Source organism: Olivibacter sp. 47 (assembly GCF_030372825.1).
Lineage (GTDB): Bacteria > Bacteroidota > Bacteroidia > Sphingobacteriales > Sphingobacteriaceae > Olivibacter > Olivibacter oleidegradans.
On record NZ_JAUCNR010000001.1, the window covers coordinates 2,915,853 to 2,973,523 of the forward strand.

Genomic DNA, 57,671 nt, shown 5'->3' on the forward strand with positions numbered 1-57,671 from the left:
CGGTTCTTTTCTGAGGTCAAGAAATATTGTATTTGATGGCAAAATGTCTGAATTAGACTTTTTGAGATTCCAGTGTTGTGTACTAATGTTTAACCTAAATTCTTGATATCTCTTTTCCGGAGGACCATTCCAATTACCATACTTATCGAAATGTTCCGGGTCTGTTGCCCATTGCGATTGCCAGGCAAGATCGTAACGTATCGTAATGCAATTCTTCGGCAAATAAGAACGTAATGATTCAGAAAATTCTTCCAGAAATTTTCCTTGGTTTTCTTCGTGAGGCTCAATTTCAGGCCCATAGGGAATATAAGCAATTGTATGCTCATTATCGATATGTTGAAGTAAAATAAGGACGTCTGTTTCTATATAGGCTGATTTTCCGGTGGGTGAACCATTGAAAATAGATGGTTTATTCACTTTGAAGTTAATAGCTAAACTAGCGATCCCTTGTTGTTGTTTTACTTCTGACCAAAATGCTGTCTGCTGAATGATTGAGGTTTTATAAACGTGCTTGATTTCTTTTTTCTCCAGTCCGAATACCATTATTGTTTTGTTTCTTTTATTTCCTCATCACTGATCTCGATCAGCCGTTCTTTATAAAGAGCACCAATAGCTTTTTTGAAGGTTTTTTTACTTATCTTAAGAATCTTATATACTTCTTCCGGCGAACTTTTGTCTCCTAGCGGTATACGTCCATTTCGTTTTTTCAGCAAATCGATAATCATCTCTCTGCTATTAAGAATATGTTCATACCCCAAAGGTTGTAAGGATAAGTCTATTTTTCCATCGGGGTATATTTTTTTAATCCAGCCCTTTCGTTTATTTCCGATACGGAGATTTTCAAACACTTCATTCGCATATAAGAGCCCTATATGCCGATTATTTATAATTGCATTATATCCCAAATCTGTTTCTTCTGAGATAATCAACTCCACCTCATCTCCAACTTCGACACTAAGTTCATCTCTATCAATGTATTTGTTCAATCTTGAAGAACCCACCATGTGGTTGTTCAATGGATCTAGATAAATGTGAATAAGATAACTTTTTCCCTTAACCATAGGCCATCTTTGTTCTTTTTTTGGGACGAAGAGGTCCTTTTCAATGCCCAGATCCATAAATACACCATTTGGAGCTTCGGCGACGACCTTTAATAAGGCATAATCGCCTACTTCTGCATAAGGTTTCTTGGTAGTTGCGGTTAATGCCCCTTGTTTATTGGTATATACAAATACCGTAATTTCCTCCGCATCTTTGGAAATCGGTGATAAGGTGTTTGTGTGGGGTAAGGAGACGATGTTCGATTCGTCATCCGAGAGTGTATATTGTAAATTGTCAGAGCCTACAATTTTAAGCGTATTTAGTTTTCCAACCTTGATCATGTCCAATTCTTTAGCCTTTAGATCGCAAAGGTACTAAATTTAGCTTTAGGCCGAAGCTTTACGTGCTACCTTCACCGGCCCCGTCAATTTATTGAACCTGGTAGGCGATAATGTGATTCTTAAAGAAAGTAGGAAGATACAGCTGGCGCGACGCGCGATCAAAAGCGAAGTCTGCTGTATTCATTTTTTCGGCTTTAGTATCAAGAAGTGTAGTTACTTTTCCATCTTTCGTGACATAGTAGAGGACACCAATCCATGCGCTCACCAAAAAGTTGTCGCCGTCTTTTTGCAAGCCGTCAGTAGATTTTTCCATTCCCTCTGCAATTTTATCGGCTTGTTTGTTTTTATTTAAATAGAAAAGCGAACCGCTATCTAAAAAATATAAACCGTTGTCTGCCGCAAAGAGGCCATTGGGGTTTACGAGACCGTCCAGAAAAACTTCAACTTTGCCATTCTTATAGCAGTAAATTTTTCCACCCTTTGAATCGGATACATAGACGATTCCGTGTGGATCGATTGTAATATCGTTTAGCATACCAACTTGGGGGATTTCAATTTTTTTTAACACTTTATTGTCGGGTATGTCGATAATTACCAGTTCTTTTAAATCTGCCACATAAAGTTTGTCTTTAAATTCGCCTAATCCTTTAGGTGAATTGAGGCCGGTAATCCATTGCGCATTTATAATTTTTCCGTTACGATCTAATTTTGCGATGGACCCATTGCCGTCTGTTGCTGTGTGATTGCCGGGGCCTATTAAGCTTGCATACAGGGTGTTACTTTCTTCTGCAATCAAAACAGATTCAGGAACGTCCAGATGATCTGTTTGCCATAGTTTCTTTAAAGCAGGTTGAGCTAGTAAGTAAGAACTGACTGAAAGAAAGTATACGAAGCTAAATAAGGTCTTTATCATCACAATTTATTGTTGGTAATCGTTTAACAAACTTAGTAAAATTTAAATCGGTGTGCAATGGTCAGTTTTCAGCAACCAGCTTTCGGTTTTATAGTAAGCCTTAAGCTATACGCGGTATGCTTTAAGCTCGCAGGGTCCACGCCATTGTCACATTGTCACATTGGCTAATCGGCTAATCGGCTCATTGGCTAATCAACAATTTAACCACTCAACATTCTCAACGATCTGAATGCCCTAGATCTTTACCCGGATTAACATGATCCCGAATGACTTGTTTCAGCGATTTCACCTCAGGGAAACCACCTGCCCGCTTGCGGTCGAAAATTTCCTGATCGTCAATTCGTATTGTATAGCGTCCACTGACAACACTCGGTTTTAGAAGTACACCCTCGAGGTCTTCGGTGAAGGTGGTAAGAATTTCCTGAGCCATATAAGCCGCACGCAAAAGCCACCCACATTTAGGGCAATATTCGATGATTATCCTAGGTTTCATATATTTTTTTATTTTCAATTAATCTTCTATATGGGGTATCTATTAAACATAAGGATGATACGACTGACCCCTAATCCACTCGTCTTGATGAGATTTTTTCGAACGAATATAATAAAATCAAAAAAATAGAGTTAATGATATGTTAGTGTTTAATAACTACAACTGGTTTGTTTTTTTTATATGTCTTATAATCAGTGAGTTAGTTGATTTGTGTTTCAAAAGAAAAATTAAACACTTATTTTCGCACAATCTCTGAGAAAGGTAGCTGAATTAGAGTGGAATGTTCTTACTAGCGGGGGAAAATGCTGAACTAACTTAGTCGCATTGTAAATGTAAAGAACGATTGTGTATTCTTAAAATAGAAATATGATAGGAAAAAACATTCGAACAATACGTTCAGTCGGATCTAAAGTTTTATTTCTGGCACTTTTGTACTTAGGTTGTGTAAATATAAGTTTTGCGCAAACAAAATATATAAACAATCATAAATCGATAGCAGATTCGCTTTCAAAAGCTTACGGGATACCTTCGTCGGTAATTTTAGGTATTGCTATCCTGGAGTCCGGAAACGGGCAAAGTAGGAATTCTAAATTATTGCATAATCATTTTGGTATCGTAGGCTCTAATAAACTAAAGCAAACGCACGGTATCAAAAGTCGATACAGACAATATAGTTCCGCAATGGGGTCATTTATACATTTTTGTAAACTGATTTCCGGTAAGTATTTTTATTCCCGATTAAAAGGTACGGACGATGCCTCCAAGTGGGTCGATGCTATAAGTAAATCAGGATATTCCACCCATCCTCAAACATGGAAAACACGTATTCTAAAGACCATCTCAAGATATAACTTATGATATATTAGATGTCTTTATGAATGCTAATAAACGTGTATTTCAGTTTATTTTCTTTAGCCTACTTCTTTATCTAGTATTTTCATATATCAATATTGCCTATCGTAAAAAGTGGGAACCCTTTGATCGTATTAATTTAATTTCCGATGTAATTGTAAAGCCACGAGAGAATGTTGCGCTTCACCAAAATAGATACACGTCAGGAAGCAAGAAGGTGAAGCAAAACAACGACGAGAAAAAGAATGACTCCCTTACAATGCATTCAAATGCTTCAATAGATGAAGCATTTATGACCGCAAGTGATAGCTCCAAGGAAAAGGTAATTGTGTCTGCCGAAGCACTTCCCCTAAACCTGAATCAATCTGACATTATTTCCTTTAACATAGACTCCGAAAGTGTTGCCTTATCACGATTTATAAAAAAACTCATTGCCTTGAAAAATGGCAAAAAGACGAAGGTGAGAATCGCTTATTTAGGTGACAGTATGATTGAAGGCGACTTGTTATCCCAAACGTTAAGAAGTTTACTGCAACAGGCTTATGGGGGAAGTGGTGTCGGTTTTGTTCCTATAGCATCGCAGGTTGCCCAATTTAGACGCACGGCTATCGCGTCGTCTTCCGCTAACTGGAGGGATTTCAACTTTAAAAATACTAAAAAGCAAGATTTATTTATTTCCGGCCATGTGTTTTTTTCATCTGGAAACGATTGGGTTAAAATCAAAGATAATACCAGTAAAGATACCTCAATAGTGCTAGGTAAGTATCTGTTACACGGACCGGCAACAGACAGCGCATCGGTGGTTGTTAATAAAAAAACGATGATGCTGGAACGGACATCACTATTTAACCGTACACTCGTAGCCCATAATAAAGATAAATCCATTGTTGTTTCCTCTGCTGACCGGAAACTCCCACTATTTGGCTTGAGCTTCGAATCAGATCAAGGTGTTATCGTAGACAACTTTTCATTTAGAGGCATTTCAGGTTTGGAATTAGGGAAGATTAATGCAGATTTGCTCAAGGAAATCAACGAGCAAAACCCTTATGATTTAATTATTTTTCAGTACGGTGTAAACGTCTTATATAAGCCGGATGACACCAATTTTACTTGGTACAAGCGAGCAGCGATTCCGGTTGTTAAAAAATGAAGGCATGTTTTTCTAAGGCCGATGTGCTTATCGTAGGAACTGGCGACCGTGCTTTTAGGTATCCCGAGGGCTATCAGTCAGCGGTAGGTATTGAAGCACTTATCAAGGAACAGGCCGCACTGGCGAAACAAACGGATTGTGCTTTCTTTAGTCTATATGCAGCAATGGGAGGCAAAAATTCGATGGTAAATTGGGCTACGCAAAATCCCAGTTTAGCGAATAAAGATTACGTGCATCCCAATGCGTTGGGCGCTAAATTGTTGGCGAAGCATCTATTTGAGGCAATTAATAAGCAAGTGAAGAAATCTGAAAACACAAATTTAAATGGAACTGATTAATATGGATTGGAAATTAGCGCCCATTGAAATTGATTTTTCTGCGCTTGCAAAATCGTTTCTGTATGATCCGAAAAATCCCTTGCTCTTTAACAATGGTTTCTTTGTTTTTTTCTTTGCGCTATTTATTATACTATATTACATTTTTAGAAATCGTTATGCCATTCGCCGTTATATTTTTTGTGGCTTCTCGCTTTACTTCTTTTATAAAGCAAGTGGCTATTTCGTTAGCTTAGTTGTCATTTCTGCAATTGTCAATTATTGGCTTTCACATGCGATTTATAAACGCCGAAGTCGCCGGTATCGGCTTTCCTTGCTTGTCTGCTGCATTTTTTTCAATTTAGGATTGTTGTTTTACTTTAAGTATACGAATTTTTTCTTATCCATTAGCAACCAATTCTTTCATACTGACTTTAGTGCATTGAATATTTTATTGCCTATTGGAATCTCTTTCTATACTTTTGAGAACCTCAGTTATAACATCGATGTATATCGAAGGGATTTTAAGCCTGCAAAGAAATTCAGTGAATATCTGTTGTTTTTGTCTTTTTTTTCCAAAGTTAATGATGGGCCCGATCGTAAGGGCGCACGATTTTGTGCCACAAATAAATAAGCCTTATTTTTTACGGGATGAAGATTTTGCTAAAGGTTTTTATTTGATCATTTCGGGCTTAATAAAAAAGTTAATCATTTCGGATTATATTACCCTGAATTTTGTCGACTATGTCTTTGATGACCCGTCCCGTTATACCGGACTGGAGAATCTCTTTGCCGTTTATGGATATGCTATCGTTATTTATTGTGATTTCAGCGGCTATAGCGATATTGCAATTGGAATTGCTAAGTGGCTTGGCTTCAGTATTCCGCCTAATTTTCTGTCTCCTTACCAAAGTAGCGATATAACAGAGTTCTGGAGACGATGGCATATTTCACTCTCGTCCTGGTTACGCGATTATTTGTATATTCCTTTGGGTGGCAACAGGAAAAGCACTTTTAGCACCTATTTATTCTGTCTATTGTTTTTCGTTGCTGTATTTTTTGGTAGCAAACATCTATTAGGCCTAAACAATCAGTACGCCGGCATTTTATGTGCAGGTATTTCAATCGTATTACTGATCCCCGGCTTAATAAAATGGAAAATGTCTGGTGTAGCAGCCAATATGAACTTATTAACCACGATGTTGTTGGGCGGATTCTGGCATGGAGCAAGCTTTAACTTCTTAATTTGGGGAGCCTTACATGGCTTAGCTTTGGCTTTACATAAGATTTGGATGCTGATAACGGGAAAATGGATGGACGGGCTAAAGAATACTTGGCTCTATCAAACGCTGGCAGTACTTGTTACCTTTCATTTGGTATGCTTTTGCTGGATATTCTTTAAGGCTCCTGATTATGACACATCAGTAGTTATGATTTCAAAAATCGCTAATGAAGTTAGTTTCGACGTCTGGCAAGCTTTTACGCTAACTATAAAACCGTTTTGGCGATGATGTTGCTGGCCTTAAGTATTCACTTTATCCCTGATAATTTTGCAGATGAGGTTGTGGAGGGATTCGGCCCTATCTCATTGGTAACCTACCTGATCGTTTTCTTTTGCTTTTTAATATTGTATGGCCTCTTCAAATCCGCAGAACCGGTTATGCCTATCTATCTGCAGTTTTAGTCGCTAATTTAGACAGAGAAGGTTCCGATGCGGTCGAAAGGTACTCATTATAACCTTTAGCCATTGCATCGAACAGAAGAGCTCCTTGCATGCTATATGCTTTTTGCTGATAATGAATTTTATCAGCTTGCAATAAATTATTTTTCAACCAAGCAAGGGAAGAACCTGCCCCCCCGGTAATGTCAAACAAATCCCAAAGGGGAATGCCCATTTTGTTACAATAAAATTTTAAGGCCAAATTGAGTCGTTCAATCATGGGATTACTACGGCCATTCTTGAATGATTCAGCCGTTGTTGTAATAAGTATGGACGCGCGTGGGTCGATCGTTTGTATTTTGGCTACGGTTTCAGCAACTTGATTAATGTAAATTTCTTCCGTCATTCCATTGTAAAAAGCCTCATTCGTTCCCATGGATAAGATATATAGATCGGCATTTAGCGCAGGAAGCTGCTTCCAAAATAAAGGTTCCTTATTGTATTGCTCGTAGCGTGCGCCATTTACACCGATGGTATGAAATAGCACACCCGGATTATTTCGCTTCTCCAGTGAAGCACCGAAGAAGCTGGGAGTCGATGCTAAGGGGCTTATATTAAAGCCCGTAGCAAAGTCCTTCAGTAAGATTTCCTTGGTTTCTAAGCCGTCTGGCGTCGATTGATCAATGGTGTAGGTATTCGCATCGTTACCTATGGCACGAATATTCCATGATCCTTGACTCACGAAGAGTTTAATATAGTCAAAAGATTGTTGTTTTGCCTGTAAGTCAGGTTTTAGTGACAACCTAATCAAGCCCTGACTATGGATTTTTCTTAAGCCAAATCCGGAGATGCCACTAGCCGCCGGTGTACGTTGATGACTTATTTTACTTGGTAACCACCGGGTAGAAGTTGAACTGGTAATATCCAGTGGACCGTTGGTCCGAGCGACTTGATAAGGAAAAACCAAACCTCGTCCGGCATCACCAAAAAAATCCTGTAGCCCCGCCCGTACTTCTCGAGAAATAATATCCGGCTGTATATGGGAATCGCCGATTTGTACAATATTGACACGATGTCTTTGGCCAGCCCTCAAGGCTAGGAGTTTCTGATAAAACGAAGATAAACCTTCGACATTTGTAATGGTATCCTTTGCAGGGTTGATGAAATTAAAGGATTCATTATATCGTTGGGTTGGTAACCTTTTTAAAACTAAATTATGAATGGTGGTGGTTGATATCTTGTTCGCTCTTGGCTGATTTGCAGTCTCAATTGCTCCTGCCGAAATCGATAGAAGATATAAAAATAATATATAGTTCATTTATGCTACTTCTTGTCTTGTCTTTTCACTATACCTTAAACGTTATCTTTCGTTCTTTTGGTATGCGCCTTAAGCAAATGCAAAAAGAGTTTTATTAAAAATTTTGACAAAGGTATAAAAAAATAGTAAATATAATCTATTGATTTTCAGGTATAAGTGTTTGTCTGCTTAAAACTACTTATGGAAAACTGTCATTACAGTGATCTTATAGATAAATGTAAATTGTCGAATTTAATCGCTCAAGCTATGTTAAACCCTAAATTAAGTATCCTGACAGGTTCTTGGTTAGATCTTGTTTTTGAAGGCAGAAATAAGTTATATGGTGCTTACGTAATTCGTAAGAAGGCACATCACGATCTGTCGAAAGCGCTGCTATTTGGCATCTTATCTTTCTTAATAACAGTAGGCGTTGTTGTCGGAATTGCTCATTTTAAAAAGGACGCCACCTTTCAATTGATTTCAGATAATGACGAATTGGTTTTACAGGAGGTACCGCTCGAAAAAAAGGTGGAAGTTGTACCTCTGTTGCCGAGAGAATCCCAACGGCGTTCGCGGACAGACCAGGTAAAAATGACGGCACCTAAAGTGGTACCACATACGCAAGCGGCGGGAGAACCTCCCACTATGGAAATGTTAAAAAGCGCCAATCCCGGACCGACAACGATTACTGGCGATCCAACTGCAGCAATAACTATCGATACAAAAGTAGGAGCTATAGATGAAATGACCGCCATCACAGAAGGAGGGGAGACCCAAGCAGTTTTTGTAAATGTAGAAGTAAGCCCTACATTTCCGGGTGGGATAAAAGCATTTATGGAATACGTGGCTAGAAATTACAAATTTCCTGAAGAGGCTAAATCTCACGGTATTAATGGAAAATTATTTTTAAGTTTTATTGTAGAGAAGGATGGTTCCCTTACTGATATACAGGTATTGAAGGACTTAGGATTTGGCACTGGACCGGAAGCGGTTAGACTATTGAAACAAGCACCTAAATGGAAACCGGGGATTCAAAATGGACGACCTGTGCGTGTTCGATATCAATTACCTATCGCTTTGCAGATACGGGAGTAGTAGAGTAGTTGGGTAGGGAATATTTTAAATTAGCCGATGAGCTAATTTGCCGATGTAATAACCGGCAAAGTGAGCTAGTTGCATTAGCAGTCAGCAGTAGCACAAGCTTAAAGCTTACTGCTTATAGCCTAAAGCTTACGGCTTACCGCTTATAGCCTAAAGCCCTATGGCTAATGCCAACATAATCGCTGGTTAATAAAAAGATTTTGACTAGGTTTGTGATACATAAATTGAAAAATGAATAAAGGCTTTGCTACCTATTTTTTTGCAGTGGTTTTATCTTTCTTTGTAACGAATGCTTTAGCGCAGAACTACACTGAACAGACCTTGGCGCAAAGAGAAGTTTATAAACAAGCTTTTCTGACAGATGAACATGCCCCTTTGAAGGAGAAGGATTTGAAGGATCTCCGTTTTTTTGGACCGGACAGTTTATACAAAGTGACTGCGGTGCTTACTTTTATCTATGATGACCAACCGTTTATTATACCCACCTATAGCGGTAAGGAGAAAAAGTATTTACGTTTTGCTGAAGCTCATTTTAAAATCAATGGTACGCCAGTAAAACTCACGTTGTTTAAAAGTGTGGCTTTAATGGATAATCCGAAGTATGCCGATTACCTTTTTCTCCCATTTACCGATCCTACAATGATGAGGAGACATACGGAGGCGGAAGGTATCTGGATTTAAAGCGAAGTGACATTAAGGGCAATCAGCTAACGATCGATTTTAATTTAGCTTATAACCCTTATTGTGCTTATAGTGAAGGGTATAATTGTCCGATTCCACCGTCAGAAAATGCGCTTTTAATTCCGATAAAAGCCGGTGAAAAAAGGTTTGTGGGAACGCATAAGAAAAAAGAAACTCTAAAATGACTGTAAATAATTTCTATCGTATTACCCTTCTTTTTTTATTGATAGGCACTAGCTCTGTCCATGCCCAGCATAGACAAGTGGACGTAGGGCTAAATTTAGAAGGGATTACTTACCCCTTTGCTGAGCACTACATTTCGCTTGTTAATCAGGGGGAGCAACTGCGTATGGAGTATATGGATATAAAACCTGCACAGGCTAATGGCAAAGTTGTAGTACTGCTACACGGAAAGAACTTTAACGGTGCGTATTGGGAACAAACAGCAAAGACGTTGGCCGATAATGGATATCGTGTAGTAATTCCGGATCAAATAGGCTTTGGAAAGTCATCCAAGCCTCAACGGATACAATACAGTTTTCAACTACTTGCAAAAAACACCAAGGCTCTTTTAGATAGTCTTGGCATCTCTAAAATCTTTTTATTGGGTCATTCCATGGGAGGAATGTTGGCTACTAGGTTTACACTTATGTATCCCGATTTGGTTGACAAGCTGATATTGGAGAATCCAATTGGTTTAGAAGACTGGAAAACGGTTGTTCCATATATAAGTATAGAAGAATGGTACCACGGCGAATTAAAGCAAAATTATGAGCGCATAAAAGCTTATCAATTACAATTTTATTATGATAACAAATGGAAGAAGGAATACGACCCTTGGGTTGACATGCTTGCAGGCGTTACAAACAACATCGATTATCCACGTTTAGCTTGGAATTCTGCCTTACTGTACGATATGATTTTTACCCAACCGGTATGTTATGAATTTGCAAATATAAAAGCATCTACTCTTCTGATTATCGGACAAAGAGATCGCACAGCTCTTGGAAAAGCAAAAGCACCGAAGGAGGCCCAACAAAATCTCGGCAACTATCCCGAACTTGGCAAAAAAACCTCAAAAGTTATTAAAGACGCAACTTTAGTTGAACTAGAGGGGATAGGACATTTACCGCATATAGAAGCTTACGATCGGTTTATTGATCCTTTAATAGAATTTCTTGCAAAGTAATAGTAAAGCGGAAGAAGAAAGCAGGTACTTATACTATAAATAGACGCTTAAATCGCCCTTTCCTTGCCGGATGACATCAAACTCGCCCGAAGTACAATCAACCACAGTTGAAGCTTCGTTGCCGCCATAACCGCCATCAATGACCAAATCTACTAAATTTTGGAATTTTTCATGGATAAGTTCAGGATCAGTTGAATATTCTAAAATTTCATCCTCATCATGAATAGAAGCCGAAACGATTGGATTTCCCAATTGCCTTACAATTTCCCTGGCGATGTTATTGTCGGGTACCCGTATACCGACGGTTTTCTTGTTTGAACTCATCAATTTAGGAACTTGATTACTTGCATTGAAGATATAGGTAAAAGGACCGGGTAAGGATTTCTTAAGCAATCGAAAGGTCGCTGTATCGATGGGCTTGGTGTATTGAGCGATATCCGTTAAATCATAACAGATGAAAGATAGATTTGCTTTTTCCGGCTTGATTCCTCTAATCCGACAGAGCGTTTCAATCGCCTTTTGATTCGTTATATCGCATCCAATACCATAGACGGTATCTGTAGGATAAATAATAATCCCACCTTTTTTAAGCACGGCAACAACTTGCTCTATCGCACGTTCGTTCGGGTTTTCGGGATATATTCTTATAAGCATATTAAAAAGTAAAAATTCAAAATTAAAAAGTCGAAAGCGTACCTGCCAGTAGGTGCTACTGCTACTACTACCGTTACTTTCAGCCATAAGCTATAGGCAGTAAGCTTTAAGCTATAAGCATAAGCTTTAAGCCTACACAGTCTATGCCATTGTCACATTGGCTAATCAACGACTCAACCATTCAACTACTTAACTACTCAACATGAATATATAACCTCCGTTGAAGAAAAAAGTTTTAATGTCGGGGCCCAGGAAAATTAAAATACACGTTATAAGTTGGATTTCGCAGTAACTTATAACGTGTAAATAACTAACTGTCTAAAATTCTGCGTTATTTGGTGTTCTTGGGAAAGGAATTACATCCCGTATATTGGTCATGCCTGTTACAAACAGCACCAGCCTTTCAAAGCCTAAACCAAAACCGGAATGAGGTACAGATCCGAATTGGCGGGTATCCAAAAACCAATTCATATCCTCTATTGGGATATGCATTTCTTTCATTCTGTTTACCAGCAGATCGTATCTTTCCTCCCGTTGTGAACCGCCAACAATTTCTCCAATTCCAGGGAATAGAATGTCCATAGCTCTTACGGTCTTCCTTCCTTGTTCGTCCGGCTCGTTCATTCGCATATAGAAAGCTTTGATGTCTGCCGGATAATCAGTGAGAATAACCGGTTTCTTGAAATGCTTTTCCACTAAATACCTCTCGTGCTCTGATTGAAGGTCAGCTCCCCATTCTTCTATTAAATACTTAAATTGTTTTTTCTGATTGGGTTTGGAGCGTCTCAATATATCAATTGCCTCTGTATAGGTAAGTCGCTCAAAATCATTATCTAAACAGAAGTTCAATTTAGCAAGTAAATCGAGCTCGGAACGCTCCGTCTGTGGTTTTGATTTTTCTTCTTCCTGCAGACGATTTTTCAAAAATTCCAACTCTTCGCTGCAAGTGTCTAAAGCATAACGAATTACATGCTTTAGTAATTCTTCTGCCAAATCCATGTTGTCTTTAAGCTCATAAAAGGCCATCTCCGGTTCTATCATCCAAAATTCAGCAAGGTGTCTTGTCGTGTTTGAATTTTCTGCCCGAAAAGTAGGACCAAAGGTGTAAATGTTTCCGAAAGCCAAGGCAGCTAGTTCACCTTCCAATTGTCCGGAGACGGTAAGATTGGTCGACTTTCCGAAGAAATCTTCTTTGAAATTGATTGATCCATCGTCGTTACGTGGTGGATTATCAAGATCTAAGGTAGTAACTTTGAACATCTCACCAGCTCCTTCAGCATCTGATCCGGTAATAATAGGGGTATGAATATAGACAAAACCTCGCTCGTTAAAAAAACGATGAACAGCAAAGGACAGGGCATTTCTGACCTTAAAAACAGCATTAAAGGTATTGGTTCTGAAACGGAGATGAGCGATTTCCCGAAGAAACTCTAAACTGTGTTTTTTAGGCTGTAGCGGAAACTTTTCGGGATCGCTATCACCTAGGATGCTTATTTGGCTTGCTTTCACTTCTACGCGTTGTCCTTTTCCAAGCGATTCGATCAAAACACCTTCTACTGAGACGGCCGCCCCTGTCGTAAGACGCTTTAATGTACGCTCGTCCGTGTTTTCATAATCTATAACAACCTGAATATTACCTAAACAAGAACCATCGTTAATAGCCAAAAATTGATTGTTTCTAAAGGTTTTAATCCATCCCTTTACAATAACCGTTTTTCCAAAATCTGTGCTGTTTAAAAGTTCTTTTATCCTTGTGTGTATCATGTTTCTAATTCAAATAATAGGTACTTTAACAATAAACCTCCGAAATCGCTTCCGGAGGTTTATCATATGAAATACGTTGTCAGTAACCAAGCACTAAGAAAGTACTTTAGTTACTAAATCAGCCGCTTCCTTCAGCTGAATTGCTGAGAATACCTCAAGTCCTGATTCGTCAATAAGTTTTTTAGCTTCTTCTGCATTCGTGCCCTGTAAACGAACAATAATAGGCACAGGAATATTGCCAATTTCCTGATAAGCATCAATGACGCCCTGAGCTACACGGTCGCAACGAACGATGCCTCCGAAAATATTGATGAGAATAGCCTTTACATTAGGATCTTTTAAAATAATATTGAATCCGGCTTTGACTGTTTCAGCGTTGGCAGTACCACCAACATCTAAAAAGTTCGCAGGTTCTCCACCGGCAATTTTAATAATATCCATGGTAGCCATTGCCAAACCGGCACCGTTTACCATACAACCGACATTTCCATCAAGTTTAACGTAATTCAAATTGGAGCGTCCGGCTTCTACTTCTGTCGGATCTTCTTCTGATAAATCACGCAATTCAGCATAATCAGCGTGACGGTATAATGCATTTTCATCCAAATTGACTTTAGCATCAACTGCTAATATTTTGTCATCGGAAGTTTTTAAAACCGGGTTGATTTCGAATTGAGAAGAGTCTGTCGCTTCGTAAGCTTTGTAAAGAGCTGCTACAAATTTAGTCATATCTTTAAAAGCCGCACCGCTTAGTCCCAGATTGAAAGCAATTTTTCTTGCTTGAAATCCTTGAAGTCCAATGGAAGGGTCTATTTCTTCTTTTTGAATAAGATGAGGTGTCTTTTCAGCTACTTCCTCAATATCCATACCACCTTCAGTAGAATACATGATAATGTTGCGTCCGCGTGATCTATCCAACAAAACACTCATATAGAATTCCTTGGTTTCGCTAGCTCCCGGATAGTAAACATCTTGTGCGATAAGTACTTTATTTACCTTTTTTCCGGCAGGACCAGTTTGAGGAGTTACTAGTTGCATACCGATGATTTCTTTAGCTTTTTCTCTAACCTCATCGATATTCTTTGCAAGTTTAACACCGCCGCCCTTTCCGCGGCCTCCTGCGTGGATCTGTGCTTTTACCACAACCCAATCAGAATTATAATCTTGTTTTAACTTTTTCGCAGCTTCTACCGCTTGTTCAGGGTTATCGGCAACGATACCTTCCTGAATGCGAACTCCGAAACTCTTCAGTATAGCTTTACCTTGATATTCGTGAATGTTCATTATTTAAAGAATTTTGCTGTAAAAATAGTATTTTATATTGTATATAACAATGGAATAACGGGCTAAAATGGAAGTTTAATTGTGGAGTAGAGGAGTGGTTGAGTGGTGGAGTTGTTGAGTAAGTAAGATTTTAAATTAGCCGATGTGACAAATTAGCGGATGAGCCAATGTGATGATGAGCGATAAATAATTTTTTTGCGTTGCCGGTTGTAAGGAACTTGAAGTGTAGATTGAGTGATGGAGTAGTTGAATCGTCAAGCTTAAAGCTTACTGCTTAAAGCTTACGGCAGGCTTTTGACTTTTTAATTTTGACTTTTTACTTTTCTTACAAAAAAGCATCAATATAACGTTTTTTAATTTTAACGGACTCCGGTTTCTTTAGAAAGTTTTTGTAGCCTGTTGCTGTTTTTATTGCCTTAATAGCTTCCACTCCGTCATAATGGCTTCTAATCTTGTTCAATAAAAAAGTGTCGTTTTGGAGTAAATCGCTTAGGATTAAACGGCCATCTTGTAAATATTTTTTTATAAGGTTTGCGAGTTGCTGATTCGTATAAACGTATAAAGGATAATTGTAAATTTCTTCATTGACCTTTTTTGACAAGCTGTTGATCCATAGCGCTTGTTCATCACCAATAACAATAATCTTATTATCTCTTACTTGTAAATGTTTGATAAAGTGGATGGCTTCCTGACGTTTTATCATGCCATACTGATGGGCATCCCGTAGCGTATAGTCTATGCGATCAGCACATAGATAGGGAAGGGGCTGTTCTAAAATATCAAATTTAGTATCTAATAGGTCTTCCACTTGATAGCCATGTTTCTTCAGAATTTGAGGGATATCCGATTGTGTTAAAACAGTTTCGAATAAACGTTCATGGTAACTTTCCGTATCATCTTCCATAACATAATCGCCCACATGGGAAAAGGCCGTATGAGATAAATCATGTAACAAACCTGCCACTTGCTCCAATTCCGATCCTCCCAATAATTGAATCAGATACATAACACCAATGGAATGTTCCAACCGTTTATGGTGTGCTTGGGGATTTATAAGGAAGATGGCACCACTTTGATGAATGAAGTTCAACCGTTGCAAAACGTCTGTTTTCAATAATTCCTCTTTAAGCGGCGATACCTTGATATTCCCATAGATTTTGTCAATCACTTCCATTTTTTCGATGCTAAAAAAACTATTTATGATTGACAAATATACTAATATTTTTAGTATAATCAAGTCGTTAATTTAGGATATAGGATATAAGACATAGGACATAGGAAGTAAGACATAGGATAGAAAGTCTTGATACTCGATACTTGACATAGGACATAGAAGTTAGACATAGGATATAAATCCTGATACCTCATACCTTTGCCCTGATTCTTGTTTCCAACTGCTATCGATCAACTTCGCCCAAAACGATGTCAATAGATCCTAATATGGCAATAAGGTCGGCGATGAGAATGTTTTTTGATAGCTCCGGTAGAACAGATAAATTATTAAAACTAGGCCCCCTGGCTTTTACACGTCTCGGAATGTCCAACTTGCCATCGGTTATAAAATAGAAGCCGAGCTCTCCCTTGGGATTTTCAGCCCTTACATAATAGTCTTGCGCTTTTGGAGATACTTTTTTAGGGACTAAGCCACGGGGATCAAAATCAGGTGTTCTTTTTAAATCTTTCTGTAATCTTTCCAGACATTGTTCAATAATCTTAACCGACTCAACGATTTCATCAACCCTCACTTTATATCGATCCCAGCAGTCGCCTTTCTTGCCCATTTCACCTTTTCCAATGGGAATATCAAAATCGATCTCCGGATATACCGAATACTCGTCTACTCTCCTAAGATCCCATTTTAAGCCTGAAGCACGGAGCATTGGTCCTGAGCAACCATAATTGATTGCTACTTCCAGCGGCAAAGCGCCAATATTAGCGGTGCGTGAGATAAAGATCTGATTGTTTGTTAAAAGCTCATCCAGTTCAACTAATTTTGGTTTAAAATAGTGAACAAATTCTTTGCATCTTTCTTCAAAACCGACAGGTAAGTCGTAAAACAACCCGCCGATCCAAATATAATTGTAGAGCATCCTTGATCCTGATGCCCATTCCAGCATATTCATAATATGCTCGCGGTCTCTAAAACACCACATAAAAGGAGTGAAGGCGCCAATGTCAATGCCATAGGTGCCAATTGCAATCAGGTGCGATGCAATCCTGTTTAATTCGCAGACCAAAACACGGATATATTCAATTCGTTTAGGAATCTCCTTGTCTAAACCAAGCATCCTTTCGACGCCCATTACAAAAGCATGACTATTATTCATAGAAGCTAAGTAGTCCATGCGATCGGTAAAAGGAATGGTTTTTCCATAATTCATCGACTCGGCATGTTTTTCAAAGCAACGATGAAGGTAACCCATGTGGGGAACAACCTCCTTAACAATTTCACCATCTGAAATAACTTCCAAACGTAGAACGCCATGTGTAGACGGGTGTTGGGGGCCGATGTTAATAATCATTTCCTCCGGGCCTAATTCAGACATTCTTTTTTCGTAAGCGTTTAAAGCAGCTTGTATATCCGTATTATTCACTAATTTGTTGTTTCGAAAGAAGGTTAAATTTTTTGATTCAATTTATTGGAATGCCATGGTAGCTTTCCGCGTCTTGGTAATCTTTCCGTAGCGGATACCCACTCCAATCGTCAGGCAGTAGAATACGTCTTAAATCGGGATGGTCATTAAAGAAAATACCTACCAAGTCATATGCTTCTCTTTCGTGCCAATCAGCTGTACGCCAAATTGTGCTAACGCTGTCAATCGAAGGCAATGTCGATCTTTCACGAAGGTTATCCAATTTTACCTTTAGCGTTAACTGCGTTTTATAAGGAATTGACGCAAGATGATATACAACACCGAAGCCCTCATTAACGCCATAGTCGACTCCTGAAATGCAGGATAGAAAGTCGAACCAAGTGTCCTGGTTCTCTTTGAGTTCTTTACAGACAGCCCGCAGAAAGTCCCGATGAATCACCAAAGCAGGTTGTAATCCTTGCAATTCTTCGTCCACAATACATTCATTGCCGAAGCGGGACGTGAGTATGTTTTTTATTTTCGTAAGATCCATTTGTTTATCAAGGTGCTAAACGATTAATCGCCCATCCCGCACTCGAGGTATTTTTGCTGTATAGAATTCGGTCGTGTAACCGGTTTGTTCTACCTTGCCAGAATTCTATTGTAGAAGGTGTTACCTTATAGCCGCCCCAGTGTGGAGGTTTTGGTACAACCTGGTTTTTATATTTTTCGGAAACCTCTTTAAGATTTTCTTCCAGGAATACTCTGCTCGGAATAACATCGCTTTGAGGCGAAGCCCAGGCTCCCAATTGACTGCCGACCGGTCTACTATGGAAATAAGCTTCCGAACTGGCTTTATCCACTTTTTCTACGGTTCCCTTGATACGCACCTGTCTTTGTAGATCCGGCCAAAAAAACACAAGGGAGACCATCGGATGAGTGGCGATCTCTTTGGCTTTTTGACTATTATAGTTGGTGTAGAAAACGAAGGCACCATCTTCAATATCTTTCAGCAATACGATACGAGCGCTAGGTGAACCATCAGCATCTACTGTTGCTAGTGTCATAGCATTGACCTCTATTACTTGGGCGTTGATAGCCTGTTCAAACCATTGCTCAAATTGGCGAATGGGGTCTTTGTCAATGCTATCTTCAGTTAAGGATGCCAGTCTATAATCCGTTCTAATATCTTCAATATGTAATTCCTTATCCATAGCTTATAGTTCTTTTACAAACTTAAAAAAAACGTAGCCATTTATTCACCTAAACATACATAAACTTTCTTTTATATGAGAATTAGATGAGGGAAAATGGAATGCCAATATAAGATATGTATCAAACCAGGGGATAAGAGACACCTGCCTACTGGCAGGCAACTCGTAAGACATCGGACACCAATAGACACCTAATACCTAAAAGCTAACACCTAAAATCTAACAGCTAACATCTAATACCTCAAAGCTAAATTTCGGCCCTATATTTGATAGGATTATATTGATTTTACGAATAGAAATTTATTTCTCATGCTTAGCAATTTCAATCCGCAACAAGGTAGTTTATTACTTTCCGAACCTTTCATGCTAGATCCAAATTTTCAGCGCTCTGTTGTTTTATTGTGTGAACATAGTGACGAAGACGGATCGGTAGGTTTGGTATTAAACCAACCCAGCTCGCTTTTATTGAAGGATGTAATGTCCGATATGCCAAACGCTGAATATCAACTGTTCGTAGGTGGGCCTGTGGGGCAAGATAGTATACAATTCATTCACAAATGTTATGATCGTTTAAACAGTGGCATCGAAATAAAAGAAAATTTATTTTGGGGTGGAAATTTTGAGGCGTTGAAGCTACTGATAAACGATCGTGCCATAGGATTGGACGAGATAAAGTTTTTTATTGGATACTCCGGTTGGTCAGGTGGTCAGTTAAATAAAGAGCTGAAGGAAAACACGTGGATGATAGGGAATAGCTTTGATCCCGACATTGTGTTTGTTAATGATGAAGAAAATTTATGGAAAGAGGCTGTTATTAGTTTAGGACCAAGGTATGCCCATGTAGCAGGTTTCCCTCAGAACCCCATGTGGAATTAGTTTTTATAAGACATAGGATAGTAAGACATAAGACATGAGACACAGGAAAGGAAATCTGATACTTACCTGCCTGCCGGTTGGCAGGTGTCTTGATACTTTATACCTACGTCCTGCTACCTACGTCTCTAATCAATTCTCCCGCTTCAAGCCATATTTTTCGATTTTGCTATAGAGATGGCTGCGCTGAATTTCAATATCATCGGCTGTTTTCGATACATTCCAGGCATTATTTTCTAGTTTGTATTTGATATATTCTCTTTCCGCATAGTCCTTATATTCTTGAAAAGAAGAGAATTGATCAAAATGATTTAATCCATTAATACTTCCGTGATGGTTTGGTTCCGGCGACGAAATAGTTGCACCGTTACCTATGCTGGTGGTTACTTCCGCGCTTTCCAAAACAGGCCCGCCGGGATTGGCATAAGCATACACGTCTTTGTCGGTAATCGATTTATCGCTTAAAATGATAAGTCGCTCTACCATATTTCTCAATTCACGAATATTCCCGGTCCAAGGAAGCGATTTTAACGCATCAATAGCACTGCTCGTTATCTTTTTAATAGGCATGCCATAATCTGTACAGATTTCTTCACAAAACTGTTCCGCAATGATGGGGATATCCGATCGTCTCTCTGAAAGAGGAGGGACGTGTATTAGGATGACACTTAGGCGGTGGTAAAGGTCCATACGGAAATTACCTGATTCGATTTCCCTTAATAGATCTTTATTTGTTGCCGCTATTACACGGACATTTACTTCGATTTCCTTATCGCCACCCACCCGTGTTATTTTATTTTCCTGCAAGGCTCGCAATACTTTTGCCTGAGCAGATAAACTCATATCACCAATCTCATCCAAAAATAATGTACCTCGATCCGCTTGCTCAAATTTACCGATCCGTTGCTTAACAGCAGATGTAAACGATCCTTTTTCATGTCCGAATAACTCACTTTCGATTAATTCCGAGGGGATTGCCGCACAATTCACTTCAATCAGGGGAGAGTTGGCTCGATTTGATTTTTCATGAAGCCATCTAGCCACCAGTTCTTTACCGCTTCCATTGGCACCGGTAATCAGAACTCGGGCATCTGTTGGTGCCACACGATCGATCGTTTCTTTTATCTTCGTAATAGCCTCTGATTCACCAAGTATCTCCCTGGTTTTACTTACCCTGCGTTTTAATACTTTTGTTTCGGTGACCAGCGTTCCACGTTCCAGTGCATTCCTTACTGTGATAAGCAGCCTGTTTAAATCGGGTGGTTTCGATATAAAGTCATAAGCCCCTTTTTTGCTCGCTTCAACGGCTGTTTCAACCGTACCATGCCCCGATATCATAATAAACGGAAGGTCCGGTTTAATAGATTGTGCTTCTGTAAGCACTTCCATTCCGTCCATTCTCCCCATTTTGATATCACATAATACCAGGTTGATGTTGTCTCTTTTGATGATTTCGAGACCATCGAGGCCATTATCAACATCGGTGACCTGATAATCTTCGTATTCTAAAATCTCCCGCAACGTGCTTCTAATCGCCCGTTCATCATCAATGATTAATATTTTAGCCATAAGTGTCTATTGCGTCAAAATCGCAATTTTATGCTGTTTAAGTTCTAAAAAAAAGCAAGCCTATAAGCCGGGTTCTGTCCTCAACCGAAGTTGAGCTTCTATCATTTATCTAGCCTTACAATCACTTGTAAGGTCTAACGACCTACCCATTCTGAATCCGCCTAAAAGGCGAAGAGAGCGAGCAACCCTACGTTCAGAACCTATTTGGTCTTTCAATTCCCGGGGTTTACCGCAATGTATGTCGCCATACAAGGCCGTGAGCTCTTACCTCACGTTTTCACCCTTATCTCGATAGCAATCGAGACGGTTTATTTTCTGTGGCACTTTCCGTTCCCGGGTTTAACCGGGACCTTCCCGTTAGGAAGCGAGATGCTCTATATTGCCCGGACTTTCCTCCTCACAAAGTGCGGCGATAGAACGGCTTGCACCATGCAAACCTACTATAAAAATCTCAAAATAAGAAATCGATTGACCAGTATTTAGTACAAAATCATGCTGTATTTACGATCTTGAACCTATCCAGCCTATTTCTTTCGTACTTCCTCCGGTGTGATGCCTAATTTGTCGCAGCGCAATTTTTTAAATGAACAGCCACTTCTTCCGTGCTTACAAATCCCAAGTCATTGCCAAAAGAATTTCCAACATAGGTTAGTATATAAGCGATTTCCTGATCTGTTAAAGTAGGGTTGGCCGGCATTTCTGTGTCAAATTTCCGATTCTCAATGGTTAGTTCTTCGTGTAAACCGTATTTCACGATACAAGGTAATTCCTTTCGCATCGTATGTAAGAAGGTGGTATCTGTTAGGGGCGGATATAGATTGCCGAGACCTTCACCTTCTGATCCGTGACAATTTGCACATTTTGTGGCAAATAGGGATTTCCCATTCGTGAAAAATTGCGCCTTTTTTATTTCTTGCTCCCCCTGACAAGCATTCATGACGGAAGCGATCAAGGCCACCAAGAAGCCCGCCCATAAAAAGCTATTTCTCATGCCCACCTTTATACTCGCCTAGTAATATATCCATGTCCTGCATCAATTGGGCCACTTGATTATCGTCCGTTCCGTCATAAGCTCCACGTATTCGCTTTTCTTTGTCAACCAAAATAAGCCATCCCTGGTGTTCAAAGCCTCCCGGAGCTTGCGCGTCTTCCTTTGCATAAACCATATACTTATCGGCAATGCCATAAATGTCTCGCTGAGTACCATGCACAAATTGCCATTGATTTCCTTTTACACCGAGTTTATTGGCATATCTTTTTAAAACCCAAGGCGTATCATATTTTGTGTCAATACTATGTGAGAGAATTTTTACTTCCTCATTTCCTTGATACTTATTCAGTACCTTTAATAAGTTTTTGCTCATCACCGGACAAATGCTGGGGCATGAGGTGAAAAAGAAATCAGCTACATATATGCTGTTGTCAAAATCTTTATCTGTTACGATCGTACTGTCTTGATTAATAAAAGAAAATGTAGGAATGGTTTGATATAGCGTATCCGTTACAGTTTTTCCATCTACTTCTTTCGTCACCGGTTCCCGTTCACCAAGAATAGGTAAACGTTGCTGTCCTTTTTGACCACACCCCCATACGAGTAAACTAAGGACAAAAATTAAATACTTGTTCATACTGTTATGATTATTTTTAGGCAATGGATAGCCTACCGCTTCATGGTAGGTTTATTGCCTACTTGTTGTTAAGGTTTGTACTTGGAAAGAATCTCACGGCTTTCACTTTCGGCCGTTGCAAACTTCTCTTTAAGCGCCTTTATTTTTGCCAGTTCGTTTTGTAAATAGGATGCCATCTCTTCCGCTTTTTTGTCCTCCTGAGCGGGCTCAAAATTATGCATCCAATCGGTCATTTCTTCGTTTGCTTCGGTCAGTTTTGATTGTAACTTAAGCAATTTATCTTTCTCTTGTGCAGTATCAAGTGCTGGATTTACCTGTTTTAGACTATCCATTTTTGTGAGTAGAATGCCTACTTTTAAATTGTCGCGCACTAATGCGCCCATTTTTGGCATAATTGAATCATGAACAGCGATCACTTCTTCTTGTAACTGTAAATTTTTGTTGCCGGCGTATTGCATGACGACGTGACAACACCTAATGTTAGTGAAAGGAATATATATAATTTCATTTGTTATATGTTGTTTAGTTCTGACAAATCCGTGAATTAAGTTTCCTATTAAATAGCTGTGGGCATATAGAATTCCGCTTCTTTTGTGGTATCAACCTTGACAATGCCTGCCAATATCATGTTCACTAACAGTCGTTGCGTTTTTCTTCGCGATAATTTTAGATGTTTACAAATATCTATCAGTGCAACCTTTTGTTTTTCATTCAGAAAAGTGAGTAACTGTTTTTCTTTATCGGTATACGTAATCAGTACCCCTTCTGATTCTCCATGTCTTTTCAATACATCCACTACTACTTTTCCTGCTAGTATACTTTTATCTTTTACACGTATGTAAACCCACCATTTGCCATCATCTCCCAAGGCGTAATGTGGTTTTACGTCGCTTTCAGGTATTTCGGCGATAAGAACCAGCTTGTCGTCAACAAATGTTTCATCAAATTTGATTTCGACCGCCGGTTTACAATATCGATAAGCTGCGCGCTCTAAGATAAATCGCTCTTCGTCTTCGTTTTTTACACCGATTATATGGCCGTCATCAGCAACGCCGATAAGCAATTTTCCACCTTTATTATTAGCAAAAGCAACCAATGTCTTTGCGATTTTGTTTTCATTGCTGATTTTATTCTTAAAATCGAGTTGTTCACCTTCACCTTGTAGTATTGTTGCCTTTAGCCTCATTTTAGTAATGTAAATTGATTAAAAAACGGAATTTCAATGCTCATATAGGATTTTCAGATGCTAAAACATAGGCATTAGTATGCAACCGTAGGTTGTTCCTTATTATATTTTAGATTTCTCACATAAACTTCATTCATCACCTTTGCACAAAGCTCCCCATTTTTATCGACGATATCCAGCATAAATTTCTGTATAAATTTACCGGTCATATCCAGTGTTTGCTGCGCCTCTTCGATTGCATCATCAGTTAGCCGGATTTGGAAATAAAGCGTTCCGCGACCGGGTTTTATGTAATCAATAGAAGCACTCTTTAGCCATACCCGTGTTTTGTATCCTTTACGTCGAAAAATCTGATCGAACAACAACGCAAAAAAAGGATCGGCGGCCGCATAAATCGTTCCCCCAAATATAGAGGAATTATAATTTTTGTTCAGTATGCTATATAGAATCTTTACATCAACACCTTTAAAATCTCTATGAAATCTCTGAACCCAAATTCGTTGAAAAAGGAGGGGGGGATATAAACGCATTACCCATTTTAATGTACGCTCTGAGACCTTCATGTATTAGCTAAATGCGTGTTTGACATCGCTAGCGGAAGTAGCTTGAGGCTAAGATAAAAAGAATTTTACATTAGCCATAATTTTAAATAAACTATCTAGGAGGAGTTGTATAAAATGAGGGTTTTCGTTCTGTCTCGGGCAAAGTGAAATCGGGGGTAAATAAAAGTCTAAGCAAATTTTAATTCAATAAAATTTATATTTTAGCCCCGTATTTTCAATAGACCATTCTTGATGATAGAACAGCATAATAAACAACAAACCACTAAAGTTTGGTTGTTGGTTTTGGTAGCTTCCCTGGGTTATTTTGTAGACATCTACGATCTAGTTATTTTTTCAATCGTTAGAGTACAAAGTTTTAAGGATATAGGGGTGCCATTGGAAAATATGCGTACAGACGGTGAATACGTTCTTAATATGCAAATGATCGGATTATTGCTGGGAGGCTTACTGTGGGGAATTATCGGTGATAAATTTGGCAGAGTAAGGGTATTGTTCGGGTCAATTTTGCTTTATTCACTGGCCAATATGGCCAATAGCTTTGTGAACGATATACATAGCTACGCCTGGATTCGTTTTATCGCAGGCATTGGCTTGGCAGGTGAGCTGGGGGCCGGAGTCACCTTAGTTAGTGAGAGTATGCCAAGGGACAAAAGGGGATATGGGACGATGCTTATAGCCGGTATCGGTGTATTAGGAGCCATAGCAGCCTTTTATGTTGCTGAACATTTCAACTGGCGAAATGCTTATTTGGTTGGTGGTGGTATGGGGCTATTGCTATTGCTGATGCGTGTTGGAACTTTCGAATCAGGAATGTTTACCGATACCGCACAAAAAAATGTTTTAAAGGGAAAATTCTTCATGCTTTTTGAGAATAGAGAGCGCTTCTTGCGGTATCTTTATTGCATGCTTATCGGGTTACCTATTTGGTTTGTAGTAGGTATACTGATTACGCAGGCGCCCGAATTTGGCGTTGCCTTGGGTGCTACGGAAACACTTAGTGCGGGTAAGGGAATTATGTACGCTTACATTGGTATTTCACTCGGTGACATCTTCGCCGGGTTATATGCCCAGCTGACAAAGTCGAGAAAGAAGGCGGTATTTTTCTTCCAACTGTTGATCATCATCAGTTCGCTGTGGTATTTAATGAGCAGTGGTATTACCGCTCAAAAATTCGTTTGGTTAGCCTTTTTTATGGGTTTCTCGGTCGGATATTGGGCTACTTTTGTTACGATAGCCTCCGAACAGTTTGGCACTAATTTAAGAGCAACGGTTGCTACCACGGCACCTAACTTTGTCCGTGGCGCACTCGTTCCAAGCACTTTTTTTATTTGAATGGTTTGTCCATCGCTTCGATATTATCATTGCGGCAACCATTATGGTTGTTTTATTGAGCGCCATTGCCATGTTCGCACTAAGCCAATTGAAAGAGAGCTTCGATAAGGATTTGAATTATTTGGAAGAATAGCTTATAGCCGATAGGCTGTCAGCTATCAGGTATCAGCCTATCGACAGGTTTTAGGGTGTAAGGTTTAGGGTGTGTTAGACTTAGGCCAGTGCCCACTCTCATTGCAACTGCTATTATTCAACAACTCAACGACTCAACCACTTAACTATTCAACTATTTTCCAACTTGTGCTTTGAACCAAACTTCCTACGGCTTGTCCACCAAAATAAGGGAGGAATCAAGAGCGGAGCAAATACAAGGGTACTGGTTAAGCCACCAATGATGACAGTTGCCAATGGACGTTGAACGTCCGATCCAATACCGCTGGAAGTGGCTGCCGGAAACAAGCCAATGATTGCGACCACCAGAATGGTCAATACCGCCCGCAGCTGTCCCTTTGAAGTAGTCAATATGACGGCCTTTTGTTCTTCAATAGGCAACGCATAAGTAGAGAGGTTACTAAAGTTTCTATTGAGTGCCGACACGATCAATACGCCTGCCATTACAGAGATTCCGAAGATACTGACAAAGCCTACACCTGCCGAGACATTAAAGTAGTAACCCCTCAGCAATAGCGCTACAATGCCACCGCCTAAGGCAAACAGAATACAACTCATCGTGAGCAAGGTATCCTTGAAGTTTCTGTAAAGCAGATATAGAAAAGCAAATACGAGTCCAATGGTCAACGGAATGGTAAACAACAACTGTTTACCGGCTCTTTCCAGATTCTCGTATTGTCCTCCATAAATAAGGTCGTATCCTTTTGGAATATGCACTTGTGCACCAATTTTTTTCTGTAGTTCTTTTACAAAACTCACCTGGTCTCTTCCTTCAATATTCGTTCTAACGGTGATCATGCGTTTGCTTCCATAATGATAAATATTGGTTTGCCCTTCGATAAAACCGATTTCAGCAAGCTGGCTCATCGGGACCAAGTTACCGGTTGCTGAAGTGACCAATAGATTTTTTAACGCATCAATGTTATCTCTATACTGGGGTAAATAGCGAACAACAATATCATAGCGTTTCGTACCATCGTATATTTCAGAAATGGTTTTGCCGCCGATTGCGGCCTCGATCATGTTTTGGATATCGGAAATATTAATGCCAAACCTTGCAGCATTCTCGCGGTTTATATTAACGGCAATTTGCTCCTGCGGTCCCTCTTGTTCGATATTAACGGATTCGCTGCCTTGCATATTTCTTGCAATATTTGCGATACTATCCGCCTTTTGCCGCATAAGATGCAGATCGTTTCCAACGATGGATACCGCCAGATCCGCCGCCGAGCCGGTAACAATTTCCATTACCTGATCAATAATGGGTTGGCCGCTGGAAAAACTAACGCTTGGCAAAGCTTTGGATAGATCAGCCTTGATGTTGTTAACCAAGGTCGACTTCGCTATGGTATCACTCCAAAGCTTATAGTCTTTGAGCCCGACCAGAATTTCATTTCTATTAGCGGGGAACGGATCGGTTCCGTCGTCGTTGCGCCCTGTTTGCGTAATAACAAAAGCAACTTGCGGATACCTGGAAATTACCTTTCTAATGAGTGGTGCATATTTCGCATTTTCCTGAATATTAATACCGGATGGAAAATTACCTCTTAAAAAGATGGAGCCTTCGTCTAACGAAGGTAGAAACTCTGAGCCTAATTTAGCACCAGCTAGAATACAAATAGCAACCAGGAAAAAGCCTACGATTACGGTGCGCTTATATTGCGAAATAAACTTTTGCAAGGTTTTGCCATATAACTTCTCCAGAAACTCCAATAGTTTGTTACGATGTTCTTTCAATGGTTTCTCTTCGTTGTTCAGCGCTTTGTGGTAAACAAAGGAAATCAACACTGGGATAATTGTGAGCGCTGCCAACATGGAGCCTATTACTGCAAACGCCAAGGTTAGGGCCATTGGTGAAAACAGCTTTCCTTCAACCCTTGTCATTAATAGGATGGGCATGTAAGCCAAAATAATAATGGTAACCGAAAAGAAAATTTCCCTACCTACTTCCTGTGCCGAAGAAAGGGTGATTTTAATGATTCCTTCCTTCTTTTCTTCTGCTGTGGCGGTTCGATACTTTCGAATGAGATGCTCCACCATGACGCAAGCTCCATCCACAATAATTCCAAAATCAATCGCTCCGAGCGAAAGTAAGTTCGCAGGAATACCGGTTAGGCGCATCAGAATGAAGGCGAACAAAAGAGAAAAAGGAATTGTTAAGGCTACTACCAACGCGCTACGCACACTCCCAAGAAAAAAGATGAGGAGGATGATTACAATGCTTATCCCTTCAAAAAGTGTATGTGCTACCGTCTCCAGCGAGTGATTGATGAGAAAGCTTCGGTCATAGAGCGGCCTAATACGGACGCCCTCGGGTAGATCATGCGCCTGTACCTCAGCCATTTTTTGCTTCAAAAGCGCCAAAGCATCACTTGGATTTTCATAGCGACGTAAAAGCACAACACCTTCTACGCCATTGCTTACATCTAAACTGTCTGTTGTGACGGTATAACCTAAAACACCATTGGGGGGAGGAGGACCAACCTCAACATTGGCGACATCCCGTACAAAAATGGGCATACCATTTACTGATTTCAATACGATATTTAAGATGTCATTCTCCGATTTGATAGCCCCTAGGCCTCGTACGGCAAAACCTTGGCCACCACGGTTTATAATATTTCCGCCGGTGTTTTGATTATTATTATCAACGGCTGTTTCAATGTCTGCTATACTTAGATCGTATTTACGCAGTTTTTCAGGAGAAGCAAAAATATGGAACTGTTTCATCGGACCACCGAAAGTGGTGACATCAGCAATGCCTGGCGTTTGTAATAAAGCCGGTTTAATAACCCAATCCTGTAAGTCGCGTAGTTGCGTTGGCGTAAAACTCGGCGGCGCTTCTACAACGTAGCGCATGATCTCACCAACGGCAGTGGAGAGTGGTGCCAGCTCGGGGGTGACGCCATCAGGTAACTCAATAGAACCCAAGCGTTCCATCACCTGTTGACGGGCGAAGTAGTCGTCCGTACCATCTTTAAAGGTGAGCTGTACTACACTCAATCCGAAGATAGTTCTACTTCTCCGATCCAGCACATTGGGAGTGTTTTGCAAAGCGCGTTCAATTGGAACGGTTACTTGCTGTTCTACCTCCTCCGCCGCTCTTCCCGGGAATGGGGCAACCACAATTACGTTGGTATCAGCAATATCTGGGTACGCTTCTATTTTAAGTTGCGTAAAGCAGTAGTATCCTACTGCCATGAGTATGATACCGATGGCGACTACGGTCCAACGGTTTTTTAATGAGAATATTAATAAATTCCTGATCATTTTTCTGTCTTTGTTGGCCTTTAGTTGCAACCTGATTGCTCAATTACTTTCATGGTGTTGATAGCTAGATCATAAACTATTATTCTGACCATTCTTTCACATTATGAATGATCACATAGCCCGATTGAGTAACGGTGCGCAATGACTTAAGTACTTCTTTAATCTTTTCTTCGCTGTCAATAAAAGTGATGAGCAAGGGCACCTCGTCAAAACTGAAAAGATCATTAGGCCTACTTAGGTGACTGCCCTGTAGATAACCCAAACTTCCGTTAAAAGCAGTAGCGCTTTTTACTGATGTTTGATTAGAAATTGCATAATAAATTCATAAAGAGGTTGACCTCCTAAAAATTCGTTTTTGTTAATGAAAATCTGTGCCTGTACCATGCTTTTGTTATTAGTTATTCATTGTTACGGTTGTCAGAAATAACCATTAATATCCGAAGGAAAGCCCCTTAAGTTGGATCGCTCCTTTTGTTACTACCTGGTCATTTTTTTCTAAGCCTTGCAAGACGACCAGGCGTTCGCCTATCTGTTGTCCTGTAGTTATAGTTTGTCTTTTGAATACACCATTACCTGCAACGATAAAAACATAATCTTTGCCATCTACTGTTACTAAGGATTCTTTGCTGACGGTCATATGGTTTCCAACATTCTTCAGATCGAACAGCACCTGTGCAAACATGCCAGCTTTCAGTAAGCTACTATTATCAAGCAAGCTTATGCGCAGCTTAACCATTCGCGTGGCGTTATCAACCACATCTGCAATGTCTTCTACCTGTCCTTTGAAAGTTTTATCCGGATAGGCAGAAAACAACACCTCGCAAGCGGCTCCCTCATGAATATTGCTAATTTGGTTTTCCGGAATATCGCATATCACGTATGCTTTACCGGCCGGTGCTTTTCGAAGCGCAGTCGGATCAAAACCGCCTTGTTTCAAGTTTGCTTCATACTGAATGAGTGATGCTTTTTCATTAGCGAGGTTGCTTTTTTCGAGGGAAAGTGCTGTCTGCGCTTCCAATACATCACGGCCCGTTGCTGCCCCGTGGTTCAATAGATCTGAAGCTCGGTCCAATTCGATTTCTTTCTGTTTCAGATTAATTTGCTGAATCTGATGAATATTGGTTTGGTGTTGTGCTAACGCCGTATAACTGGCGGCTAAGTCGGGATTGTCAAAAAGTACCACATTTTGGGATGCACCGGCTACAGAAGCTACGACGGTGGCGGCAATTTTTCCCGGAGCAGTATACGAGGCGGTTACAGAACCATCATAAACCGGCTCTGTTTGAAAGAAGTGCCTCATTGTACTATCCTTAAAGCTGATCGTTTGCCCATTATTACTTAAAATGGGTGCTTCAATACGTTCCAGTTTACTGTCTTCATGCGAAGCGCATGCTGTCCACAAGAAGGTGGATACTATTACATATAAAATCGGTTTCATCGCTAAATAATTCGTTTGTTTATTTTATTTCGGCTTGTTTTTTCGTTGAATGATCAAATCAGCCAGCCAACTGACCGATTAAGCCACTTGCATACAGTAATTGAATGTAACTTTGCCTGTAGAGTTGCAAGGCATCATAATATTGTTGTTGTGTTTCGAGCCAGCTACGTTGTGCTTCTAAAAAGTCGATCAGCGTGGTACCTCCTCGGAGATAGGCATATTTAACGTTGGCTAATATATGCTCTGCTTGTTTAAGCAGTCCATCCGTAAATTTATGCGTGTTTTGTCGTTGTGTTTGATAACTGGCATAGGCTGTCATCAATTCTGTTTGCGCTTTACTTTTTATCGCTGCATATTGTTGTTCTGACTGATCCTTAAGGATATATGCCTTTTTGATTTCACCCTGATTTCGGGAAAACAAGGGAAGGTCAAAGGATACGGTAAAGCCTGCATAATTAATCGTGTTTTGTGGGTTCCACATAAATCCAAATTCAGGAACGGGTACCGCGAGGCTTCGTTGCAGGGAAATATTCTTATTAGACACATTAATCAATGACTGCGCGGCTCTTATGTCGGATCGATTAGCAAGTGCCTCTTGCAGTAGTGAGTCCAAGCCTAGATCGCCCTTTAAAGCAAATTGATCTGAAATATCGATATCATTAACTTGCGATCCGATTAAATAACTGAGTTCCATCAGTCGGTTGCTCAGGTCCTGTTCAGCGCTTTTAACCTTTAGTTCATATTCTTTTGCCAAGAGTTGCGTACGCATAAAATCGGTTTGCGTTATCACCTGGTTTTTAAGTCGCACCTTGTTAATATCACTGAGCGAATCGATATTACTTTTGGCTATTTTCAGAATATCTAATTGCTTATGAGCGGTGTAAACTTCCATCCATTTGGAAGCAACCTCCGCAAATACCCCTCGTTCTGTTTCCTGATAATTCTTATTCGATAAATCAATTTGCTCTTTTGCTAAATCAATTTTTTTTTGGCGCTGACCTGCCAACTGAAAGGGTTTGGTAAGTGTAAAAAGCGATTGACGATTCAACGGATCAGACCACGAGGTACGGGGTGCAAAGTTTTTGCCTTGCGTGAGCTGAATGGTTTCATTGTGAAAGGATGGATTAGGCCGTAATGCGGCAGTGGTGCTGTCTGCCTGCGCTGCCTTAATTTGATAAAGCTCGGTTTTTAAATTTGGGTTTTGCGTTTTCGCAATATAAAGTGCGTCCCTTAAGCTAATGCTTTGCGCATTGGCTGCACCTAAACCATAAAAGCACAAAACTCCAATCATCCAAAAAATCTTTGCATAATCATGATATTATTTCCATGCAAAGTTGGAAAACGTGTGTCTGACGAGCGGTTAGAAAGCTTTTATATTTTTATTAGAAAAATATTAGAAGGGGTTAAGTAGTTAAATATTTGAGTAGGAAAAGTCCCGTGCGGGCTTAAAGCATACTGCGTATAGCTTAATGCTTACTATAAAGCCGAAAGCTGATTGCTGATTTCCGATGGCTAAAAAGTTGTAGTGGCACTGGCTCATGCCTCAAGCGTACTGCTTAAAGCCTATAGCCTATTAAACATGCGGTAACTTAACCTCGAACCGAGTGCCGCTACCTAAGATTGAAAATACACTTATTTCTCCATGGTGAAGATTAATAATCCGTTGAGAGAGCGCCATGCCAATACCATGACCGCTGGAGTGATTTTTATTCTGCCCTCTATAAAAAGGGATAAAAATTTTATGCAGGTCTTCGTCGGAAATACCGGTGCCGTGATCAATAAAATCAATGATTGCATGATTATTTTGGTAGGAGATCTTCACCTCGCAACTTTGATCTTCCGAAAATTTACATGCATTTTCCATGACATTCGTAAAAGCGACCTGTAGAAGATAGTTGTTTCCACTAATGGTGATTTCGTCTTCGCCGTCCGGAATCTCCGTGAAATCAATTGTAATATGATAGGAAGGAGCCTGTTTTTCCAATTGATGCTTTGCGTCCAATAGAATCTCGTCGATCCGAAGGGCTTTGAAGGATATTTGGGTGGGATCGTAACTTGCTTTTGCAAGATCCAGTAAGCTTGTTGTCAGCTTAGCTAGTGTTTGTGCATCTTTAAGAGTTAGTCGAATAGTCTGTTGATATTGTTCAATGCTTCTTGGTTTGTTGGAGGATAGTTCCAGTTCTGTGATGATCGTTGATAAGGGCGTTCTCACTTCATGAGCAATATTGGATACAAACTCTTTCTGGGCGTTGAAGGATTTCTCCAATCGATTAAGCATTTCGTTAAAAGTGATCGCTAATTCTGCCAATTCATCTTTGCCACTGCCAACGTTGATTCTGGAATCTAAATTGCTGGCTGTAATTTCCTCCACATTCTCCACCATATCTGAAACGGGTTTTAACGCTTGTTCTGCTGAAAAGCGACCGGCAACGACGATCAACAACAGGGAGAGGCAGAAGGCAATAGCTAAATATTCCAGTATCGTGTTCAGCTTTTCTTCGCCATAACGATCGATTGCGGCCGCTGTAATGATATAGGTTTTATTGCTGTGTGTAAGTGTAAAAGCCGTAACATAGTAGTTATTGTATTTGTACCTGATTTCGCTATTTTTAACAATTGAGTCGAGCAATTGGGGTGTTTCTTTTACAATGTCTTTGTTCTCGGCATCGTGATAGATGAGTCGATACGATTCATCATAAATAGCCACCTCTTCGTTAATTACCCTTCGGGTATTATTAGCATATATCGTTTGCAGCACTTCCGGTTTGATATTCAGATCGAACAGAAAATAAACTTTTGTAATGGCGTGCTGTTTGATCTGATTGTAAAACTCGTCTTTTTGATCATTTGCAAAGGAAAGGTAAAAGAACAAAGCGAAGACTAAAAGGACGCCGGCCGACAGAAGCGAATATAAGAGGGTTAATTTATTCCTGATTTTCATCTCGATGCTTATTCAGTCTTGAAAATAAACCCCATTCCCGGTTTGGTATGTATATATTTTTCTTCAAAAGCTTTGTCAATTTTGTTACGCAAATAGTTGATGTATACATCAATAAAATTAGTCCCCGTGTCAAAAGTGGTATCCCATACTTTTTCTGCTATTTCAACGCGCGGGAGAACTCTTCCTTTGTTGCGGATCATATACTCTAACAGTTTGAACTCTTTCGGCGTGAGATTGATCTCAACGTTGCCCCGTTTTACGATCCGCGTATGTAAATTCATTTCCAGTTCGCCCGCCTTTAATATAGCAGTACTTGCTGAATTGCTAGCGGAGCCCCTTTTAAGCAAAACCCTGATTCTGGCCTCCAATTCTCTAAAATCAAACGGCTTAACCAGGTAATCGTCAGCCCCTGCATCAAAACCTTCCAATTTATCGTCTGTTGTTCCTAAGGCTGTGAGCATAATAATAGGCAAATCCGGGTAGCTTTCTTTAATCTCGCGGCATAGATCTATGCCGTTGATTTTAGGAAGGATAATGTCCATAATAATCAGGTCGTAAGCCTGTTGCCATACCAGCTTTTTACCCAGTATACCATCATAGGCCACGGTAGTTTTGTATCCCAGTTCCTCCAACCCGCGTTGAAGTAATTGAGCAATACGCGATTCGTCTTCAATGATAAGAATATGCATTATCCCGGGGTTTATTCGTTACAAACTTAACTAAAATTTGGATTTGTGAATAGTTGAGTTGCTGAATCGTTGAGTAGGTTTTATTCGTGTTGAATGATGAATTTTGGGTTGTGTCTGTGAGATTGGTTAAATGGGCGAGTAGAGGAGTAGTTGAGTAGGGGAGTTATCAATTAGCCAATGTGATGACGAACCGATGTGATGATGGGCTGGCGCGACCTAATGCCCGCTGCTTATAGTGTACGGCCATATTAATAACAGTAGTTTTGCGTTGGCACTAACCAAAGCTGATATCCGAAAGCTGATTGCTGACAGCTTAAGGCTTATTGCCTATGGCTTATAGCTTGACAATTAGCCAATTTGATAACCGAACAAAGAGAGTTCAGAATACCTCCGAAATAAACAGAGAGTAAATAATAATGTCGTGGGAGCTAAAAGCTCAGGGTCTATGACTTACTGCTTATTAACAAAAAAGCCCTCAATCGGGGAGATTGAGGGACTTTTACTAACCAATTATAAACCTAAATTATGATGACACAAAGGTAAACTGATTCATAATGAATTACAAGTCGTGCCGATCGTCTTTTGTTTCTTGAATTAGTTATATCTTGATTTTCAGTCATTTGCTACATATCGGTGATAAACTTTGACTGGAAATGATAAACGTAATATCAATGTATAGTGAAATCATTCTTTAACGACTCCACAAGGGGATCTTAAGGGGTAAATTTTGAATCCATATTAACTATAACATAATAAGAAAATAATAGGGACATAATAGGGACTTTATAGGGAAAATTCCTTAAAATATACCTATGAAATAATAGCTATTTATTTTTTTATGATAAACACTGGGTAAAAACAGGTATATTCGTAGGAATAACTATAAATCAAATGATTATGGCGATTATAAAAAATGGCATAAACGGTTCTTTTTTTGGTAAAGTAGGCAGTGTTATTGGTTACGAATGGAGAGGGATACCCGTAATGCGAGGTTTGCCCAAAAAGCGTACATCGCCTCCCTCAGAAAAGGAATTAGCGAATCGTGAGCGCATGCGTATCATGCAGAAATTCCTTCAGGATAGCAAAAATTTTATTGATTTAGGTTTTCAACTTGAAGCGAAAGCAAGGAATATGTCTGCATTTAATGCCGCGATGAGTTATAATAAAAAGTACGCAATAACAGGTAGCTATCCTGATCTCAAGATCGATTATGAGAAACTTCTTGTTTCAAAGGGTCTATTAATTACCCCAACCAATCCATCCGTTGCCTACGTCGAAGGTACGCTTCATTTTAAGTGGGATGCGGTGGCTGCGCCTACTAAAGTACGTACACTTTTATTTGCCTTCACAGAAGATCGGGAATATATGAATGCCAGCTATGGTCTTGTTTATGGCGATTCAGGAGAAGACTTGTTGGAGTTTGACTTATCTGAATCAAATTATCCGAATGCGGTAAGAATTCATTCGTATATCGCATTTATAAATGTGATGAACGATGCCATATCCAATAGCGTTTATTGTGGCGTAATAGAAAGCTAAATCCTTATCTTTGCCGCATGTTTAGTAAAGAAGAAATTGTCGCTTCCTACCAACAGATTCAAGATACTATCTGTAAGGGCTTAGAGGAAGCGGATGGGAAAGCGTTTTTTGAAGAAGAACGTTGGACACGAGAGGGTGGGGGTGGCGGACGCACCCGCATCATACAGGATGGAAACGTAATCGAACGGGGAGGAGTGAATTTCTCCGCGGTGCACGGTAAGTTGCCGGAGAAAATAAAGGCTGCTTTTGATGTGCAGGAAGACGATTTTTTTGCAACGGGTGTTTCTATTGTCATTCATCCCAAAAATCCTTGGGTTCCTATTATCCATATGAATATCCGTTACTTCGAACTAAATGAGCAAACAAGGTGGTTTGGAGGGGGGATAGACCTAACACCGCATTATGTGATTTCCGAAGATGCTGCGTTTTTTCATAAACGATTAAAAGATATCTGTGATCAATTTCAAACGGATTTTTATGCTCGGTTCAAAAAATGGGCAGATGATTATTTCTTTATAAAGCACCGCAATGAAACACGTGGTATTGGCGGCATTTTCTATGATCGTTTGCAACCCGATAATAGCAAGCTAAGCTATGACCAACTCTTCGAATTTTCCAAAAGACTCGGCGAAGGTTTCGTACCTATTTATGCGGAACTGATCAAACGAAATCAAAACAAAGCCTTTACCCCAAACGAAAAAGATTGGCAGTTTATCCGGAGAAGCAGGTATGTTGAGTTTAACTTAGTGTATGATTCCGGTACCAAGTTTGGTTTGGAGACCAATGGACGGATTGAATCTATTCTTATGAGTTTACCGCCTCAGGCAAATTGGGTTTACAATTTCCAGCCAAAGACAGGTTCCGAAGAGGAGAAAACACTACGGCTTTTAAAAAAGGATATTGACTGGGTAGGAAGCCATTAGTAGCATGGCAATAGGAAAGAAAGGAATGCCACTTACCAATACAAGGCGAGACGGAATAAACGGAAAAACGGCAATCTTCGTTATTGACACCCCCGTGTCACGGTGGTCAATTCTCAAAGATTTTTATTATTTTCGCAAGCACTAAAGCGAAACTTTTTTTTAACGGACTAAACAAGTATGGCTGACGAAACAGAAAATGACGATAATTTGGTGCCGGCTAACGACCGGATCATACCTATTAGTATAGAAGAGGAAATGAAATCTGCCTACATCGATTACTCGATGTCGGTTATTGTTTCAAGAGCCCTACCAGATGTTCGGGACGGCTTGAAGCCCGTCCATAGAAGGGTTTTATATGGGATGTTGGACTTAGGGGTTACCAGTGGAAAACCTTATAAAAAATCAGCTCGTATTGTAGGGGATGTATTGGGTAAGTATCACCCACATGGCGACTCGTCTGTTTATGATACAATGGTACGGATGGCCCAGGAGTGGAGTCTCCGTTATCCACTGGTAGACGGCCAGGGAAACTTTGGATCCATTGACGGAGATAGCCCCGCAGCGATGCGTTATACGGAAGCCAGGTTAAAGCGGATTGCCGAGGAAATGCTGGCTGATATAAATAAAGATACCATTGATTACCAATTAAACTTTGACGATTCGCTTCAGGAACCAACGGTTCTGCCGACCAAAATTCCGAATCTATTGGTGAATGGTGCATCAGGTATTGCCGTTGGTATGGCAACCAATATGGCACCTCACAATCTGAGCGAGGTAATTGATGGGACAGTCGCTTACATTGACAATCGTGACATTACCGTTGCCGAGCTTATGCAGCATATTAAAGCGCCTGATTTTCCTACGGGAGGCGTTATATACGGCTATGCAGGAGTACAAGATGCCTTCGAAACGGGGAGAGGACGAGTTGTCATGCGCGCTAAGGCGGAGATAGAGGTTTCCAAGAACGATAAAGAAACCATTATCGTAACCGAAATTCCTTACCAGGTTAACAAAGCGGAAATGATTAAACGGACCGCAGATCTTGTTAACGAGAAAAAAATTGAAGGAATATCTGCTATCCGGGATGAATCGGATAGAGATGGTATGCGCATCGTGTATGATATAAAAAGAGATGCAAATGCCTCTATTGTATTAAATAATCTTTTCAAATATACTGCCTTACAGACTTCCTTTAGTGTAAACAATATAGCACTGGTGCACGGGCGACCGATGTTGTTGAATCTTAAAGATATGATTCATCATTTCGTGGAGCATCGTCATGAAGTGATTATACGGCGTACCAAATTCGAGCTGGCTGAAGCCGAGAAACGGGCACATATATTAGAGGGTTTATTGATTGCTCTTGACCATTTGGACGAAGTTATCCAATTGATACGTTCTTCCGAAACACCGGAAGATGCACGCGTTGGTTTAATGGAAAAATTCGGTTTATCTGATATCCAAGCGCGAGCAATCCTTGATATGACGCTCAGAAGGTTAACCGGACTGGAACGTGACAAAATCAAAGAGGAATATGCGGAATTGATGAAAACCATTGAGTATTTGAAATCCGTACTGGCGGATGAAGGACTGAGAATGAAAATCATCAAGGACGAATTGCTGGAAGTCAAAGAGAAATTTGGTGACGAACGTCGTTCGCAGATTGTACACTCCGCAGAAGATATGCGGATGGAAGATTTTATCGATGATGAGGAAATCGTGATCACCATATCACATGAGGGGTACGTGAAGCGTACACCATTAACGGAATACCGCTTGCAGGCGAGGGGAGGAAAGGGCTCTTTGGGGTCTACAACGAAGGAAGAGGATTTTACGGAGCATATCATTACTGCTTCGGCCCATAACTACATGCTCTTTTTTACTGAGGCAGGTCGTTGTTTCTGGTTGCGGGCATTCGAAATCCCGGAAGGTACCCGTACGTCTAGAGGAAGAGCGATACAGAATATCATCAATATCCCGAAAGAAGAGAAAATTAAAGCCTATATCAAGGTGAAAAATTTGAAAGATCAGGATTATCTGGAGAATAATTTCATCATTATGTGTACAAAAGGCGGCACTATTAAAAAGACATCATTAGAAGCGTACTCGCGGCCAAGAGCAAATGGTATTAACGCTATCAATATTAATGAGGGTGATCAACTTTTGGAGGCATGTTTGACAAACGGTAACAGTGAAATCGTAATGGCGTTAAAATCAGGCCGAGCTATTCGCTTTAATGAGTCGACGGTGCGTCCAATGGGAAGAACAGCTACGGGCGTGCGTGGCGTAACGCTTGCGGGGCTGGATGATGAAGTTGTTGGCATGATTAGTGTTAATACAAATGATGCGACGATATTGGTTGTTTCTGAAAAGGGTTACGGAAAGCGGACGGATATTGACGATTATCGCGTAACAAATAGAGGCGGTAAGGGGGTTAAGACCCTTAATGTAACTGAAAAGACAGGGCTGCTGGTGGCGATCAAGGATGTGACCGATAATGACGACTTAATGATTATTAATCGGTCTGGAATTGTAATTCGTATTGCAGTTAGTCAGCTTCGCGTGATGGGAAGAGCTACGCAAGGTGTTCGCTTGATTAATTTGAAAGAGAATGATCAGATTGCATCCATTACAAAAGTTGACCACGATGAAGTAGAAGGTCTTGATGTCACAGAAACTAGTGTAGGGAATGATGCGTCGACAGAAAACGAGGGAGAAGTCGATAATTCTACAAGCGATAAAGGCCAAGACGAGACAAACGAATAGGCCTGTTTAGCGAGGTTTCAGGTAATATGGAATAACATATTGCCTGAAATTGAAGTGTTTAGTGACGGATAAGTGAGAAAGGATAACCAAGGCAAATGTAAACCTTAAATTTGAGTAGCGGCAAACATCCTGATTGACAAGCGATGCGAGCTTTAAAAAAGAACATATTAATGAAAAGTGATCTATATAAACATATCATCACTAGTACTGTGCTACTTGTTCTCTTCTGTACGCAACTGAGCTGGGCTCAGTCTAACCTTAAAGAGGGGAACAATAATTTTGCCCGGTATACGAAATCGGGCGATATTAAGGATTTGTTAGAGGCCAGAAAGTTTGCTGATCTTGCTTATAAAGAACGTAGAGATTCTGCTTCTTATAATAACACCTTGCTAAGGGGCCTTGTTTACAGCAGCTTGGCGGTAGCTGATTCAAACCGAACACAGAAGTATGTGAAAGACCCCATTGAAGAAGCCGAGTTCATGCTAAGCAGGTTGAATGATGAACAGCTGAATTACGAAAATGAGGCACAGATCAATTATTTGAAAAAACGGTTGGCGGCGGCTTATTTGATCCGAGCCAACCGTGCGCTGACGAATAATAATTACGAAGAGGCTTATGATCTTTTTGAAAAGGTCAATGCCTATAACAGTACGCCGAATACAAGACATAATTTGGCTTTATTAAGTGAGCGTTTGGATCGGCCGGATGACGCTGTTAAGTTATACAGTGATTTTATTGAGAATAAGTCATCTGCTAAACCTAGCTATATTCTGACTTTGGCTAAAATACATCTAAATAAAGGCGATAATAATGCCGCACAAAATGTATTACTGAAAGGACGGGAATATTTTCCTACCAATAAGGATATTCTTTTTGCTTTATTGAATCTTTATGCCGGTAACGGTGCTTATGATGCCATTGTAGTATTAGCCGATGAGGCGATTGCTATGGAGCCCGAAAGCGTTAATCTGAACTATCTGATCGGGTATGCTTATGAAATTACGGGCGACCGCGAGAAGGCCGAAAGTTATTATAAGCGGACTTTAGAGCTTGACCCCGATGATTATAATAGCAATTATGAGCTCGGTTTGCTGTATTTAAGAGATTTTGTAAAAGACCCCTCCGATTTGGAAAAGCAGTATGAAGCGCAACAATATTTATTAAAAGCAAACGAAATAGACCCGAATGCTGTTAATGCTTTAAAGTCTTTAGCTGTGCTATTTGATAAATCAGGAAACAGTGTTCAGCTCGAACGGGTGAACAGTCAGTTGAATCAAATGAATATGAACTAAAGCTTATTGCCTAATGAAGCGCCTAAAATAAGCTGACCTGGGAAGAGGCTTTGAAGCTTAACAAATAATAATCACTAAGAACACAAATTATAGAAAAATGAAAATTAAATCAATTTTATTAGCTACACTTTTATTGGGCTCAACCGTTGCCTTTGCGCAGAAAGGAGAGCTTAATAAAGCAAAAAGTAAATACAGTTCATTTGCTACCCTTACCGGTGGTGCTGTGGAGAATGTGCCGGAATTGGCAATGAAAGAACTGGGTGAAGCTAAGGAAGCTATTGATAAAGCCGCCACGCATGAAAAGACGAAGGATTTGCCGGAAACATGGACTTACTTGGCTTTGATCAACTCAGAGTATGCCATGATCAATCAAAAGTCAGGAAAGGCGGCAGAAGGGGAGGCCTCTTATAAGGCAGCGGGTGATGCTTTCTTAAAAGCAAAGAGTTTAAACGAAGGAAGTGATGATAAGGAATTGAAGGGAAATATGGACAGAGCTGGAAGCTTATTGGCCAATTACGAAATAGGTAACGGTGTAAAAGCATTTGAAACAAATGATTTTGCTTCTGCTTACACAGCCTTTAACAATGGATTGAAATATATGCCGGGGGATTCTATTTTAACTTTATATGCCGGTATTGCTGCTCAAAATAATCAACAATACGATGATGCGATCAGTAAATTTAAGACGTTAATTCCAAAAAGCTCGGATGCTTACCTCAATTTATCAGATGCATACCTAAAGAAAGGCGATACAGCATCGGCGGTTAAATACATCGATGAGGCAGCTACGAAGTTTCCGGATAGTGCAAAGATTATCAATCAGAAAATTGTGTTGAATATCACTACCGGCAATAGCGAGAAAGTAATTAAGGATATTGAATCTCAAATGGCTGCGGATCCGTCCAATGGGGAGCTTCCTTTCTTCTTAGGTTATGCATACGAATCCACAAAACAGCCTGATAAAGCATTGGAAGCGTATAAGAAAGGTATTGAAGCGAAACCGGATGACGCGCGTAACTATGGTGCAGCGGCAGCTATTATTTTAAATAAGGCACGTGATATATACAACGCAGCCAGCAGCATTCCAACAAATAAAGAGGCGGAATACAAAGCCAAATTACAAGAAGCCTATACTTTAGCTGATACAGCGGTACCTTATTTGGAAAAGGCTACTACGCTAGATCCAAAAACGAAAGGTTATTGGGAAAATATGCGTTTTTATTACCAGTTAAAAGGTGATGAGGCTAAAACGAAGGAAATTACGGATAAATTAAATGCGCTTTAAGAAGCTGCATTAATCACAAAAAAAGCTGTTCCCCATCAGGAACAGCTTTTTTTGTGATTAAAGTATCAAGTATCAGGACACCTGCCTACCGGCGGGCAGGTAAGTATCAGGTATCAGGACTTCCTATCTTATGTTTTACGTCCGATGTCTAACATCGCGTAATTCATCACTCATCTACAAACTAAATAATCCCCTCATTCAAAAGATCATGTAAATGGACAATACCATCATATTGATTATTGCGGACTACCAGTAATTGGGTGATATGATTGTTTCGCATCATATTGAGTGCATGAACGGCCAGCTCATCGTATTGAATCACCTTGGGGTTATTGCCCATGATATCTTCGGCCTTTAATTTCCCGATATCCTGATTCGACTCGAGCATTCTACGGATATCGCCATCGGTGATAATCCCACTTATTTTTTTATCGTTCACGACGGCAACAGCACCTAATCGATTTTTGGTTATTTCCACCAGGACAGCTTTAATAGGCGTATCACTTTTCACCTCGGGCTTTGCATTCTGGCGCGCTAAATCGGTTACTTTGAGATATAAGCGTTTCCCTAGCGCACCCCCCGGATGATACTTAGCAAAGTCGTCATTTGTGAAAGATCGACATTCCAGAAGACAAATAGCGAGCGCATCGCCCATAGCCAGCTGGGCCGTTGTGCTGGTAGTTGGTGCCAGGTTCAAGGGACAAGCCTCTCTGGACACGGTCGTGTCCAGTATAAAATCGGCTTGTTCAGCCAAATATGATTTTGTATTTCCAACCATTGCGATTATCTTTGCGTTGGAATTTTTAAGCAGTGGTACAAGCACTTTAATTTCCGGAGTATTTCCGCTCTTAGAGATGGCTATTACAATATCTTCTTGTTGTAGCATCCCTAAATCTCCGTGAATGGCGTCTGCCGCATGCATGAAAATTGCCGGTGTTCCTGTAGAGTTCATGGTGGCAACAATTTTCTGTGCGATGATAGCACTTTTACCTATTCCTGTAATAATTACGCGGCCCTTTATATCGAGTATGGCATGTACGGTGTTGATAAAATCTTCGTTGATATTTTTTGTCAGTTTACTGATCGCTTCGGCTTCTAATGTAAGTGCGGAAATGGCAATATTTTCAATGTCGGATTTGGTTTTCACGGATATTTTTTATTAATTTTAGTAAGAATTAAGGCAAATTTATGTTATTTTAAACATTAATAGACATAAGCCTTTCTTTAATTTTTCGGAAGGACAATGGAGATAGAAAAAACATTATTTGACAATTTGCAGAATTTTTTTGGTTTTGATACTTTCAAGGGAGATCAAGAGGCGATAATAACCAATATTCTGCAAAAGAAGGACACGTTTGTAATAATGCCAACCGGTGGCGGAAAATCAATATGTTATCAGTTACCGGCGTTAATGAGTGAGGGAACCGCTGTTGTTATATCCCCATTGATTGCACTGATGAAGAATCAAGTAGATCAATTAAGGGCATTTGGAGGTGCAGATAGCATTGCTCATTTTCTAAATTCATCGCTCAATAAAAGTGAAATTACAAGGGTTAAACAGGATGTACTGGATGGGAAGACAAAACTTCTATACGTAGCACCTGAATCCCTCGCAAAAACAGACAATATTGAATTCCTGAAATTAATTACCGTTTCGTTTGTTGCTGTCGACGAGGCACACTGTATTTCGGAGTGGGGACATGATTTCAGACCTGAGTATCGCAAGATAAGGCAGGTAATCAACGGGATAGGGGAGAATATCCCGATTATTGCTTTGACGGCTACAGCCACCCCGAAGGTACAATCTGATATACGGAAAAATTTGCAAATGAATGATGCGACCTTATTCAAGTCCTCATTCAATCGGCCTAATTTATATTACGAGGTACGACCTAAGAAAAATGTCGTTAAGGAAATTGTAAAATTTATAAAAAATAACCCTTCCAAATCCGGTATCATCTATTGTTTAAGTCGTAAAAAGGTGGAAGAGATCGCCGAAGTGCTTAATATTAATGGTATTTCCGCTCTTCCTTATCACGCGGGTTTGGATGCAAAGACAAGAGCTGAGACACAAGATAAATTCCTGATGGAGGATGTCGAAGTTATTGTAGCAACCATTGCTTTTGGTATGGGAATTGACAAGCCGGATGTCCGTTATGTTATTCACCATGATATTCCAAAAAGCATGGAAGGTTATTACCAAGAGACAGGCCGTGCCGGACGCGACGGAGGGGAAGGCGTTTGTATTGCCTTTTATTCGGAAAAGGATATCGAAAAATTAACTAAATTCATGAAGGATAAACCGGTTTCTGAAAGGGAAATCGGTACCCAAATATTGAAGGAGGTGATCGATTACTCCGAATCCTCTGTGTGTAGGAGAAAGCAGATATTACATTACTTTGGCGAGAACTTCAATGAGGCCGGCTGCAATAACATGTGCGATAATTGTAATAGCCATCGTACGCAATTTGATGCTGAAGAATCGTTGCATAAGACTTTATCCTTTATCAAAGAACAGGGAGAAAAATTTGATGACTTTCATATTACGAATGTGATGATCGGTCAAAATAACCAGCCTGTGTCTTCTTACAAACATGATATTCATCCTTTTTTTGGTACTGGAAAAGAGCAAGGGGTGATCTATTGGAAGTCTTTGCTTAGGCAGGCGGTATTGAATAACTATTTATACAAGGATATTGACAATTATGGATTGCTAAAGTTAACCAAAACGGGGGCAGACTATATTGAAAACCCCTATAGTGTTAAGTTTTACTTGAATAATCCAATGGAGAAAGCAGACGAAGAAGGGGATGAGACACCGGCACAGAGTGGAGGTGCTTTGGATACACAGCTCTTGCAGATGCTTAAGGACCTGCGAAAGAAAATTGCAAAAAGTAAGGGACTTCCTCCATTCGTTATTTTTCAAGATCCATCGCTGGAAGAAATGTGTACGCATTATCCGATAACTTTAGACGAATTGAAACAGATCCATGGAGTAGGGGCGGGAAAGGCTGCTAAATTCGGGAGTCAGTTTGTTTCGCTAATCAAAAGCTATGTTGAGGAGAATGATATTGATCGTCCGGTAGACTTGGTTATTAAAGGAACGGCTAATAAGTCGGCTTTAAAGGTTTCCATTATTCAAAATATTGATAGAAAGATCGGTTTGGATGATATTGCTTCTGCTAAAGGGCTGTCATACGAAGATGTATTAAAGGAGGTGGAATCCATTGTTAATTCGGGTACCAAATTGAATTTAAACTACTTTATCGATGAAATGATTGATCTTGACCGTCAAGATGAGGTTTTCGACTATTTCCGTACAGCTGAAGTTGACTCTATTGACGTAGCACTAAAGGATTTAGGAACCGAAGACTATACTTTTGAGGAAATACAACTCATGCGAATTAAATTTATGTCTGAGTTGGGGAATTAGTCGATAGTAAAAAGTCGAGTGGTTGAATAGTAGATTGATATAGTTAGCGAGTAAGGATTAGCCTCGTGCGAGCTTACAGCTTATAGCCTACAGCTAGCTTGCGTCTTGTGCAACTGACAACTTAAAACTTAAAACGAAAGAAATGACAATAAACACAATAGCTGGGATCAAGCATACGGATTCCGGCAATTTTTTTCTAATGGCAGGCCCATGCGCCATCGAGGGAGAAGACATGGCTTTGTCGATAGCAGACAAAATTGTAGGCATTACTGACAAACTGAAAATTCCTTATATTTTCAAAGGTTCCTATAGAAAGGCAAACCGTTCCAAATCTGATTCTTTCACAGGAATAGGTGATGAAAAGGCATTAAAAATCCTAAAAAAGGTACGGGATACGTTTGGCGTTCCGGTTGTTACTGATATTCATGAAACACATGAGGCCGCGATGGCCGCCGAGTATGTGGATGTCTTGCAAATTCCTGCTTTTCTATGTAGACAAACGGAATTGTTAGTCGCTGCCGGAAAAACGGGTAAAGTGGTTAATATTAAAAAAAGGACAGTTTTTATCAGCTGATTCCATGCGGTTTGCGGTTGACAAGGTTATCGAAACCGGTAATCAACAAGTAATATTAACTGATAGAGGGAATACCTTTGGCTATCAGGATTTGATTGTAGATTTCAGAGGAATCCCTACAATGCGATCGTTTAACGTTCCCGTAGTGATGGATTGTACGCATTCATTGCAACAGCCGAATCAAGCATCCGGCGTAACGGGAGGAAAGCCGGAACTGATTGGCACCATAGCCAAAGCGGCCGTAGCGGTAGGCGCCGATGGCTTGTTTATTGAAACGCATCCCGATCCTGCTAACGCTAAGTCGGATGGAGCTAATATGCTGCACCTGAATTATCTGGAAGATTTGTTAATACAACTGACCCGAATCAGGGAGGCGATTAGGTAGCTATTGTTGTTGCTGGTTTCCCATCAAGTTGGTATCTTCATAGCCGGCTATAAACAGGGGATCGCGTCTTTTTACTGCGTTCGTTTGCTCGAATAGCTTTCCGTCTTCATAGTGAATGGATACACGAACGGAAAGCGATTGATGGCAATTACCACGGAAAGTACCTTTAACCGGTGAGCAATCTTTGAAGTTTCTTCCTATTGCTAATTTAACGTGATAATTGGTTACCCATGTGTTATTGGTTGGGTCAATACCGGCCCATCCAAACTGTGGTATATAAGCTTCAACCCAAGCATGGGTTGCACCTTCACCGCGCATCCCGGTTTTGTTTGGACAGATGTAACCACTTACATATCGGGAAGGGATCTTTAAAGTTCTTAAGATTTGAAGCATTACGTGCGCAAAATCTTGACAAACGCCTGCTTTGTGCTGTAATATTTCGTCTACAGTCGTCTCAATGTCCGTAATACCCTGAACATATTTGAAATGTTTAAAAATGTAACTGCTGCATCGTTCGATGGTTTCAGCAACACTTAAACCTTCGTTTGTCAATTTAATTACAATCCCGTCGATAAGGTGTTGATTCCGTATTTTTTCCGGTTTTGTCAGTTCAATTAAATTCAAATTGTTAGTTGTTTCATGATGGAGTTGTTCAAAACCGCTATGAAAATTTACCTGAATTAGATTCGATGAAGTGGTGCGAACTGTTAACTGATTTTCGATAATAAGCTCCTGATGCGGATGTAGGATTGAAAAAGTAGCGACTTTATTTTTCCAATAATCTGTATAAATATGAAGGATCGGGGAGAAGCTGATGTTGAGTTCTTGATTCAACAGCTCTTGCTCTTTGCAGATGAAAGGAAAGATCCGTATCTCATTAATGCTCTCAATAACCGGATTTTCGTAGGTGTACCTGGTGATATGGGAAATGGTGTATATTGCCATGATGAATCTTTTAATAGGAAAAAAATAACAGTTTGAGTTTGGCGTTGAAGTCTTGTAGCTTACGTTTAAGCTCTAAGAAGAAAGATTGGATATCCGTGGATGGTAGCGATGCGGGATCCATAAAGCGTATGCGACTGTGAATTCGCCCGAAACTTCGTAACAGTTCAGGTACTTCAGGATTGGTGTTTTCCTTCACAAGTACGGCTAACGATCGTTCAATCTGATTTAGGCAATACAATACCGAATGTGGAAAATCCGCATTAAAGATGACCTGATGGAGAATTTGTTGATTGTGTTTGGTGCTTCGATAGGTTTTTAGATATGCTTCATAACCCGCAAGAGATAAGAGGAGAAATCTCCAACTGGTGATATCAAGTTCCTTGTATAAATCGTAGTTATGAAGCGCACATTGTTTATCGGTTAATATAAGAGTTTCGATTCCTCTTTCAACAAATTTGCCGAGCTTCATGACGTTCCATCCGATTCCTCTTTGCATCGTTACATCTGCAACACCTGCATACATCATGCTGTGCTTTAAAAATAAATCGATAATCTCCAACGCGTCTGCACTAGCAAGTTTTAGTTTTACGAAAGGCCGGTTGATAAGATGATAAATGGAATTAACTTCTTCCCAAACTTCTCGAGTAATATGGTCTTGTATACCACGGGCATTTTCACGTGCTTTTTGAATGATGTTCTTCGCGGAATTTTCGTTGTTGTTATCTAACAGCAAATAATGAAGTGCCGCATAGGTGTCGTTTTCAAATACCTGAGCCTTATCCTCCGGTAAATCAGTATATACCTGCAAAATCGGTTTCCATGTTCCACTGTTGATGTTCTTATCTAAAGAATAGATATAATGAGTTCTGGCAACACGAAGCATTTCTTCAACGCGCTCCATATATCTACTTAACCAGAATAATGAATCTGCAATGCGACTTAACATATCGGATGATTAATTAGTCAATAATCCACGTGTCTTTACTACCTCCACCTTGCGACGAATTTACAACAAGCGACCCTTCCGTTAAGGCAACGCGAGTCAAGCCTCCGGGAACTAATTTGATTCCCTGTGGACCGTATAAGGCATAAGGGCGAAGGTCGACATGGCGAGGTTGAATCTTGCCATTAATAAAACATGGAACCGTACTTAATTGAATAATGGGCTGGGCAACATAATTGCGGGGATTTTTTTCAATCTCGCTTTTGGCTTTTAGCCATTCTCGTTCGCTGATCGCGTTTCCCATAATCATACCATAGCCGCCCGATTGATTGGTGTTTTTTATAACGAGGTTATCTATATTTGAAATAGCATATTTAAGCACTTCCGGATCACTGAGCTGATAGGTAGGAATGTTGTTTAATATCGGCTCTTCATTCAGGTAATATTTAATCATTTCGGGGACATAAGCATATACTGCTTTGTCGTCGGCTACGCCGTTTCCCACTGCATTGACGATAGCCACATTGCCTTTCCGGTAAGTACTCAGTAAACCAGGCACGCCAAGTAAGCTGTCTTGCTTGAATACGAGTGGGTCCAAAAACTCGTCATCCACTCTTCGATAGATGACATTTACCTGTTTAAGACCTTTGGTCGTTTTCGTGTATACTTTATGATTATCGACTACCAAATCCCGGCCTTCTACAAGATCAACGCCCATTTGTTTTGCCAGGAAGGTGTGTTCGTAATAAGCCGAATTAAAAATCCCAGGTGTTAATATAACTATATATGGATCAGATACTTGAGAAGAAATCAAGTTAAGTAAAACTTCATGTAAGAGCGTAGGGTAGTGGGTAACGCTCCGAACATTCGATGAGGATAAAATATCAGGAAAAATTCGCTTCGTTACTTCACGGTTTTCTAACATGTAGCTCACCCCGGAAGGCGTACGAAGATTGTCTTCCAATACATAAAATTTGCCATCGCTTCCGCGTATCAAATCGATCCCGGAAATGTGAACATAGATATCGTAAGGGACCCTGATACCGTAAGCTTCTCTGGTATAATGTGGGCAACTGGCAATTAGCTCCGCAGGAACGATACCGTCACGTAATATCTGTTGTTCATGATAAATATCCTTTAGAAATAGATTTAGCACTTTTAAACGCTGAATAATGCCCTTTTCAATTTCTTCCCATTCAGCACCCGTGATAATCCTGGGGATAATATCAAAAGGAAAGATGCGCTCAATTCCTTCATTATTGTTGTAAACTGTAAAAGTAATGCCTTGATTTAAGAACAATTCTCCCGCTAAACGATGCCGATTGCTCATGCTATCCACGTCAAGGTTTTTAAGCATCGAGAAAACATGACTATATTGATGACGGATGTTTTTAGAGTCATACATCTCATCCCAAGTATTTTCATGATACACATATTCGTTCAGAAAATGATCATTTGACATATATTCTTATTTTTTGCTAATTTTAAGCAAATAAAATCGCATTTGCAATAAAAATATATCAATATAAGCCGAAAAAAATTGAAATAATTTAAAAAATATCATTTTTCTTACGTTTTTCATTTAAAAATTAAACTAAAAAATATGTGAAAAAAGCAAATACACATACAGAATTGATATTGTATTGTTTTACTTATTAAAATCATTAAAACATAATAGATAATAATAAAATATTTCTACTGTATCACATTATTTTGGCATAAAAGCAGTTATACATTTTATTTAAGCAATATAAAATATGCACAAAATAATAAAAATGCTTTTATAGTAGGAATTTTAGTTGTATCTGGTATGTGAGGAATAGTAACTGCCTGCAATTTATGATATATTTATCGGCCTGATTTTCCGACCACACTTCATAAGTAATCACAGATTTTTGTAAGGTTATCAACAGCTTTATTTGTTAGCACATATTTAGCCATTTCTCTTTATCAGAGTAAACATTAAAAGGCAAACTATTTTATCTTATAATTTATATTATGTTAAATAAAAAGTTTTCCCCTCGCCCCATATTAACATATGGTTGATATTTTGTAACTTTGGCCTTAGTTAAACTAATCTTCTATATTTTCACAGATTCCTATGAGAGCAATTGCCGAGCTTCCGCATAAAGAATGCAAAATCAGCATCTTTTCCATGAATCAAAAGTTTATTATTAAATTTGAGCAAGGTTCTCTTGAACAAGTTTACAAGATTACTGAAATGGATGTTACGGACGGCGTAAACGGTGTTTTTCAAATACTGGACGAAGAATTTGTGCAGGCTATCGTTGCACGTTTTGCTACTATGCGTGCAGATTTTAAAAAGGCTTATGAACGTCATGAATATTAGCTATAAACGATAAGCTATATTTTGTGACTCTCTGTAGGATTTTCTTCTTGATCGCCTCAGATCATCCTTTCTGCTCCTATCCTTCCTCAATTTCTTCTTTTCTTTACTATGTCAAATTCATTAATAAGCAGCTTGTTATGATTTGTTTTTGATCGAAACCGAATTATATTTTGCTTTCTTTGCGATCAAGGGCTAACATCTCGATCTTTACGGTATCAACTCTTTATATAAAAGACGTTAAATATATTATTTTCAGGTAAATATAGTTGTAAATAAAATATTGTTTGGTGATCAAATAGATCTAGTACTAATTTTGTAGGCCTATTTATAAGCTATAAGCCATATGCTCTAAGCCGTAAGCTTATGGTCTACTCAACTATTCTACTACTCAACTATTTAACCACACTGAGCAATTGATCGACCACCTTCGGGACACCGATACTAGCTTTCGCTGCAACACTTTGAATTTCTGAATCCACTCGATTAAGTTGATGAGCCTCGGGATCGATTAAAATCTTTTGTGCATAATGAGGCGGGAAATTTATCAGACCTGCCGCCGGGTATACTTGTAGCGACGTACCTATAATCAGGAGGATATCAGCCTTTCGGCATTCATCAATAGCCGTTTGCATCATTGGAACGGGTTCGCCAAACCAAACGACATGAGGTCTTAGTTGGGAACCCCTGGCGCAACGGTCCCCCATTTTTATCTCTGTTCCCTGTATGTCATAAATCAATAATGGATCAAGAGAAGATTGTGCTTTTGTGATTATTCCATGGAGATGGATAACATGTTTTGATCCTGCCCGCTCATGCAGGTCATCAATGTTCTGGGTAATTATGGTGACCTGAAATTTGCTTTCTAATTTGACAAGGGCTTGATGAGCCGCATTGGGTTGTGCATCCAGCACGGCTTTTCTCCTGATATTATAAAAATGTTGTACTAATTCGGGGTCTTTTCGCCAAGCTTCGGGAGTAGCGACGTCTTCTACTTTATATCCTTCCCATAAACCATCCTCACCGCGAAAGGTCTTCAATCCACTTTCCGCCGATATACCTGCTCCCGTGAATACGACAACCTTCATGCCTGATTATTTGTAGTTTGGCTTGCTTATGCTTAGTTCATGAGGTACGGCAAGAAGAGGGAAATGCTTTTTCGCCCATTCAAATCCTCCGTAGAGAATAATTCCATAAGCTAAATTGCCCAGCAATAGATTCTTTTCAAATGGAATGGCTTTAATGTAACAGTCGGTAAAGCCCTGGGCGTTTAAGGGATATATTTGACCACTTATCCAGACACCAAAATTAGTGACAATCCAATGGATTAACACCGAAGCTATGGTCGCTCCGAAAACACGCAAGGTCGTCACTTTTTTTATTAGGCTACCAACAAATACCATAAGTGCGAAAGCAATATACACGTACACAATGCCCTCATAAAATAAAGTGATTTTTCCGTAATAACCGTAATTAACGATGATATCGGAAATAAAAAGTGTTAACAGGGGTGTAAAATAAGCAGCCCACCTATTGCGAAAATAAGTTCCTGCAAACAACGCGGTAGCTCCAATGGGTGTGAAATTGGCCCAGTCTCCAAATTTACCTACATTAAGAATCCGCAAAAGCGCGGTGCTAACGATGATTAAAATGAGCATGGCATTCCGTGTGTTGACTCTGCCGGTTTCGCTTGTGTTCATACTTGAATTATTTGTCTACAAACTTAACTAAAATGCGTGTTATTTACTAATTTAGTTGATCAAGACGTAGGTGTCAAGTACCAGGATGTAGGTATTAAGATGTAAGTATCAAGTATCAGACATAGGAAATCTTAGATCTTGTGTCTCTCATCTTATGTCCTATGTCCTATGTCTCTTATCACAAATAAACATATCCGATCTTAAACATGCTCGCATAGTCGTCCGACTGCAAATTTCTCGCTGTTTGTGGAATCTCAATTTGAATATGCTTATCAACAATCTTCCAGCGAAGCTTGACTTTTGAACCTACCAGGCTTATATCATGTAGTTTGGCGTCCTCTTTTAATGGCAATTCCAATTTAGCGGGTAAGTTCTCCCCTCCCTCTTTGTGTAAAATAAAAGCATAAACGGTATTTTCCTCCCTATTTTGTGTAAAAAAAATATTGCCGATTGAATAAGGAGCAATACTATGCGAAGCATAAATGCCTTCTCCGTATTTATTTATCCATTTTCCGATCTCCTTTAAACGCTGATAGGCTATAGGATCCCAGTCTCCTTTGGGCCCGGGAGCTATGTTGAGTAGGTAGTTCCCCCCTCTTGATACTATTTTTATTAGATTGTGCACGATTTCTCTCGCCGGCTTATATTGATCGTTCGGAACATAGCTGAATGAGTTGCCCATGGTCATGCATGATTCCCAGGGAATATCGAGCGGCTTGTTGGGGATCGACTGTTCCGGTGTGACATAATTTTCATATTCACCCGGGACAGTTCTATCTACGATAATAATGCCCGGTTGTTTTTTGCGCGCCATGTTAGCGATTCTTGGCATGTCTATGTCCTGTTCTGTTTTAATGCCTCGTTGCCATTCGACGGTAGTATCTACAGTCGCTAATGGTCGCACCCACCCCCCGTCTAACCATAGGATGTCAATTTTACCATAGTCAGTCATTAACTCGCTAATCTGGTTGTAAGTAAAGTCTTTGAATTGCTGCCAGCGATCCGGATACTTTTTTGGGTCATAGTTGACATTTCTATCTTTTGGCGGGAAATAAGGCCACCAATAATACGGTGTATGCCAATCAGGTTTGGAAAAGTAGGCTCCTATTTTGAACTGATCTTGTCGAAAAGCGTTAAAAATCTCTTTGGCTACATTGGCACGAGGGTTACCTGAAAAAGGTGATTTGCTATCGGTAATCTTATAATTACTTTGCTTTGTGTCAAACATGGCAAAACCATCATGATGCTTGGTGGTGAATACCACGTACTTCATGCCAGCTTCCTTCGCCGCCAGAGCCCATTTTCCGGGATTGAAGTCAATCGGATTAAACTGTTTCTGTAAATCTTCGTAGGCCTTAACATATTCATAATAATTGGCTGCATGTGGGCCCCGACGTTGCGTCCACCCTTCGTCTTCGGGACAAAGGCTCCAACTTTCAACAATTCCCCATTGACTATAAGTGCCCCAATGCATAAAAAGGCCAAATTTCAATTCTTGCCATTCAGACAGGTTTTTCACGACCAATGGATCTTTCGGCTTAATATAATTGGCCGATGTGTTATGTTCCTGGCCGATAGCCTGGGTTCCGAAGTATAAACTCAGTAACCCCACTAAAAATTTTTTCATATTATATGATATTACAAGTTATTTTCAATAGCACCAACATTTTCTCGGTAAAGATCTAATGGTCCGTCCAACAACAGCGCAATAACTGTCATTTGCGGATCTAGACGATCTTCCGGTACGGGTATATAGGTTATCCCCGGTACTTTGCTCCAATATAATTTGTTGTAAATCAGTGGTGTTAATAAAGTGCCCTCGCCCACAATTCGCGCACGTTGTATTGTGTTTCTAAGTCCTTTAATAGCTATAGGGCCGGTTGGTTTGCCTTCAATAAACAAAAATAAGGTTTGTTTATCTTCCGATAAAGCACTAAGTCCGGTATAGTGCCCTTCCGGAAGGCCGCTCTTCGCATGGTACAGCGCTTCGGCATGCTTCGTTATCCAAGCTTGCAAAGAAGGGTTTTCAGGTAAACGATAATTGTATCCATCTGCTGCTAACTGGCTGTTATCAAAAAGATTATTGCCTGCATTGATGTTGTTGATAATTGTGTGAATCTGCTGGCCTAAACTTGTTTCAGGGCGTTGTAAATTCTCGTGAGCGATTTTGTTCAGTTGCGGCGTACTAAGCTTCAATGTTTCAGCAAGTTGAACGGCTACAACAGTAGCATCCTTGTCTTCCGCGGCGGCCGGGATGTCAATAGCTAGTTGTTGCCCCTGTTCTTGGAAAGAAATATTTCCTTGGTGGCCTAAAATGCACACGGTGTTTACTTTAGACGTTAAGCCATTGATATATATTGTTTTATTGTCCTTTTTCTCGAGAAATAAGTAAATTGTTTTATTGTCTTTCGATAAAGCGGATTTTCCTATGAAATGACCGTGCGGCAGCCCTTCTCGGGTTCCGTAAATGGCTTCCTCGTTTTTTTGTGTCCACCGACCAAGATCTTTCAAAATGGCAATTTGTTCAGTCGGGATACGGCCATCCGCCTGTGGGCCGATATCCAAGAGTAGGTTCCCTCCCATACTAATGCAATCAATCAAGGTTCGGATAATCATATTCGATGATTTATAATGCCGGTCGTACGGCTGATAACCCCAAGAATCGTTCATGGTATAGCATAATTCCCAATACGGATTGGATGGTTTAAGCACGGGTACGCCTTGTTCGGGGGTGTCATAATCGCCATGGCCTGTTAATCGTGCATTGACTATAATATTTGGATTGTGTCTTCGAAGATTTGCTAATATACTTTCAGCTTGCCATTCGCCGGCACTATGCTCCCAATCGCCATCAAACCATAATAAATCTGGGTCGAAGCGATCCGAAAGCTCTTCCAGTTGGCCCATCATGTAGTTTTGATATCGTTGCCATCGGTTTGGGTCGTCTTTTAAGTTGTATCGCTTTCTGAGGCGAGTGAAGACATCATAATCGTCTTGGCTCCAGTCGGGCAAAGAAAAATAAATTCCTGATTTGATCTCTTTTCTTTTCAGCGCCTTTAAAAAAGGACTGAGCACGTCACGTTTAGCCGCACCGTGCTTCTCAATCGTAATAGCCTTATCAACCTTACTGTCCCATAATGCTACACCATCGTGATGTTTAGAAGTGATAACGGCATACTTAGCACCGCTGAGAGAAATGAGATCTACCCACTCTTCCGGCTTGTAGTTTGATGCCGTAAAGCCCTGCAATTGCCGCATATAGGCTTCATGATTTAAATAATTATTGAAAAAAGACCATGATTCGGAAATACCATTTACCGAATAGATTCCCCAATGGATAAATATACCCAATTTGGCATCCTTAAACCATTCCATTTTTTGCTGATTGGTTGTTTGCTTTTCCTGCGCAGATGTGGAAAGAAAAAGAAAGCACGCTAAAAGCTTAACGACTATATATTTTATTGGCATAAGTTGTGGTTAGATTTTAATTTTTTTGATAAAGATAATCTATTTATCATTTTAGGCAAAGAAATTGTATCACGGATTTAAAAATACGTTAACTTTATTTTTATTTACTCCTATGTACATTATATGAAAACAGTTGTACTCCCTTTTTATGTTAAACTGGCCTGCGTCTTATTGAGTATCCTATTATTGGGCTACCTGGCGATTTTAGGACATACCATTTTGGCTCCATTGATCTTTGGATTTTTATGCTCGGTTTTGCTGTTGCCGCTGGCTAATCTTCTGGAACGCAATTTTCAAATGCCTCGTTCCGTATCTTCGTTGTTATCATCCATTGCGCTGGTCATACTCATTGGTGCGGTGTTCACCTTGTTAGGTACTCAGCTTTCGTCTTTGGCAAATGATTGGCCGGCTTTTAAGCAACAGCTCTTGAAATCAGCAGCTGACCTGCAGTTTTGGATTTCCGATACCTTTCATGTAAACAACAAAGCACAGATTGACTATATCAATCAAGCTGCTTCAAAATCACTTAGTACCGGGACTACCTTGTTGAGCAAAACATTGATGTCCTTATCGTCACTGTTTTTACTGTTGCTATTCTCTTTTCTTTATACGTTTTTTATTCTTTTTCATAGAAGGTTGATTGTTAGGTTTTTAGTGAATTCATTTAAAGAAAATCATAGCCCTGTTGTGTATGAAATTGTCTACCAGATCCAGTATATTATAAAACGTTATGTCGTGGGACTTTTTTTACAAATGCTGATAGTCACTATTCTGGCGTGCTTGGCATTTTACTTTATTGGCGTAAAGTACAGCTTCCTCCTAGGGTTGATTACAGGCATTTTCAATATTATTCCTTATGTGGGGATTTTTACCGCCTTAGTGATCACGGTTCTAATCACTTTTGCTACCTCGACAGCAACGAATGTCCTTTTTGTTGTGATTGCATTGGTCGTTATTCATGCAGTAGATGGAAATTACATTATGCCGAAAATCGTTGGCTCGAAAGTGCAAATTAATACCTTGATTGCCCTAATTGGTCTCGTGCTGGGCGAAATGCTTTGGGGAATTACCGGGATGTTTTTATCAATACCCATCATTGCCATTATGAAAGTGGTTTTTGATAGAATACCGGAGCTTAAGCCTTGGGGCATGTTGTTAGGAGACGAAAGCAGTGAAGAAGGTAGTTATATGAAGATCCCCAAGCGAACACGAAAGCAAAAAATAGAGAATCTGTTAGATTGAGTAAATGGGATGTCATATTTGGCGTCGTGTAGACAAGATTTAAAACTTATCCCGTCAGTTACCGTTTATTGTTAGTAACAAATAAATTTACGTAAATGGCACATAAAAGGAAGTTAGGTTTAACAGCGTTAGAGGTTTCCCCTATTGCTTTTGGAGGTAATGTTTTTGGATGGACTTTAGATGAAACAGCATCTTTTCAGTTATTGGATGCATTGATAGATGGCGGCTATAATTTTATAGACACTGCCGATGTATATTCCAAATGGGTTCCGGGAAATAAAGGTGGCGAATCAGAGACGATTATTGGGAATTGGTTATCGAAACGGGGAAAACGCGATGATGTAGTGATTGCTACCAAGTTAGGTGCTGAGATGGATAAAGACAGAAAGGGGCTAAAAGCCGCTTATGTAAAAGAAGCGGTAGAGGCTTCGTTGAAAAGACTAAAAACGGATTATATTGATCTCTATCAAACCCATTATGACGATGAGGCGACGCCGGTTGAAGAAACTATGGAGGCGCTAAATACCCTTATTGAAGAGGGTAAAGTACGCTATATCGGCGCCTCTAATTTCAAGGCTGCACGTATTGCTGCTTCGAACGAATTTGCAAGAAAAAACAATTTGCAGCCTTATGTCAGCATCCAACCCC

49 protein-coding genes, 1 other RNA gene and 3 pseudogenes (2 of these 53 cut by a window edge) are annotated in these 57,671 nt (G+C 39.9%); 20 read left to right on the top strand and 33 right to left on the bottom strand.

Annotated elements, in window-relative coordinates:
• The 4 genes from QT327_RS12615 to QT327_RS12630 form a co-directional block, all read right to left on the bottom strand.
• On the bottom strand, positions 1-543 hold the beginning of the coding sequence (locus tag QT327_RS12615) for a lipid II:glycine glycyltransferase FemX (RefSeq protein ID WP_130857809.1). Its footprint begins 585 nt before the window's first position; 543 of the gene's 1,128 nt are visible here — the first part of the coding sequence; it begins with the start codon at positions 541-543; the stop codon falls past the left edge of the window.
• Positions 543-1,382 (bottom strand): CvfB family protein, encoded by an 840-nt coding sequence (locus tag QT327_RS12620; protein ID WP_013666587.1) that lies wholly within the window; start codon positions 1,380-1,382, stop codon positions 543-545. The genes QT327_RS12615 and QT327_RS12620 overlap by 1 nt, the downstream gene beginning before the upstream one ends.
• A gap of 88 nt (positions 1,383-1,470) precedes the next feature.
• Entirely contained in the window at positions 1,471-2,295 is an 825-nt protein-coding gene (locus QT327_RS12625) for an SMP-30/gluconolactonase/LRE family protein (RefSeq protein WP_130857808.1), read from the bottom strand.
• Between the two features lie 217 nt (positions 2,296-2,512).
• Positions 2,513-2,788 (bottom strand): Rdx family protein, encoded by a 276-nt coding sequence (locus QT327_RS12630; RefSeq protein WP_149105687.1) that lies wholly within the window; start codon positions 2,786-2,788, stop codon positions 2,513-2,515.
• A 366-nt stretch (positions 2,789-3,154) separates the two neighbouring features.
• Here QT327_RS12630 and QT327_RS12635 point away from each other — a divergent pair, with 366 nt between their 5' ends.
• Genes QT327_RS12635 through QT327_RS12655 form a run of 5 tightly spaced genes read left to right on the top strand, consistent with a single transcriptional unit; the run spans position 3,155 to position 6,615 of the window.
• Positions 3,155-3,646, top strand: coding sequence for a glucosaminidase domain-containing protein (locus tag QT327_RS12635; RefSeq protein WP_013666590.1), 492 nt, complete (start codon positions 3,155-3,157; stop codon positions 3,644-3,646).
• A 16-nt stretch (positions 3,647-3,662) separates the two neighbouring features.
• Complete coding sequence (locus tag QT327_RS12640) at positions 3,663-4,790, top strand: SGNH/GDSL hydrolase family protein (RefSeq protein WP_289553016.1); 1,128 nt, start codon at positions 3,663-3,665, stop codon at positions 4,788-4,790.
• Positions 4,787-5,128, top strand: a complete 342-nt coding sequence (locus QT327_RS12645; protein ID WP_289553017.1) for an SGNH/GDSL hydrolase family protein — start codon at positions 4,787-4,789, stop codon at positions 5,126-5,128. The genes QT327_RS12640 and QT327_RS12645 overlap by 4 nt, the downstream gene beginning before the upstream one ends.
• The gene (locus tag QT327_RS12650; RefSeq protein WP_289553019.1) at positions 5,115-5,738 is read left to right on the top strand and encodes an MBOAT family O-acyltransferase; all 624 of its coding nucleotides are present in this window, start codon (positions 5,115-5,117) and stop codon (positions 5,736-5,738) included. The genes QT327_RS12645 and QT327_RS12650 overlap by 14 nt, the downstream gene beginning before the upstream one ends.
• Positions 5,689-6,615, top strand: coding sequence for an MBOAT family O-acyltransferase (locus QT327_RS12655; protein ID WP_289553020.1), 927 nt, complete (start codon positions 5,689-5,691; stop codon positions 6,613-6,615). The genes QT327_RS12650 and QT327_RS12655 overlap by 50 nt, the downstream gene beginning before the upstream one ends.
• 153 nt (positions 6,616-6,768) lie before the next feature.
• Here the strand turns inward: QT327_RS12655 and QT327_RS12660 are convergent, their stop codons facing one another.
• Positions 6,769-8,082: a GDSL-type esterase/lipase family protein gene (locus QT327_RS12660; RefSeq protein WP_013666593.1), complete on the bottom strand. Its 1,314-nt coding sequence runs from the start codon at positions 8,080-8,082 to the stop codon at positions 6,769-6,771.
• 246 nt (positions 8,083-8,328) lie between these two features.
• Between QT327_RS12660 and QT327_RS12665 the strand changes: the two genes are divergently transcribed.
• The 3 genes and pseudogenes from QT327_RS12665 to QT327_RS12675 all read left to right on the top strand — a co-directional run bounded on the left by QT327_RS12665 (position 8,329) and on the right by QT327_RS12675 (position 11,032).
• A complete protein-coding gene (locus QT327_RS12665) occupies positions 8,329-9,156 on the top strand; it encodes an energy transducer TonB (RefSeq protein ID WP_289553022.1) in 828 nt (275 codons plus the stop codon).
• Positions 9,157-9,393: 237 nt separating this feature from the next.
• Positions 9,394-10,028, top strand: a pseudogene (locus QT327_RS12670) (DUF1684 domain-containing protein).
• Entirely contained in the window at positions 10,025-11,032 is a 1,008-nt protein-coding gene (locus QT327_RS12675) for an alpha/beta fold hydrolase (protein ID WP_149105690.1), read from the top strand. The pseudogene QT327_RS12670 and the gene QT327_RS12675 overlap by 4 nt, the downstream one beginning before the upstream one ends.
• A gap of 33 nt (positions 11,033-11,065) precedes the next feature.
• On the opposite strand, the gene QT327_RS12680 is transcribed toward QT327_RS12675, so the two are convergent.
• The 7 genes from QT327_RS12680 to pdxH form a co-directional block, all read right to left on the bottom strand.
• A complete protein-coding gene (locus tag QT327_RS12680) occupies positions 11,066-11,686 on the bottom strand; it encodes an L-threonylcarbamoyladenylate synthase (protein WP_041388377.1) in 621 nt (206 codons plus the stop codon).
• A gap of 318 nt (positions 11,687-12,004) precedes the next feature.
• Positions 12,005-13,450, bottom strand: a complete 1,446-nt coding sequence (asnS, locus tag QT327_RS12685) for an asparagine--tRNA ligase (protein ID WP_289553023.1) — start codon at positions 13,448-13,450, stop codon at positions 12,005-12,007.
• Positions 13,451-13,543: 93 nt separating this feature from the next.
• Positions 13,544-14,734, bottom strand: a complete 1,191-nt coding sequence (gene sucC / locus QT327_RS12690) for an ADP-forming succinate--CoA ligase subunit beta (protein ID WP_013666599.1) — start codon at positions 14,732-14,734, stop codon at positions 13,544-13,546.
• Between the two features lie 325 nt (positions 14,735-15,059).
• Complete coding sequence (locus QT327_RS12695; RefSeq protein ID WP_041387486.1) at positions 15,060-15,908, bottom strand: HD domain-containing protein; 849 nt, start codon at positions 15,906-15,908, stop codon at positions 15,060-15,062.
• 223 nt (positions 15,909-16,131) lie between these two features.
• Positions 16,132-17,280, bottom strand: a complete 1,149-nt coding sequence (locus QT327_RS12700; protein WP_013666601.1) for an NADH-quinone oxidoreductase subunit D — start codon at positions 17,278-17,280, stop codon at positions 16,132-16,134.
• An 85-nt stretch (positions 17,281-17,365) separates the two neighbouring features.
• Complete coding sequence (locus QT327_RS12705; RefSeq protein ID WP_149105691.1) at positions 17,366-17,860, bottom strand: NADH-quinone oxidoreductase subunit C; 495 nt, start codon at positions 17,858-17,860, stop codon at positions 17,366-17,368.
• 7 nt (positions 17,861-17,867) lie between these two features.
• Entirely contained in the window at positions 17,868-18,521 is a 654-nt protein-coding gene (pdxH, locus tag QT327_RS12710; RefSeq protein ID WP_149105692.1) for a pyridoxamine 5'-phosphate oxidase, read from the bottom strand.
• 309 nt (positions 18,522-18,830) lie between these two features.
• Between pdxH and QT327_RS12715 the strand changes: the two genes are divergently transcribed.
• A complete protein-coding gene (locus QT327_RS12715) occupies positions 18,831-19,397 on the top strand; it encodes a YqgE/AlgH family protein (protein ID WP_013666604.1) in 567 nt (188 codons plus the stop codon).
• 129 nt (positions 19,398-19,526) lie between these two features.
• Here the strand turns inward: QT327_RS12715 and QT327_RS12720 are convergent, their stop codons facing one another.
• From QT327_RS12720 to QT327_RS12750, 7 genes are all read right to left on the bottom strand, one after another.
• Positions 19,527-20,963: a sigma-54-dependent transcriptional regulator gene (locus tag QT327_RS12720; RefSeq protein ID WP_013666605.1), complete on the bottom strand. Its 1,437-nt coding sequence runs from the start codon at positions 20,961-20,963 to the stop codon at positions 19,527-19,529.
• 47 nt (positions 20,964-21,010) lie between these two features.
• Positions 21,011-21,392: RNase P RNA component class A (gene rnpB, locus QT327_RS12725), an RNA gene on the bottom strand.
• Positions 21,393-21,519: 127 nt separating this feature from the next.
• The gene (locus QT327_RS12730) at positions 21,520-21,954 is read right to left on the bottom strand and encodes a c-type cytochrome (protein WP_149105693.1); all 435 of its coding nucleotides are present in this window, start codon (positions 21,952-21,954) and stop codon (positions 21,520-21,522) included.
• On the bottom strand, positions 21,944-22,591 hold the full coding sequence (locus QT327_RS12735) for an SCO family protein (RefSeq protein ID WP_013666607.1): 648 nt from the start codon (positions 22,589-22,591) through the stop codon (positions 21,944-21,946). Before QT327_RS12735 ends, QT327_RS12730 begins: the two co-directional genes overlap by 11 nt.
• Positions 22,592-22,659: 68 nt before the next feature.
• Positions 22,660-23,049, bottom strand: coding sequence for a hypothetical protein (locus QT327_RS12740; protein WP_289553026.1), 390 nt, complete (start codon positions 23,047-23,049; stop codon positions 22,660-22,662).
• 98 nt (positions 23,050-23,147) lie between these two features.
• Positions 23,148-23,777: an AlbA family DNA-binding domain-containing protein gene (locus QT327_RS12745; RefSeq protein ID WP_130857797.1), complete on the bottom strand. Its 630-nt coding sequence runs from the start codon at positions 23,775-23,777 to the stop codon at positions 23,148-23,150.
• Between the two features lie 74 nt (positions 23,778-23,851).
• Positions 23,852-24,340 (bottom strand): DUF4442 domain-containing protein, encoded by a 489-nt coding sequence (locus QT327_RS12750; protein ID WP_013666610.1) that lies wholly within the window; start codon positions 24,338-24,340, stop codon positions 23,852-23,854.
• A 231-nt stretch (positions 24,341-24,571) separates the two neighbouring features.
• Between QT327_RS12750 and QT327_RS12755 the strand changes: the two are divergent.
• A pseudogene (locus QT327_RS12755) lies at positions 24,572-25,805 on the top strand (MFS transporter).
• A gap of 149 nt (positions 25,806-25,954) precedes the next feature.
• On the opposite strand, the gene QT327_RS12760 reads toward QT327_RS12755, so the two are convergent.
• The 6 genes from QT327_RS12760 to QT327_RS12785 all read right to left on the bottom strand — a co-directional run bounded on the left by QT327_RS12760 (position 25,955) and on the right by QT327_RS12785 (position 34,181).
• Entirely contained in the window at positions 25,955-29,113 is a 3,159-nt protein-coding gene (locus tag QT327_RS12760; RefSeq protein WP_149105694.1) for an efflux RND transporter permease subunit, read from the bottom strand.
• A gap of 79 nt (positions 29,114-29,192) precedes the next feature.
• Positions 29,193-29,375, bottom strand: a complete 183-nt coding sequence (locus QT327_RS12765) for a DUF190 domain-containing protein (protein ID WP_289553027.1) — start codon at positions 29,373-29,375, stop codon at positions 29,193-29,195.
• Between the two features lie 168 nt (positions 29,376-29,543).
• On the bottom strand, positions 29,544-30,551 hold the full coding sequence (locus tag QT327_RS12770) for an efflux RND transporter periplasmic adaptor subunit (RefSeq protein WP_130857793.1): 1,008 nt from the start codon (positions 30,549-30,551) through the stop codon (positions 29,544-29,546).
• Between the two features lie 58 nt (positions 30,552-30,609).
• The gene (locus QT327_RS12775) at positions 30,610-31,842 is read right to left on the bottom strand and encodes a TolC family protein (RefSeq protein WP_289553029.1); all 1,233 of its coding nucleotides are present in this window, start codon (positions 31,840-31,842) and stop codon (positions 30,610-30,612) included.
• A 282-nt stretch (positions 31,843-32,124) separates the two neighbouring features.
• Positions 32,125-33,492, bottom strand: coding sequence for a HAMP domain-containing sensor histidine kinase (locus QT327_RS12780; protein ID WP_130857791.1), 1,368 nt, complete (start codon positions 33,490-33,492; stop codon positions 32,125-32,127).
• An 8-nt stretch (positions 33,493-33,500) separates the two neighbouring features.
• The gene (locus QT327_RS12785) at positions 33,501-34,181 is read right to left on the bottom strand and encodes a response regulator transcription factor (RefSeq protein WP_013666616.1); all 681 of its coding nucleotides are present in this window, start codon (positions 34,179-34,181) and stop codon (positions 33,501-33,503) included.
• 897 nt (positions 34,182-35,078) lie between these two features.
• Here QT327_RS12785 and QT327_RS12790 point away from each other — a divergent pair.
• From QT327_RS12790 to QT327_RS12810, 5 genes are all read left to right on the top strand, one after another.
• On the top strand, positions 35,079-35,720 hold the full coding sequence (locus tag QT327_RS12790) for a DUF6266 family protein (RefSeq protein WP_130857790.1): 642 nt from the start codon (positions 35,079-35,081) through the stop codon (positions 35,718-35,720).
• A 17-nt stretch (positions 35,721-35,737) separates the two neighbouring features.
• The gene (hemF, locus tag QT327_RS12795) at positions 35,738-36,643 is read left to right on the top strand and encodes an oxygen-dependent coproporphyrinogen oxidase (protein WP_149105697.1); all 906 of its coding nucleotides are present in this window, start codon (positions 35,738-35,740) and stop codon (positions 36,641-36,643) included.
• A 177-nt stretch (positions 36,644-36,820) separates the two neighbouring features.
• Entirely contained in the window at positions 36,821-39,409 is a 2,589-nt protein-coding gene (gene gyrA / locus QT327_RS12800) for a DNA gyrase subunit A (protein WP_149105698.1), read from the top strand.
• A gap of 170 nt (positions 39,410-39,579) precedes the next feature.
• Positions 39,580-40,701: a tetratricopeptide repeat protein gene (locus tag QT327_RS12805; protein WP_165447047.1), complete on the top strand. Its 1,122-nt coding sequence runs from the start codon at positions 39,580-39,582 to the stop codon at positions 40,699-40,701.
• Between the two features lie 97 nt (positions 40,702-40,798).
• Positions 40,799-41,986 carry a tetratricopeptide repeat protein gene (locus tag QT327_RS12810; RefSeq protein WP_130857786.1) on the top strand — a complete coding sequence of 396 codons (1,188 nt, stop codon included), beginning with the start codon at positions 40,799-40,801 and terminating at the stop codon, positions 41,984-41,986.
• Positions 41,987-42,167: 181 nt separating this feature from the next.
• On the opposite strand, the gene QT327_RS12815 is transcribed toward QT327_RS12810, so the two are convergent.
• Positions 42,168-43,133, bottom strand: a complete 966-nt coding sequence (locus tag QT327_RS12815) for a KpsF/GutQ family sugar-phosphate isomerase (protein WP_013666623.1) — start codon at positions 43,131-43,133, stop codon at positions 42,168-42,170.
• A gap of 96 nt (positions 43,134-43,229) precedes the next feature.
• Here QT327_RS12815 and recQ point away from each other — a divergent pair, with 96 nt between their 5' ends.
• Positions 43,230-45,419, top strand: coding sequence for a DNA helicase RecQ (gene recQ / locus QT327_RS12820; protein WP_130857785.1), 2,190 nt, complete (start codon positions 43,230-43,232; stop codon positions 45,417-45,419).
• A 142-nt stretch (positions 45,420-45,561) separates the two neighbouring features.
• Positions 45,562-46,378, top strand: a pseudogene (gene kdsA, locus QT327_RS12825) (3-deoxy-8-phosphooctulonate synthase).
• On the opposite strand, the gene QT327_RS12830 reads toward kdsA, so the two are convergent.
• From QT327_RS12830 to QT327_RS12840, 3 genes are read right to left on the bottom strand one after another with little or no spacing between them, the layout of a single operon-like run.
• Positions 46,379-47,323 (bottom strand): transglutaminase family protein, encoded by a 945-nt coding sequence (locus QT327_RS12830; RefSeq protein ID WP_130857783.1) that lies wholly within the window; start codon positions 47,321-47,323, stop codon positions 46,379-46,381. It lies immediately after the preceding pseudogene.
• 10 nt (positions 47,324-47,333) lie between these two features.
• Positions 47,334-48,269 carry an alpha-E domain-containing protein gene (locus tag QT327_RS12835; RefSeq protein WP_013666627.1) on the bottom strand — a complete coding sequence of 312 codons (936 nt, stop codon included), beginning with the start codon at positions 48,267-48,269 and terminating at the stop codon, positions 47,334-47,336.
• 13 nt (positions 48,270-48,282) lie between these two features.
• Positions 48,283-49,728: a circularly permuted type 2 ATP-grasp protein gene (locus QT327_RS12840; RefSeq protein WP_013666628.1), complete on the bottom strand. Its 1,446-nt coding sequence runs from the start codon at positions 49,726-49,728 to the stop codon at positions 48,283-48,285.
• 639 nt (positions 49,729-50,367) lie between these two features.
• Here QT327_RS12840 and QT327_RS12845 point away from each other — a divergent pair.
• Entirely contained in the window at positions 50,368-50,616 is a 249-nt protein-coding gene (locus QT327_RS12845) for a hypothetical protein (RefSeq protein ID WP_130857782.1), read from the top strand.
• A 392-nt stretch (positions 50,617-51,008) separates the two neighbouring features.
• Here QT327_RS12845 and QT327_RS12850 read toward each other — a convergent pair whose 3' ends face one another.
• The 4 genes from QT327_RS12850 to QT327_RS12865 form a co-directional block, all read right to left on the bottom strand.
• The gene (locus QT327_RS12850) at positions 51,009-51,701 is read right to left on the bottom strand and encodes an SIR2 family NAD-dependent protein deacylase (protein ID WP_130857781.1); all 693 of its coding nucleotides are present in this window, start codon (positions 51,699-51,701) and stop codon (positions 51,009-51,011) included.
• A 6-nt stretch (positions 51,702-51,707) separates the two neighbouring features.
• Entirely contained in the window at positions 51,708-52,313 is a 606-nt protein-coding gene (locus QT327_RS12855) for a DUF6580 family putative transport protein (protein ID WP_130857780.1), read from the bottom strand.
• A 178-nt stretch (positions 52,314-52,491) separates the two neighbouring features.
• The gene (locus tag QT327_RS12860) at positions 52,492-53,940 is read right to left on the bottom strand and encodes an alpha-L-fucosidase (RefSeq protein ID WP_130857779.1); all 1,449 of its coding nucleotides are present in this window, start codon (positions 53,938-53,940) and stop codon (positions 52,492-52,494) included.
• Positions 53,941-53,951: 11 nt separating this feature from the next.
• Positions 53,952-55,781, bottom strand: coding sequence for an alpha-L-fucosidase (locus QT327_RS12865; protein ID WP_130857778.1), 1,830 nt, complete (start codon positions 55,779-55,781; stop codon positions 53,952-53,954).
• 123 nt (positions 55,782-55,904) lie between these two features.
• Here QT327_RS12865 and QT327_RS12870 point away from each other — a divergent pair, with 123 nt between their 5' ends.
• Positions 55,905-57,023: an AI-2E family transporter gene (locus tag QT327_RS12870; RefSeq protein WP_130857777.1), complete on the top strand. Its 1,119-nt coding sequence runs from the start codon at positions 55,905-55,907 to the stop codon at positions 57,021-57,023.
• Positions 57,024-57,118: 95 nt separating this feature from the next.
• A protein-coding gene (locus QT327_RS12875) for an aldo/keto reductase (protein ID WP_149105699.1) crosses the window boundary here: on the top strand, positions 57,119-57,671 show its 5' portion. Its footprint extends 401 nt past the window's final position; 553 of the gene's 954 nt are visible here — the first part of the coding sequence; it begins with the start codon at positions 57,119-57,121; the stop codon falls past the right edge of the window.

What these genes read in the sequence shown, in the direction of transcription:
- QT327_RS12865 (WP_130857778.1), bottom strand. Translation starts at nt 55,781, where the DNA reads ATGCCAATAAAATATATAGTCGTTAAGCTTTTAGCGTGCTTTCTTTTT.
- QT327_RS12620 (WP_013666587.1), bottom strand. Translation starts at nt 1,382, where the DNA reads ATGATCAAGGTTGGAAAACTAAATACGCTTAAAATTGTAGGCTCTGAC.
- QT327_RS12760 (WP_149105694.1), bottom strand. Translation starts at nt 29,113, where the DNA reads ATGATCAGGAATTTATTAATATTCTCATTAAAAAACCGTTGGACCGTA.
- QT327_RS12645 (WP_289553017.1), top strand. Translation starts at nt 4,787, where the DNA reads ATGAAGGCATGTTTTTCTAAGGCCGATGTGCTTATCGTAGGAACTGGC.
- asnS (WP_289553023.1), bottom strand. Translation starts at nt 13,450, where the DNA reads ATGATACACACAAGGATAAAAGAACTTTTAAACAGCACAGATTTTGGA.
- QT327_RS12635 (WP_013666590.1), top strand. Translation starts at nt 3,155, where the DNA reads ATGATAGGAAAAAACATTCGAACAATACGTTCAGTCGGATCTAAAGTT.
- QT327_RS12785 (WP_013666616.1), bottom strand. Translation starts at nt 34,181, where the DNA reads ATGCATATTCTTATCATTGAAGACGAATCGCGTATTGCTCAATTACTT.
- QT327_RS12830 (WP_130857783.1), bottom strand. Translation starts at nt 47,323, where the DNA reads ATGGCAATATACACCATTTCCCATATCACCAGGTACACCTACGAAAAT.
- sucC (WP_013666599.1), bottom strand. Translation starts at nt 14,734, where the DNA reads ATGAACATTCACGAATATCAAGGTAAAGCTATACTGAAGAGTTTCGGA.
- QT327_RS12735 (WP_013666607.1), bottom strand. Translation starts at nt 22,591, where the DNA reads ATGAACAAGTATTTAATTTTTGTCCTTAGTTTACTCGTATGGGGGTGT.
- QT327_RS12745 (WP_130857797.1), bottom strand. Translation starts at nt 23,777, where the DNA reads ATGAGGCTAAAGGCAACAATACTACAAGGTGAAGGTGAACAACTCGAT.
- QT327_RS12810 (WP_130857786.1), top strand. Translation starts at nt 40,799, where the DNA reads ATGAAAATTAAATCAATTTTATTAGCTACACTTTTATTGGGCTCAACC.
- QT327_RS12630 (WP_149105687.1), bottom strand. Translation starts at nt 2,788, where the DNA reads ATGAAACCTAGGATAATCATCGAATATTGCCCTAAATGTGGGTGGCTT.
- QT327_RS12845 (WP_130857782.1), top strand. Translation starts at nt 50,368, where the DNA reads ATGAGAGCAATTGCCGAGCTTCCGCATAAAGAATGCAAAATCAGCATC.
- QT327_RS12695 (WP_041387486.1), bottom strand. Translation starts at nt 15,908, where the DNA reads ATGGAAGTGATTGACAAAATCTATGGGAATATCAAGGTATCGCCGCTT.
- QT327_RS12675 (WP_149105690.1), top strand. Translation starts at nt 10,025, where the DNA reads ATGACTGTAAATAATTTCTATCGTATTACCCTTCTTTTTTTATTGATA.
- QT327_RS12715 (WP_013666604.1), top strand. Translation starts at nt 18,831, where the DNA reads ATGCTTAGCAATTTCAATCCGCAACAAGGTAGTTTATTACTTTCCGAA.
- QT327_RS12840 (WP_013666628.1), bottom strand. Translation starts at nt 49,728, where the DNA reads ATGTCAAATGATCATTTTCTGAACGAATATGTGTATCATGAAAATACT.
- QT327_RS12790 (WP_130857790.1), top strand. Translation starts at nt 35,079, where the DNA reads ATGGCGATTATAAAAAATGGCATAAACGGTTCTTTTTTTGGTAAAGTA.
- recQ (WP_130857785.1), top strand. Translation starts at nt 43,230, where the DNA reads ATGGAGATAGAAAAAACATTATTTGACAATTTGCAGAATTTTTTTGGT.
- QT327_RS12805 (WP_165447047.1), top strand. Translation starts at nt 39,580, where the DNA reads ATGAAAAGTGATCTATATAAACATATCATCACTAGTACTGTGCTACTT.
- QT327_RS12720 (WP_013666605.1), bottom strand. Translation starts at nt 20,963, where the DNA reads ATGGCTAAAATATTAATCATTGATGATGAACGGGCGATTAGAAGCACG.
- QT327_RS12740 (WP_289553026.1), bottom strand. Translation starts at nt 23,049, where the DNA reads ATGCAATACGCCGGCAACAAAAATTTACAGTTACAAGAAGAAGTGATC.
- QT327_RS12750 (WP_013666610.1), bottom strand. Translation starts at nt 24,340, where the DNA reads ATGAAGGTCTCAGAGCGTACATTAAAATGGGTAATGCGTTTATATCCC.
- QT327_RS12650 (WP_289553019.1), top strand. Translation starts at nt 5,115, where the DNA reads ATGGAACTGATTAATATGGATTGGAAATTAGCGCCCATTGAAATTGAT.
- QT327_RS12705 (WP_149105691.1), bottom strand. Translation starts at nt 17,860, where the DNA reads ATGGATCTTACGAAAATAAAAAACATACTCACGTCCCGCTTCGGCAAT.
- hemF (WP_149105697.1), top strand. Translation starts at nt 35,738, where the DNA reads ATGTTTAGTAAAGAAGAAATTGTCGCTTCCTACCAACAGATTCAAGAT.
- QT327_RS12660 (WP_013666593.1), bottom strand. Translation starts at nt 8,082, where the DNA reads ATGAACTATATATTATTTTTATATCTTCTATCGATTTCGGCAGGAGCA.
- QT327_RS12860 (WP_130857779.1), bottom strand. Translation starts at nt 53,940, where the DNA reads ATGAAAAAATTTTTAGTGGGGTTACTGAGTTTATACTTCGGAACCCAG.
- QT327_RS12855 (WP_130857780.1), bottom strand. Translation starts at nt 52,313, where the DNA reads ATGAACACAAGCGAAACCGGCAGAGTCAACACACGGAATGCCATGCTC.
- QT327_RS12700 (WP_013666601.1), bottom strand. Translation starts at nt 17,280, where the DNA reads ATGTCTGAATTAGGCCCGGAGGAAATGATTATTAACATCGGCCCCCAA.
- QT327_RS12640 (WP_289553016.1), top strand. Translation starts at nt 3,663, where the DNA reads ATGAATGCTAATAAACGTGTATTTCAGTTTATTTTCTTTAGCCTACTT.
- QT327_RS12625 (WP_130857808.1), bottom strand. Translation starts at nt 2,295, where the DNA reads ATGATAAAGACCTTATTTAGCTTCGTATACTTTCTTTCAGTCAGTTCT.
- QT327_RS12655 (WP_289553020.1), top strand. Translation starts at nt 5,689, where the DNA reads ATGATGGGCCCGATCGTAAGGGCGCACGATTTTGTGCCACAAATAAAT.
- QT327_RS12870 (WP_130857777.1), top strand. Translation starts at nt 55,905, where the DNA reads ATGAAAACAGTTGTACTCCCTTTTTATGTTAAACTGGCCTGCGTCTTA.
- pdxH (WP_149105692.1), bottom strand. Translation starts at nt 18,521, where the DNA reads ATGGATAAGGAATTACATATTGAAGATATTAGAACGGATTATAGACTG.
- QT327_RS12665 (WP_289553022.1), top strand. Translation starts at nt 8,329, where the DNA reads ATGTTAAACCCTAAATTAAGTATCCTGACAGGTTCTTGGTTAGATCTT.
- QT327_RS12835 (WP_013666627.1), bottom strand. Translation starts at nt 48,269, where the DNA reads ATGTTAAGTCGCATTGCAGATTCATTATTCTGGTTAAGTAGATATATG.
- QT327_RS12850 (WP_130857781.1), bottom strand. Translation starts at nt 51,701, where the DNA reads ATGAAGGTTGTCGTATTCACGGGAGCAGGTATATCGGCGGAAAGTGGA.
- gyrA (WP_149105698.1), top strand. Translation starts at nt 36,821, where the DNA reads ATGGCTGACGAAACAGAAAATGACGATAATTTGGTGCCGGCTAACGAC.
- QT327_RS12680 (WP_041388377.1), bottom strand. Translation starts at nt 11,686, where the DNA reads ATGCTTATAAGAATATATCCCGAAAACCCGAACGAACGTGCGATAGAG.
- QT327_RS12770 (WP_130857793.1), bottom strand. Translation starts at nt 30,551, where the DNA reads ATGAAACCGATTTTATATGTAATAGTATCCACCTTCTTGTGGACAGCA.
- QT327_RS12775 (WP_289553029.1), bottom strand. Translation starts at nt 31,842, where the DNA reads ATGATTGGAGTTTTGTGCTTTTATGGTTTAGGTGCAGCCAATGCGCAA.
- QT327_RS12780 (WP_130857791.1), bottom strand. Translation starts at nt 33,492, where the DNA reads ATGAAAATCAGGAATAAATTAACCCTCTTATATTCGCTTCTGTCGGCC.
- QT327_RS12730 (WP_149105693.1), bottom strand. Translation starts at nt 21,954, where the DNA reads ATGAGAAATAGCTTTTTATGGGCGGGCTTCTTGGTGGCCTTGATCGCT.